At 34.6% G+C, this 55030-nt stretch carries 82 protein-coding genes (2 of these 82 only partly in view); 66 read left to right on the top strand and 16 right to left on the bottom strand.

Annotated features, from left to right (window positions below):
* From LO754_RS11650 to LO754_RS11640, 3 genes are all read right to left on the bottom strand, one after another.
* Positions 1-257, bottom strand: partial view of a 5-bromo-4-chloroindolyl phosphate hydrolysis family protein gene (locus LO754_RS11650; protein WP_024361642.1) — the start only. Its footprint begins 394 nt before the window's first position; 257 of the gene's 651 nt are visible here — the first part of the coding sequence; the start codon lies at positions 255-257; the stop codon falls past the left edge of the window.
* A 267-nt stretch (positions 258-524) separates the two neighbouring features.
* Positions 525-806, bottom strand: coding sequence for an acylphosphatase (locus tag LO754_RS11645; RefSeq protein WP_024361643.1), 282 nt, complete (start codon positions 804-806; stop codon positions 525-527).
* A gap of 117 nt (positions 807-923) precedes the next feature.
* Positions 924-2573: a globin-coupled sensor protein gene (locus LO754_RS11640; protein WP_231784375.1), complete on the bottom strand. Its 1650-nt coding sequence runs from the start codon at positions 2571-2573 to the stop codon at positions 924-926.
* A 131-nt stretch (positions 2574-2704) separates the two neighbouring features.
* On the opposite strand from LO754_RS11640, the gene LO754_RS11635 reads away from it, so the two are divergent.
* The 3 genes from LO754_RS11635 to LO754_RS11625 all read left to right on the top strand — a co-directional run bounded on the left by LO754_RS11635 (position 2705) and on the right by LO754_RS11625 (position 3956).
* Entirely contained in the window at positions 2705-2986 is a 282-nt protein-coding gene (locus LO754_RS11635; RefSeq protein WP_024361645.1) for a DUF1033 family protein, read from the top strand.
* Positions 2987-3206: 220 nt separating this feature from the next.
* Positions 3207-3407, top strand: coding sequence for a cold-shock protein (locus LO754_RS11630; protein WP_004230088.1), 201 nt, complete (start codon positions 3207-3209; stop codon positions 3405-3407).
* A gap of 207 nt (positions 3408-3614) precedes the next feature.
* Positions 3615-3956: a DUF1232 domain-containing protein gene (locus LO754_RS11625; RefSeq protein WP_231784374.1), complete on the top strand. Its 342-nt coding sequence runs from the start codon at positions 3615-3617 to the stop codon at positions 3954-3956.
* Between the two features lie 241 nt (positions 3957-4197).
* On the opposite strand, the gene LO754_RS11620 is transcribed toward LO754_RS11625, so the two are convergent.
* The 6 genes from LO754_RS11620 to LO754_RS11595 form a co-directional block, all read right to left on the bottom strand.
* Positions 4198-4479, bottom strand: a complete 282-nt coding sequence (locus tag LO754_RS11620; protein ID WP_231784373.1) for a hypothetical protein — start codon at positions 4477-4479, stop codon at positions 4198-4200.
* Positions 4480-4489: 10 nt separating this feature from the next.
* Complete coding sequence (locus LO754_RS11615) at positions 4490-4879, bottom strand: SHOCT-like domain-containing protein (RefSeq protein ID WP_024361648.1); 390 nt, start codon at positions 4877-4879, stop codon at positions 4490-4492.
* 13 nt (positions 4880-4892) lie between these two features.
* Complete coding sequence (locus LO754_RS11610) at positions 4893-5258, bottom strand: DUF2089 domain-containing protein (RefSeq protein WP_024361649.1); 366 nt, start codon at positions 5256-5258, stop codon at positions 4893-4895.
* A 382-nt stretch (positions 5259-5640) separates the two neighbouring features.
* Complete coding sequence (locus LO754_RS11605; protein WP_024361650.1) at positions 5641-6465, bottom strand: S1C family serine protease; 825 nt, start codon at positions 6463-6465, stop codon at positions 5641-5643.
* Between the two features lie 57 nt (positions 6466-6522).
* Complete coding sequence (locus LO754_RS11600) at positions 6523-7179, bottom strand: hypothetical protein (protein WP_231784372.1); 657 nt, start codon at positions 7177-7179, stop codon at positions 6523-6525.
* Between the two features lie 59 nt (positions 7180-7238).
* Entirely contained in the window at positions 7239-8234 is a 996-nt protein-coding gene (locus tag LO754_RS11595; RefSeq protein ID WP_024361652.1) for a S66 family peptidase, read from the bottom strand.
* Between the two features lie 225 nt (positions 8235-8459).
* On the opposite strand from LO754_RS11595, the gene LO754_RS11590 reads away from it, so the two are divergent.
* Positions 8460-8930 (top strand): DinB family protein, encoded by a 471-nt coding sequence (locus tag LO754_RS11590; RefSeq protein ID WP_025219546.1) that lies wholly within the window; start codon positions 8460-8462, stop codon positions 8928-8930.
* Between the two features lie 113 nt (positions 8931-9043).
* Here the strand turns inward: LO754_RS11590 and LO754_RS11585 are convergent, their stop codons facing one another.
* Positions 9044-10648, bottom strand: a complete 1605-nt coding sequence (locus LO754_RS11585) for an ABC-F family ATP-binding cassette domain-containing protein (protein ID WP_024361654.1) — start codon at positions 10646-10648, stop codon at positions 9044-9046.
* 96 nt (positions 10649-10744) lie between these two features.
* Positions 10745-11929, bottom strand: coding sequence for a site-specific integrase (locus LO754_RS11580; protein WP_231784371.1), 1185 nt, complete (start codon positions 11927-11929; stop codon positions 10745-10747).
* Between the two features lie 517 nt (positions 11930-12446).
* Here LO754_RS11580 and LO754_RS11575 point away from each other — a divergent pair.
* Positions 12447-15494, top strand: a complete 3048-nt coding sequence (locus LO754_RS11575) for an AAA domain-containing protein (RefSeq protein WP_231784370.1) — start codon at positions 12447-12449, stop codon at positions 15492-15494.
* A gap of 90 nt (positions 15495-15584) precedes the next feature.
* On the opposite strand, the gene LO754_RS11570 is transcribed toward LO754_RS11575, so the two are convergent.
* Positions 15585-16151, bottom strand: a complete 567-nt coding sequence (locus LO754_RS11570) for a helix-turn-helix domain-containing protein (protein WP_231784369.1) — start codon at positions 16149-16151, stop codon at positions 15585-15587.
* A 149-nt stretch (positions 16152-16300) separates the two neighbouring features.
* On the opposite strand from LO754_RS11570, the gene LO754_RS11565 reads away from it, so the two are divergent.
* From LO754_RS11565 to LO754_RS11430, 28 genes are all read left to right on the top strand, one after another.
* The gene (locus LO754_RS11565; protein WP_231784368.1) at positions 16301-16480 is read left to right on the top strand and encodes a hypothetical protein; all 180 of its coding nucleotides are present in this window, start codon (positions 16301-16303) and stop codon (positions 16478-16480) included.
* A gap of 58 nt (positions 16481-16538) precedes the next feature.
* Entirely contained in the window at positions 16539-16808 is a 270-nt protein-coding gene (locus tag LO754_RS11560; RefSeq protein ID WP_231784367.1) for a hypothetical protein, read from the top strand.
* A gap of 260 nt (positions 16809-17068) precedes the next feature.
* Positions 17069-17446 carry a hypothetical protein gene (locus LO754_RS11555; RefSeq protein ID WP_107896467.1) on the top strand — a complete coding sequence of 126 codons (378 nt, stop codon included), beginning with the start codon at positions 17069-17071 and terminating at the stop codon, positions 17444-17446.
* Positions 17447-17461: 15 nt separating this feature from the next.
* Positions 17462-18070, top strand: a complete 609-nt coding sequence (locus tag LO754_RS11550; protein ID WP_231784366.1) for a Rha family transcriptional regulator — start codon at positions 17462-17464, stop codon at positions 18068-18070.
* A complete protein-coding gene (locus LO754_RS11545; RefSeq protein WP_231784365.1) occupies positions 18057-18347 on the top strand; it encodes a hypothetical protein in 291 nt (96 codons plus the stop codon). The genes LO754_RS11550 and LO754_RS11545 overlap by 14 nt, the downstream gene beginning before the upstream one ends.
* Positions 18344-18499, top strand: coding sequence for a DUF6906 family protein (locus LO754_RS11540; protein ID WP_231784364.1), 156 nt, complete (start codon positions 18344-18346; stop codon positions 18497-18499). The genes LO754_RS11545 and LO754_RS11540 overlap by 4 nt, the downstream gene beginning before the upstream one ends.
* Before the next feature lie 107 nt (positions 18500-18606).
* Entirely contained in the window at positions 18607-18828 is a 222-nt protein-coding gene (locus tag LO754_RS11535; protein WP_231784363.1) for a hypothetical protein, read from the top strand.
* 95 nt (positions 18829-18923) lie between these two features.
* Positions 18924-19151 carry an ArpU family phage packaging/lysis transcriptional regulator gene (locus LO754_RS11530; protein ID WP_231784362.1) on the top strand — a complete coding sequence of 76 codons (228 nt, stop codon included), beginning with the start codon at positions 18924-18926 and terminating at the stop codon, positions 19149-19151.
* A gap of 221 nt (positions 19152-19372) precedes the next feature.
* The gene (locus LO754_RS11525) at positions 19373-19741 is read left to right on the top strand and encodes a hypothetical protein (protein ID WP_231784361.1); all 369 of its coding nucleotides are present in this window, start codon (positions 19373-19375) and stop codon (positions 19739-19741) included.
* Between the two features lie 18 nt (positions 19742-19759).
* Positions 19760-20047 carry a hypothetical protein gene (locus tag LO754_RS11520; RefSeq protein ID WP_231784360.1) on the top strand — a complete coding sequence of 96 codons (288 nt, stop codon included), beginning with the start codon at positions 19760-19762 and terminating at the stop codon, positions 20045-20047.
* A gap of 100 nt (positions 20048-20147) precedes the next feature.
* Positions 20148-20453, top strand: a complete 306-nt coding sequence (locus LO754_RS11515) for a hypothetical protein (RefSeq protein WP_231784359.1) — start codon at positions 20148-20150, stop codon at positions 20451-20453.
* Between the two features lie 12 nt (positions 20454-20465).
* Positions 20466-21071 (top strand): DUF5052 family protein, encoded by a 606-nt coding sequence (locus tag LO754_RS11510; protein ID WP_231784358.1) that lies wholly within the window; start codon positions 20466-20468, stop codon positions 21069-21071.
* A gap of 71 nt (positions 21072-21142) precedes the next feature.
* Complete coding sequence (locus LO754_RS11505) at positions 21143-21382, top strand: hypothetical protein (RefSeq protein WP_231784357.1); 240 nt, start codon at positions 21143-21145, stop codon at positions 21380-21382.
* An 84-nt stretch (positions 21383-21466) separates the two neighbouring features.
* Positions 21467-21754, top strand: coding sequence for a hypothetical protein (locus tag LO754_RS11500; protein WP_231784356.1), 288 nt, complete (start codon positions 21467-21469; stop codon positions 21752-21754).
* A gap of 84 nt (positions 21755-21838) precedes the next feature.
* A complete protein-coding gene (locus LO754_RS11495; RefSeq protein WP_231784355.1) occupies positions 21839-22078 on the top strand; it encodes a hypothetical protein in 240 nt (79 codons plus the stop codon).
* Between the two features lie 59 nt (positions 22079-22137).
* Positions 22138-22722 carry a MazG nucleotide pyrophosphohydrolase domain-containing protein gene (locus LO754_RS11490; protein ID WP_231784354.1) on the top strand — a complete coding sequence of 195 codons (585 nt, stop codon included), beginning with the start codon at positions 22138-22140 and terminating at the stop codon, positions 22720-22722.
* 50 nt (positions 22723-22772) lie between these two features.
* The gene (locus LO754_RS11485; RefSeq protein WP_231784353.1) at positions 22773-23006 is read left to right on the top strand and encodes a hypothetical protein; all 234 of its coding nucleotides are present in this window, start codon (positions 22773-22775) and stop codon (positions 23004-23006) included.
* Between the two features lie 24 nt (positions 23007-23030).
* The gene (locus LO754_RS11480) at positions 23031-23468 is read left to right on the top strand and encodes a hypothetical protein (RefSeq protein WP_231784352.1); all 438 of its coding nucleotides are present in this window, start codon (positions 23031-23033) and stop codon (positions 23466-23468) included.
* Positions 23469-23609: 141 nt separating this feature from the next.
* Positions 23610-24437 (top strand): DNA adenine methylase, encoded by an 828-nt coding sequence (locus LO754_RS11475; RefSeq protein ID WP_231784351.1) that lies wholly within the window; start codon positions 23610-23612, stop codon positions 24435-24437.
* Positions 24438-24462: 25 nt separating this feature from the next.
* The gene (locus tag LO754_RS11470; RefSeq protein ID WP_231784350.1) at positions 24463-25128 is read left to right on the top strand and encodes a DUF2786 domain-containing protein; all 666 of its coding nucleotides are present in this window, start codon (positions 24463-24465) and stop codon (positions 25126-25128) included.
* Between the two features lie 207 nt (positions 25129-25335).
* On the top strand, positions 25336-25644 hold the full coding sequence (locus LO754_RS11465) for a hypothetical protein (RefSeq protein WP_231784349.1): 309 nt from the start codon (positions 25336-25338) through the stop codon (positions 25642-25644).
* A 94-nt stretch (positions 25645-25738) separates the two neighbouring features.
* Complete coding sequence (locus LO754_RS11460; RefSeq protein ID WP_231784348.1) at positions 25739-26236, top strand: hypothetical protein; 498 nt, start codon at positions 25739-25741, stop codon at positions 26234-26236.
* 141 nt (positions 26237-26377) lie between these two features.
* Entirely contained in the window at positions 26378-26809 is a 432-nt protein-coding gene (locus LO754_RS11455; protein WP_231784347.1) for a hypothetical protein, read from the top strand.
* A gap of 4 nt (positions 26810-26813) precedes the next feature.
* Positions 26814-27185 carry a hypothetical protein gene (locus LO754_RS11450; RefSeq protein ID WP_231784346.1) on the top strand — a complete coding sequence of 124 codons (372 nt, stop codon included), beginning with the start codon at positions 26814-26816 and terminating at the stop codon, positions 27183-27185.
* Positions 27186-27227: 42 nt separating this feature from the next.
* Positions 27228-28280: a hypothetical protein gene (locus tag LO754_RS11445; protein WP_231784345.1), complete on the top strand. Its 1053-nt coding sequence runs from the start codon at positions 27228-27230 to the stop codon at positions 28278-28280.
* Between the two features lie 729 nt (positions 28281-29009).
* Positions 29010-29705 carry a hypothetical protein gene (locus LO754_RS11440; RefSeq protein WP_231784344.1) on the top strand — a complete coding sequence of 232 codons (696 nt, stop codon included), beginning with the start codon at positions 29010-29012 and terminating at the stop codon, positions 29703-29705.
* A gap of 89 nt (positions 29706-29794) precedes the next feature.
* Complete coding sequence (locus LO754_RS11435; protein ID WP_231784343.1) at positions 29795-29956, top strand: hypothetical protein; 162 nt, start codon at positions 29795-29797, stop codon at positions 29954-29956.
* 388 nt (positions 29957-30344) lie between these two features.
* The gene (locus tag LO754_RS11430) at positions 30345-31181 is read left to right on the top strand and encodes a hypothetical protein (RefSeq protein WP_231784342.1); all 837 of its coding nucleotides are present in this window, start codon (positions 30345-30347) and stop codon (positions 31179-31181) included.
* Positions 31182-31291: 110 nt separating this feature from the next.
* Here LO754_RS11430 and LO754_RS11425 read toward each other — a convergent pair whose 3' ends face one another.
* Positions 31292-31975: a hypothetical protein gene (locus LO754_RS11425; protein WP_231784341.1), complete on the bottom strand. Its 684-nt coding sequence runs from the start codon at positions 31973-31975 to the stop codon at positions 31292-31294.
* A 501-nt stretch (positions 31976-32476) separates the two neighbouring features.
* Positions 32477-33100 (bottom strand): CPBP family intramembrane glutamic endopeptidase, encoded by a 624-nt coding sequence (locus tag LO754_RS11420; protein WP_231784340.1) that lies wholly within the window; start codon positions 33098-33100, stop codon positions 32477-32479.
* Positions 33101-33280: 180 nt separating this feature from the next.
* On the opposite strand from LO754_RS11420, the gene LO754_RS11415 reads away from it, so the two are divergent.
* The 4 genes from LO754_RS11415 to LO754_RS11400 all read left to right on the top strand — a co-directional run bounded on the left by LO754_RS11415 (position 33281) and on the right by LO754_RS11400 (position 35797).
* Entirely contained in the window at positions 33281-33721 is a 441-nt protein-coding gene (locus LO754_RS11415; protein ID WP_231784339.1) for a LytTR family DNA-binding domain-containing protein, read from the top strand.
* A 4-nt stretch (positions 33722-33725) separates the two neighbouring features.
* Positions 33726-34163 (top strand): DUF3021 domain-containing protein, encoded by a 438-nt coding sequence (locus tag LO754_RS11410; protein WP_231784338.1) that lies wholly within the window; start codon positions 33726-33728, stop codon positions 34161-34163.
* 500 nt (positions 34164-34663) lie between these two features.
* Positions 34664-35218, top strand: coding sequence for a recombinase family protein (locus LO754_RS11405; RefSeq protein ID WP_305068865.1), 555 nt, complete (start codon positions 34664-34666; stop codon positions 35216-35218).
* A 204-nt stretch (positions 35219-35422) separates the two neighbouring features.
* The gene (locus LO754_RS11400) at positions 35423-35797 is read left to right on the top strand and encodes a hypothetical protein (protein ID WP_231784336.1); all 375 of its coding nucleotides are present in this window, start codon (positions 35423-35425) and stop codon (positions 35795-35797) included.
* A 65-nt stretch (positions 35798-35862) separates the two neighbouring features.
* Here LO754_RS11400 and LO754_RS11395 read toward each other — a convergent pair whose 3' ends face one another.
* Positions 35863-36030, bottom strand: a complete 168-nt coding sequence (locus LO754_RS11395; protein ID WP_231784335.1) for a hypothetical protein — start codon at positions 36028-36030, stop codon at positions 35863-35865.
* Between the two features lie 15 nt (positions 36031-36045).
* Positions 36046-36303: a helix-turn-helix domain-containing protein gene (locus tag LO754_RS11390; protein ID WP_231786314.1), complete on the bottom strand. Its 258-nt coding sequence runs from the start codon at positions 36301-36303 to the stop codon at positions 36046-36048.
* A gap of 415 nt (positions 36304-36718) precedes the next feature.
* On the opposite strand from LO754_RS11390, the gene LO754_RS11385 reads away from it, so the two are divergent.
* From LO754_RS11385 to LO754_RS11250, 29 genes are all read left to right on the top strand, one after another.
* Complete coding sequence (locus LO754_RS11385; protein ID WP_231784334.1) at positions 36719-37603, top strand: hypothetical protein; 885 nt, start codon at positions 36719-36721, stop codon at positions 37601-37603.
* A 113-nt stretch (positions 37604-37716) separates the two neighbouring features.
* A complete protein-coding gene (locus tag LO754_RS11380) occupies positions 37717-37878 on the top strand; it encodes a hypothetical protein (protein ID WP_167397359.1) in 162 nt (53 codons plus the stop codon).
* A 127-nt stretch (positions 37879-38005) separates the two neighbouring features.
* Positions 38006-38167: a hypothetical protein gene (locus LO754_RS11375; protein WP_167397359.1), complete on the top strand. Its 162-nt coding sequence runs from the start codon at positions 38006-38008 to the stop codon at positions 38165-38167.
* A 77-nt stretch (positions 38168-38244) separates the two neighbouring features.
* Complete coding sequence (locus tag LO754_RS11370) at positions 38245-38445, top strand: hypothetical protein (protein ID WP_107896512.1); 201 nt, start codon at positions 38245-38247, stop codon at positions 38443-38445.
* A gap of 9 nt (positions 38446-38454) precedes the next feature.
* Complete coding sequence (locus LO754_RS11365) at positions 38455-38688, top strand: pilin (protein WP_229386680.1); 234 nt, start codon at positions 38455-38457, stop codon at positions 38686-38688.
* A 53-nt stretch (positions 38689-38741) separates the two neighbouring features.
* Positions 38742-39161 carry an ATP-binding protein gene (locus LO754_RS11360; RefSeq protein ID WP_231784333.1) on the top strand — a complete coding sequence of 140 codons (420 nt, stop codon included), beginning with the start codon at positions 38742-38744 and terminating at the stop codon, positions 39159-39161.
* A gap of 5 nt (positions 39162-39166) precedes the next feature.
* Complete coding sequence (locus LO754_RS11355; RefSeq protein ID WP_231784332.1) at positions 39167-40144, top strand: hypothetical protein; 978 nt, start codon at positions 39167-39169, stop codon at positions 40142-40144.
* Positions 40131-41531 (top strand): toprim domain-containing protein, encoded by a 1401-nt coding sequence (locus tag LO754_RS11350; RefSeq protein WP_231784331.1) that lies wholly within the window; start codon positions 40131-40133, stop codon positions 41529-41531. Before LO754_RS11355 ends, LO754_RS11350 begins: the two co-directional genes overlap by 14 nt.
* Positions 41532-41557: 26 nt before the next feature.
* Positions 41558-41983: a hypothetical protein gene (locus LO754_RS11345; protein ID WP_231784330.1), complete on the top strand. Its 426-nt coding sequence runs from the start codon at positions 41558-41560 to the stop codon at positions 41981-41983.
* 60 nt (positions 41984-42043) lie between these two features.
* Entirely contained in the window at positions 42044-43165 is a 1122-nt protein-coding gene (locus LO754_RS11340) for a hypothetical protein (RefSeq protein WP_231784329.1), read from the top strand.
* A gap of 102 nt (positions 43166-43267) precedes the next feature.
* Entirely contained in the window at positions 43268-43606 is a 339-nt protein-coding gene (locus LO754_RS11335; protein WP_231784328.1) for a hypothetical protein, read from the top strand.
* A 59-nt stretch (positions 43607-43665) separates the two neighbouring features.
* Positions 43666-43791, top strand: a complete 126-nt coding sequence (locus LO754_RS23455) for a hypothetical protein (protein ID WP_255702563.1) — start codon at positions 43666-43668, stop codon at positions 43789-43791.
* Positions 43792-43846: 55 nt separating this feature from the next.
* A complete protein-coding gene (locus LO754_RS11330) occupies positions 43847-46042 on the top strand; it encodes a VirD4-like conjugal transfer protein, CD1115 family (protein ID WP_231784327.1) in 2196 nt (731 codons plus the stop codon).
* Positions 46043-46047: 5 nt separating this feature from the next.
* Positions 46048-46191: a hypothetical protein gene (locus tag LO754_RS11325; protein WP_231784326.1), complete on the top strand. Its 144-nt coding sequence runs from the start codon at positions 46048-46050 to the stop codon at positions 46189-46191.
* Between the two features lie 21 nt (positions 46192-46212).
* Positions 46213-46959, top strand: a complete 747-nt coding sequence (locus tag LO754_RS11320) for a type IV secretory system conjugative DNA transfer family protein (RefSeq protein ID WP_231784325.1) — start codon at positions 46213-46215, stop codon at positions 46957-46959.
* Between the two features lie 41 nt (positions 46960-47000).
* Complete coding sequence (locus tag LO754_RS11315) at positions 47001-47708, top strand: flagellar assembly protein FlaJ (RefSeq protein ID WP_231784324.1); 708 nt, start codon at positions 47001-47003, stop codon at positions 47706-47708.
* 30 nt (positions 47709-47738) lie between these two features.
* A complete protein-coding gene (locus tag LO754_RS11310) occupies positions 47739-47984 on the top strand; it encodes a PC4/YdbC family ssDNA-binding protein (protein ID WP_231784323.1) in 246 nt (81 codons plus the stop codon).
* A complete protein-coding gene (locus LO754_RS11305; RefSeq protein ID WP_231786379.1) occupies positions 47963-48175 on the top strand; it encodes a hypothetical protein in 213 nt (70 codons plus the stop codon). The genes LO754_RS11310 and LO754_RS11305 overlap by 22 nt, the downstream gene beginning before the upstream one ends.
* Positions 48168-49271, top strand: a complete 1104-nt coding sequence (locus LO754_RS11300) for an ATPase, T2SS/T4P/T4SS family (RefSeq protein ID WP_231784322.1) — start codon at positions 48168-48170, stop codon at positions 49269-49271. Before LO754_RS11305 ends, LO754_RS11300 begins: the two co-directional genes overlap by 8 nt.
* A gap of 19 nt (positions 49272-49290) precedes the next feature.
* Complete coding sequence (locus LO754_RS11295) at positions 49291-50031, top strand: hypothetical protein (RefSeq protein WP_107896523.1); 741 nt, start codon at positions 49291-49293, stop codon at positions 50029-50031.
* Positions 50032-50323: 292 nt separating this feature from the next.
* The gene (locus LO754_RS11290) at positions 50324-51070 is read left to right on the top strand and encodes a hypothetical protein (protein ID WP_231784321.1); all 747 of its coding nucleotides are present in this window, start codon (positions 50324-50326) and stop codon (positions 51068-51070) included.
* A gap of 158 nt (positions 51071-51228) precedes the next feature.
* A complete protein-coding gene (locus tag LO754_RS11285) occupies positions 51229-51423 on the top strand; it encodes a hypothetical protein (protein WP_107896524.1) in 195 nt (64 codons plus the stop codon).
* Between the two features lie 6 nt (positions 51424-51429).
* Positions 51430-51840 (top strand): putative type II toxin-antitoxin system PemK/MazF family toxin, encoded by a 411-nt coding sequence (locus LO754_RS11280; RefSeq protein WP_231784320.1) that lies wholly within the window; start codon positions 51430-51432, stop codon positions 51838-51840.
* A 14-nt stretch (positions 51841-51854) separates the two neighbouring features.
* A complete protein-coding gene (locus tag LO754_RS11275) occupies positions 51855-52076 on the top strand; it encodes a hypothetical protein (RefSeq protein ID WP_229386701.1) in 222 nt (73 codons plus the stop codon).
* 166 nt (positions 52077-52242) lie between these two features.
* Positions 52243-53322 carry an S-layer homology domain-containing protein gene (locus LO754_RS11270; RefSeq protein ID WP_231784319.1) on the top strand — a complete coding sequence of 360 codons (1080 nt, stop codon included), beginning with the start codon at positions 52243-52245 and terminating at the stop codon, positions 53320-53322.
* A gap of 72 nt (positions 53323-53394) precedes the next feature.
* Positions 53395-54006: a hypothetical protein gene (locus tag LO754_RS11265; RefSeq protein WP_231784318.1), complete on the top strand. Its 612-nt coding sequence runs from the start codon at positions 53395-53397 to the stop codon at positions 54004-54006.
* Positions 53981-54427 carry a hypothetical protein gene (locus LO754_RS11260; RefSeq protein ID WP_231784317.1) on the top strand — a complete coding sequence of 149 codons (447 nt, stop codon included), beginning with the start codon at positions 53981-53983 and terminating at the stop codon, positions 54425-54427. The genes LO754_RS11265 and LO754_RS11260 overlap by 26 nt, the downstream gene beginning before the upstream one ends.
* A 56-nt stretch (positions 54428-54483) precedes the next feature.
* A complete protein-coding gene (locus LO754_RS11255; RefSeq protein ID WP_231784316.1) occupies positions 54484-54792 on the top strand; it encodes a hypothetical protein in 309 nt (102 codons plus the stop codon).
* Positions 54793-54845: 53 nt separating this feature from the next.
* Positions 54846-55030 carry the beginning of a hypothetical protein gene (locus LO754_RS11250; protein ID WP_229386704.1) on the top strand. It continues 445 nt past the right edge of the window, so the window shows 185 of its 630 coding nt (coding positions 1-185); its start codon is at positions 54846-54848; its stop codon lies off the right edge, out of view.

The raw sequence follows: 55030 nt of genomic DNA, 5'->3' as shown, positions 1-55030 counted from the left end.
GTTTGAATATGTTTGTTAGCTGTCGATAGCTGTAAGTCAATATGTTTATACTCATCCTTTGTAATTCCTGCTATATGCATAACTTTTCTTTTTTGATTTAGTTTTAGCAATGTTGTGCTCGTTGCATAGGTGCCAGCGAACAAACAACCACCAAGGAAGAATCCTGGGTTTGCCGCAAACGCTGTAATAGAAACAGTTGATAGAGAAATTAAAAGGCTAGCGGTATGTCTTGAGAAAAACTGTCCGATACTGAGCATCGTTTCTTCCTCCTTGCTTTTCAATATGTCTATCTTTTAATACGTTAAAATCGACATAAAGTTTCAATAATTATCTTAAGACTTACATAAATTTTACTGCTAATTGCTAAGTTTCTCAATAAATACACTTGTCTAATGAGTAGAATTCACATTTTGCTAGGCGTGTATTCTTTATAGTATGTTCGATTTATAGAAGACCATTAGCAAAAGTCCGTCACTTACTGTTTTTTCTTGTGTAAAATGACAAGTAGAAAAAAGAAGTCAGACTTAAACAATGTCCGACTCCATACGTACATAACCTTTTAAATCGTCGAAAAGTTCTAAAGCAAAAGAATTTGAATCTGCTTGTAGGCTAACACCCTTTTGAACAAATAGTAGAAATTCATCAATTGCTTTTTTTGAACCTTCTACCTCTACTTCTATTTGCTCTTGAGCATTCAACTTGCAATACCCTTTCAAGCCTAATTCTATCGCTTTTTGTTTGATAAAAAAGCGATATCCTGTTCCATAAACATCTCCGAAAAATTTAATCAGCGCTCTCTTGTTCACGCTAAAACCTCCCAAAAGTAGAGGAGGGTAGTCCCTCCACCTTACTGCATAACACGTTCTTTTTCCAAGTACGCAATTAAATTATTAATATAGAATAGAACACGCTTCGATACTCGTCTACCTCTTGTAAATGCCATCAGCCTTTTGAATATTGCCTTCTTGATATGCTTCCGCAGCTAACTTAGCCGATTTATGCACTTGTAGGTGATATTCGTCTAATTCACGATAATCTTGTAAATGACCAAAACGTTCCACTGTCCGAGGAGCAGTATACCATTTACCGAGTCGGCATTCAGTATGTGAAGACACGTCACTTGGTTGCACTTTTTCTAAACCAAGGAACATATTATAAATACGCCATTTCCATAAAATATGGTCTGCTTTTGAAAGTTGTAATAAAGCAATGGAAGATAACTGGACATTATTATTTGCGATAATATCATTACGGAAACGATTAATTTCTTGCCCGAGTAAGTGTATATCGCTGGATGTATTATAACTATAATCACGAATATCATCTTGATGGCCTGAAATTTCAATCATTCGTGCTGATACTTCGTCTATGGCAGCAGCTTGCTCCTGCGAAATGGCAGCTGTATTGGTCACATCGAGATTAATCCCTTCAATTGCAGCAACAATAGCATTTAGCAGTGGTAATGATTGTTTTGCCTCAATTGTAGCTTCCTTAATAATCGTTGTTGTTTCCGTTATGGAATGGGATACATCATTGGAGTAACTTTTCAGATGGTGAACATTTGTTGATACTTCACTAAGAGCGGAAACCGTTCCTTCTGCTAATTTACGGACTTCTTGCGCTACTACAGCAAATCCTTTGCCATGTTCACCAGCACGAGCAGCTTCAATTGAGGCATTCAGTGCAAGTAAGTTTGTTTGATCGGCAATTTGGTTTATTAATGTCACAACGTGTTCGATATCATTGACACGTTTTTGTAACTCAGTAAACGAATCAACGATGTTAGTAAACGTTTCTTCCGTTTTAAAAATTTCTGATAAAGCATGCTCAATGGCATTCTTACCTTTGACAGCATGATCAACTGATTCCGTTGTTTTTTCAGAAATATGCGAGGACATCCGAGCAACTTCATTGATTGATGCGGCAATTTCCTCTGTTGCAGCAGTAGAAGATTGTATTTCTTCATTTTGTTTATCTAAACTAAATACTAAATCTTTCATGTACATAATTTTTGCATTTACATCCATAAGTGATGAAATTTCAGCGACAACGTTCTCAATTATACGCTCTGTTAATACTTCCACAAGCAGTTCCTGGTCCACATTGACAGCTGATTGGAAAGATTTCATATACTCAAAAGCTTTGTATGGTTTTAAACCAAAGTTATGTAAAATGTAAGTCGTAATATAAAAGGCAAATTGGTTAAATACTACAATTAACTTACCAGGTTCATATTGGTTTTTTCGAAACAGATTGAAAAACTTTACCGTTTCATCCACATATTCATCATCACGAGTGGCCAAGAAAAATTGTGTTAAATAGCGACTAATATTTTCTTCACTAATCGTTTGTTGAGAGGAGGGAGAGATTTCATTTAAATAATTTTTAAAAATTGCATTCATAGAAGGCGTAATATCCTTCAATTTATAAAAGAGAGCTTTTAAATTTTCTTCATCTTGTTTATTAAAATGATTAAATGCCAATGTCTTGTTGAAACAGTATGTTGCACTTAAGTTGGTCCCTCGCTTTAGCAATTGTTCTAGCTCTACTTTAGGTCGAATACTTGAAAACATAAAAAAAATACCTCCCAAATTAAATAATGAATAATAAGGTAATAATAGCATATTGCAGGGTGTTTTAATAGACATTTCAGAAGTGTTTGCTAAAATTAGAATATCTTATAACAGCAAGGAATGTGGCAAATATGTATACAATACTTTACATGAAAGCTGACTATGAGCCTTGGTGGAAATTTGAAGGCTGGGAAGCTTTTATTCAAACGCAAGAAACGTTTGATACAAAAGAGCAATTTGAGCAGGCATTACAACGGAAATTAGCGCATTTCCGATCAGTATATGAACATGAAGCGACTAAAGAGGGTGGTTTTTGGGCTTTTTGGTCTGAAGATGAAAGTTTTTACTGTGAAGCTTGTGATGATGATGCGCAAGTATACCATGGCATAATGGCTTTTGAAGGACATTGTTAAATAAATTTTCAAATTAATTAAAAAAACAATTTTCTTTATTTGACAAAATTATGAATGATGGTATACTTAACTTAACAATTTAATTGCTTCACCGGAAACATGGATTCACATATTACAAAAAGTGATCGCGTTAGTTCGGTACTCTTTGTAATATGTGAATTTTTTTAATTCGTTGAAGAAATTACATATTGTTCACTTTTATTTTTTGGAGGTTTTTTAAATGAAACAAGGTACAGTAAAATGGTTTAACTCAGAAAAAGGTTTTGGATTCATCGAAGTTGAAGGCGAAAACGACGTATTCGTACACTTCTCAGCTATCCAAGGCGAAGGTTTCAAAACACTTGACGAAGGTCAAAAAGTGGAATTCGAAGTTGTAGATGGCAACCGCGGACCACAAGCTGCTAACGTAACTAAACTTTAATTCTCGGTAATTAAAATTACTTTCGTTAAAAAAAGGCACCCTATTTTTATAGGGTGCTTTTTTTGTATACTTTTGCGCTAGTTCGACAATAGTAAGGGCAGGTATTTTGCTATGGACTCGTTTTCAATAGCTCATTTTTAATTATTAATAGGATTATTTTTTCGTTTTGGGGTAAAAGGAAATTAATGTAGAAGGAGGCAGCTCAACATGGATAACAACGGAAACAAACAGAATAAGCAGGAACATCATGATTATTATCAAACATTGCGGAAGAAACTTGTACAATTTTTCACTTCAAAAACAGGGAAGAATCATCGATATGCTGATTATTTATTATTTGTACCTGATATATTTCATTTACTAATTAAAATCGTGACAGATCCTGCAATTGACTCTAAAAGTAAAACATTAATTGGGGCAACCATTACGTATTTTATTTTCCCAATGGATGTTTTACCAGAAGGTATATTTGGTTTTGGCGGTTTTCTGGATGACTTGATGTTAGCCACGTATGTTCTTAATATGACGATTAATAAATTAAATTTCTGAAGTGATTGAAAAACATTGGACTGGTGATGAGAAATTGCTTGGACTTTTACAAAAACTAACAGAAACAAGCGAGGAACTTTTAAGTAAAATGCCTGCAAAATCAATTGTTACAAACTATCTGCACAAAAACAAAAAATAATTATATTATGTTAACTTAAATTGTTCCGAATTAAAATCCCCCATTCTTTTAGAAAGGGGGATTGTTCGCTTTGTTCACTGTACCTTCTCCACGTACTGCAAACTATAATTTAACCTTCACTTCAGTGCCATCATTTGCTTTGACATCCACTAGTACGATTCCTTTATAATTTTTCAGCTCCCGAACAATAGGTTTGAGCACTTCTCTATCTATTGGTGGAAAAGTAAAGTCTATTTTTTTTCTTTCGAAGTGATCTTTTGTCCATTTGTTTGCCATTAGCTGGATAAACTTTGAAGTTAAAATGGAAATAGCGATATTGACAAATGCATATGGAATAGGAATGGTGATGCGCACACCTTTTGCTTTTACTTTGACATACATCATAAGCGTTTCACTATTCAATAATAACTGAAACGGTATCCCCGTCTGCAGATTTAATATCAACAATTTGGCCATCTAATTCGTTTTCGATTGCTTCTAAGATAAGGTTGATATCTATATCTTTAACATATTTTTCTGATTGCGGTATGCTTGCAGCAATGCTGTGACCTGCCATTAATATTACTTTTACAAGTTTTATAGGCAAATTAACTGTAACATTATCATTTTCGGCAGAAATCACACGAATTTTTAATGTTTTATCTAAATAGGTAGTTGGTTTTTCTAACGATATATTTCCCGTTTCTTCTTTATCCTTTAATGCTTGAATTAGTTCAGATCCTTTGTCTGCATCAATTTTTCCTTCTTGAATCATGGTTAACACTCTTGAAATTTCTTCTTTCATCATTGATTCCTCCTTATTCTTCTTTTAAAAGTTTAATGGCTTCTTCAGCTGTGATTTCGCCATTTTCCAACATAGTGACAACTTTTTTTTCGTCGATTTCATTTTTCTTTTTTGGCTCATATCCAAGGGATGAAATAATGTCTGTTAACTTGCCTCTTACCGTTGGATAGGAAATACCCAATTCTTTTTCAACTTCTTTAATATTCCCTCTGCATGTCAAAAATACTTCCACAAAATGCAGCTGATCCTTTGATAAGGAAGCCAGCTTTGATAATTCAAATTCATTTTCAATCGTAGTGTGACAATGAGAGCATTTTAGCCTGGTTATTTTTAATGTTTTACTACAGACCGGACAATTTGTAATTACTTTATAAGCCATAGTGTGACATCCTTTCTATTTGTTGATTAAATTATATAATAAAAAATCAATAAAATAAACATTAAAATTAAATAAATTAATTTTATTAATAAAAAACTTTAATAATTTAATCATTGATATTAAATTGTAGTTTGATTTTCGATTTATAAGAGCAATAGGAGGAGTGACGTATCACTAAATATGAGTGGTTTTTGAAATTGGAATATAATCTTGAAAGAAGGGGAGTACAATTATGTCTAACTGAAAGTATATCGTGTAGTGAAGCGAATATAATCATGATGAAATGTCAGGAAAGATGTAAAAGGAGAAGCCCCGCCGCTATCTATTGAAGATAGATGGGGGGCTTTTATTAATCATAGAAGTACATCAGTTGCTAAGTTAATTACGATGCATTAATAGTTTGCTCGATTTGTTCTTGTAAAACATGTACAGGTATAAACAATCCTACTCGTCCATAAGGCTCCTTTTTTATGGTGGCGAACACAATACCAATAACATCACCGTCTGTATTAAGAACAGGGCTCCCACTATTGCCTTTGTATACAGGTGCTTGCATCATCATAACGGGCACTTGCCAATCATCAAGATAAATTTCTTTTAGTAATGTTCCTTTATTTGCAATACCTGTGAAAGCTAGTGGATTACCAATGAAATAAACTGCCTCATCTTCTTGATAACTAGGGCGATTGGCAAGCGTTAACGACGGTAGGTTGGTACCAGTAACTTGCAAAAGAGCTAAATCGACTTCAGGAAAACTTTGTACTAATTGTGCTTCCATAAGCCCTTGTTCTGGAAAGACAACAGACAATGTAAGCGCATTTTCCACCACATGGGCATTTGTTACTATTAAGCCATCTGGAGAAATGACAAAGCCTGTCCCTTTACTAGAGCCAGTAGAGACTTCAACAATCGCTTTTTTATACGTTTGAATATCTTCTTGCTTTGATAATTGGCTAGAGACCTTGAGAAATTCAATAGCTGGTATCGAGTAAATTTGGAAAATCAGCGCAAATGTATTCATAAATAAGACGAACGCCATGCACCATATCATCCATTTAATAATAGGCTTCTGCTTCTTCGGCTTGCTTCCTTGCAGGCGTCTTTCCCGTTCTTCAGCTAAAGCCTTTTGTTGCTCTGCCAGAACAAGTTCAATCAATTCCTCTTCTGTTAACTCTTCTTCAGTAGTGTGCTTATGTATATCGCTCATGTAAGCTACCTCCTTACTTAAAGAAAAAGGCGCCAGAGAGACGCCGATGTAGACAATTTATTCGATTTTTTGAAGCGTTGAAGTGACCGTAAAAACTTCTTCTTTATTTGTTTTCATTTCGTCTTTAGTATGGATCAGCCCCACACCTTTGGCAAAGTATTTTGTCGTCGTCATGTTGTCCTTTGTTTTCCTAAGCTCAATTACATTGTGGAAAGTGGCGAAGCTCGTTGTGATAGCGGCAGTAGTCGATAGAATGACCCAACCATCAAAGCGATGCCCAACTTGCAGCGGTTGTTGTAAAATCGTTTCAATAACCGGAAAGGTTGCTATTTCTTGAGCTGTTGGCACTGTAGGAGCTTCATCGACCGCTTCCATATAAACAAGTTCTATTGCGGCATTCGTAATACGATAAACTTTTAATAAAATGACACCGCCATTATTTTCGATTTGTGCAATTGACGTTTTATCGATATAGCTTGTCTGAAGTGTGTAACTAGCAAATTCGTTGCCTTCACCTTGAAAATAAGCTGTTGATCCATCTGGAGGGAAATAGTCAGTTATCAGTCCTGCATCTAGCTGTTTTGAATTTTGCTCATCTGTTTGGGTCTTGTCATGATTCGTTGCAAGGCTAGCTTGTTCCTGACGCTCAGTTTTTGGATTGTTTGTACAGCCAACAAGAATAAGTGCTAGACATAAGAATATGATTTGTCTCATATCCAACTCCTTTGCCATTTTTCTTTAAGTATACGTGAAGTGACGACTAGATACGAATATTAACAGAACCAGCTCTCTAAAAATGTAATGCGTTTTTGCGTTGCATCCACTTTGACACGTAAACCAAGTGGCATTGCGTGCAATGGGTGTGTATGACAACAATCCACCTCTGCCAAGATTGGGATGGCTAACCCGTCAAGCTGTTCTAACAGAACATCGTATGGTTTTCGTCCTGTTCCTTCATCATCGTATTGCTCATGTTTACCTAAAATAATTGCGGAAATGTTGTTAAAGAAGCCATGTAATTTTAGCATGGCGAAGTTTTTCTCCACTACAGCAATCGTTTTAGATGTATCTTCTAACAGTAAAATATCGCCTTCTTTTATTTGTGGGAAAAAGGGGGTTCCTATAAAACCATACATTGTATTGATATTGCCACCAATTAAACGACCTTCCGCACTTCCTTGTTGTACGGTAATCCATGCATTATCATGTTGTGTTTTTTCTACAGTTTTTTCAAGCCAATTAATACGGTCGTCCGTCCAGATAGGGGGAGTGGGCATTTCATAAGGAATTGGCACGTCTTGCATAAACAACTCTTTAAAATATTGTTCTGTGTAGTTGACGAATGGTGGGAATTCACCGAATGTGGATGCAACAGAAGGACCGTAAAACACCGGAATGCCAGTCTTTGCATAGATGGCAAGTAGGATGGCTGTTACATCCGACAAGCCCACAAGTATTTTAGGCGTTTGTTGTAACGCTGCATAATCTATATAAGGCAACATACTATTTGCATTTGTGCCTCCCATCGTAGGTAATATCATTTTCACCGTAGGATCCCGTAGTAAATCATTGAGCTCTTGTGCACGCTCCTTTGGCGTACCAGAACGGTATGTATCACTTTTGCCAGTTAATAGACCTTCCTTGATGGTAAAGCCGAGTGCCTGTAATCTTGCCTTACCTCGTTCATAACGTGCTTTAGCAAGTACTGAAGCTGGTTTGGAGGGCGAATAAATACCAATAGTATCGCCTTGTTTTAATGGGGAGAACATAAAATACCTCTTTCCAATTATTTAAGTTGTAGCCCATTATACATGATTTTACAACTATATGGGTGAACTCTACTACTTTATGAAATAGATGCTACTATCAACAGAAATTTAGAACATTTGTAGCAAAGTTGATATTGTTATGTATGTTAACCACATTCTAGAAACTTGCGATACTGTTTAGAATTGACTATGATAATGTCAGAGTCAAAAAATGGGGGCGATTTGATGTATCGACAAGTAGAAGATTTTCTAAACGACTGGTCAATTGCAGCGGAAGGAACGGTTCAAGTACTAAAAGCAATAACGGATGACAAGTTAGAGCAATGTATTGTTGAAGGGCATAATTCGTTAGGTTGGTTAGGCTGGCATTTAGTTGGTGCAGCAGGCTATTTTAGTTATTTAGCAGGTTTAACAGTGCCGATGATTCGTCAAGAAGATCCAGTTCCAGCTACAGCAGCTGACATTGTAGCGACCTATGAAAAGTTAGCCAACAGTATTAATGAGGAAGCGGCAAAGCTATCAAATGAGGGCTTACTAGAAGAAGTGAACAGTTTTAAAGGACCGATTTCTAGAGGCGCATTATTACGCGCAATGATTGATCATCAAACACATCATCGTGGACAAATGACTGTACTATTACGACAAGCTGGTTTACCTGTACCAGGTGTATTAGGACCAACGAAAGAAATGCAATAATCTAATGAGACGGCAAATACAAGCAGTATTTGTCGTTTTTTAATTTCCAAAATAAAAACTCCCCCAAGTAAGTGGGGGAGCATCATACTATGAAACGTTATTTAGAGAAAGGTTTAGTTTAAACCTTGGCTGTCTTTCCACTCTAAAAACTCATCATAAGTTAACTGTTTGTCTAAAATCGTACCATCTTCACGGATTTCAATGACACGGTTAGCAATTGTTTGGATGAACTGATGGTCATGTGATGTGAAGATCATGGCACCTTTGAAGCGGATTAACCCTTCATTTAGCGCTTGAATGGACTCAAGGTCAAGGTGGTTCGTTGGTTCATCAAGTAAAATAACATTAGCAGTTGCTAACATCATTTTAGACAACATACAACGCACTTTTTCTCCCCCTGATAAGACAGAAGGGGATTTTTTCACTTCTTCACCAGAGAATAGCATGCGACCTAAGAAACCGCGTAGGAAGCTTTCTGTTTCATCATCAGGTGAATATTGACGAAGCCATTCTACTAATGATTTTTCAGAGCCTTCAAAGTATTTATCATGATCGTTTTCGAAGTAGCTTTGAGATGTTGTGACACCCCATTTAAATGTACCAGCATCTGCTTCTTTTTCTTCCATTAGAATATCAAGAAGCGCTGTTTTTGCCATCGGGCTACCTAGTAATACGATTTTATCGTCTTTATTCATTGAGAAGCGAATGTCTTTAAATAACGTTTGACCTTCTTGACTCGCTGTCAAACCTTCCACTGTTAAGACATCATTACCGATTTCACGACCGATTTGGAAGTTGATAAATGGATATTTACGGCTAGATGGTTTAATATCGTCAAGCTCGATTTTATCCAACATTTTTTTACGTGATGTTGCTTGTTTTGACTTTGATGCATTGGCAGAGAAACGAGCAATAAACGCTTGTAATTCTTTAATTTTCTCTTCTTTTTTCGAATTTTGGTCTTGCGCCATTTTTTGCGCTAACTGAGAAGATTCATACCAGAAATCGTAGTTACCCACATATAATTGGATTTTAGAGAAATCCAAATCCGCGATATGTGTACATACTTTGTTCAAGAAGTGACGGTCATGGGATACGACGATTACTGTGTTTTCAAAGTTAATTAAAAATTCTTCTAACCATTGAATTGCTTTTAAGTCAAGGTGGTTGGTAGGCTCATCCAGTAATAGAACATCTGGTTGACCGAATAAAGCTTGTGCTAATAATACTTTGACTTTGTCAGAACCTTCAAGGTCACCCATTAACATATAATGAAGGTCATCTGAGATGCCTAAACCGTTTAATAATGTTGCAGCTTCTGATTCAGCTTCCCAACCGTTTAGCTCTGCAAATTCACCTTCTAATTCAGCAGCACGCATGCCATCTTCATCAGAGAAATCTTCTTTTGCATAAATTGCATCTTTTTCATTTTTTACATCATATAGGCGTTTGTTACCCATAATAACAGTATCTAATACTGTATGCTCATCATATTCGAAGTGGTTTTGTTTAAGGACAGATAAACGTTCGTCCTTACCCATAGAAACATTTCCTTCTTGTGCTTCAATTTCACCAGAAAGAATTTTTAGGAATGTTGATTTTCCTGCACCATTTGCCCCGATTAAACCGTAGCAATTCCCCGGTGTGAATTTTATATTTACGTCTTCAAATAGTTTACGATCGCCATAGCGAAGACCTACATTACTTACTTGAATCATGCAAGTTCCTCCTTTTTTCACAATGGCTCTAGTATATCATGAAATATGTTCCATAGTCTATAAACATTATTAAATCAAGGTTTATCATCATTTAATTTAATGATTAGCCCCAGTTCCTGCCCCAGCTACCTCTAAACTGTTACTAAATAAATAGACAGATTCTGTTTCCATTTCTTTTAAAACATGTCCATACACTTTATAAATCATATCGGGCGTATTCCCTAATCTTTCAGAAATTACTTTCACATTCATTCCTCGATTTAGTAAGATTGTGCAATGAGTATGTCGTAAACCATGCAAAGTAATTTTGGGAAGAGAAGTCCTCTTTGTTATCCTATCAACTATTCTTTTTGTTCGTTCTGCTGATAACGGTTCAAACGAGTTTTCAGAGAGAAAGACAAATGATTTATCAGTTAATTTTTTACCACAGGAAAATAATAAAGCCTTACACCATTTTTGATAGACTTCTAATTGCTTCATCACTATGTTATCGACTAAAATGGTTCTATAACTGTTTTTTGTTTTAGGTGAGCGTACGCCTTTATCATCTCGAGTGCGCTCGATAGTTATTGTATTGTTCGAAAAGTTGACATTTTGCCATTGTAGACCTAAAGCTTCACCTCTACGAATACCGGTATAGGCAACTGTCAGTAGAAGGCTATAATTTGTAATATTTTCATGCTTTTTTGCATCATCAAGAAATGTAACCAATTGTTCAGGAGATAAGAAATTGAAATTCTCATTATTGTATTCATCAGGTTCAGTTAGCTTAACTTTTGTAAAACGATTTCGAGGAATTAATTCATTTTCAACAGCTGCATTAATAGCTATTTTGAAAATGCTATGTCGTAAACGGACAGTACCTGGACTGTAGCGACCTTCAAGGTTTGCAATGAATTCTCGTTCATATGTCAATTTATCTAATTGTTGTAATTTGTAATGTCCTAGAAGTGGTTTTATATCTACTCGAATTATCATTTCTCTTTGTGTACTTGTACTGATTTTCCATTTTCTATGGTTAATTTCGTACCAAGTATCTAACCATTCTCCAACAGTTAGGCGATCATTTTCGATTTGTTTGGTTTCACCTCGCAGCGTTGCAGTCTTCACTTCCAATAGGACTTTCAATGCTGCTTTTTCTGTTTTAAAGCCACTTTTCTTCTTTTCTCTCCGCTTACCAGTAGCATCATAATATTTATGCCGAAACATCCATAATTTTTCTTTATTTGCATTAAAATAATGAAATATTTCAGGTTCCTTTGTTGATTTATATAACTTCATTTATTCCTGTCCTTTCATGCTTGGCGGCGTGTATAGGAATTCAAAATGTAATGAAGTATTCAGGTAACCTTTTTAGTGAGGCTACTAAAATTATTATACCTATTGATACTTTAACTATGCAAATTACTATTTTTGATGAAGGATATCTTAATACTAGCATGTTGAAGAAAAAATTCATTTCAATTGAAAAATAGGTACAAACAGGTACTTTTTACTAATCACCTTTCTTTTATGCTTTTTCTATGAAAGTAAGCTAATCAACCTATGTCTTTAAATTTTAGAATTTAAATGAATAATCAAACCCCTTTAACTTATCCTCAATTGACACTGATATTGTTTGAATAGTCTCTGAGGTAAAATGTATTTCTTTGTTTTCCTTCATATACTTTTATATTCGTTGTTTAAAATAGAGAATTAATTTGAATTTAAATAAAAGTACTCTCCGATTCTGGCGAATCCCCTTGTTGTTTCTCCGCTTTTTATACTGTAATATCAGAATCGGAAGGAGTGGTACAATATGGATAATAAAATTAATACAGTCTTAAATGCCTGGTATTTACTTGAAGCAATTCAGCCTAAAGCATTACCGAAAAAAGGTGAATTGGAAGATTATTTATTTACTCATAAAAAGAAGGTTCCTAAATTAGCTCCGATAGAAGTTTGGGAAAGACCGTGGCAACAACATATATTAACTGATATTAAAAAGACGGATGTACAGTTTCATTATTATATGAAATGTTATGAACAATGGGAGCTTACTGAAAAATTGAGAATGATTTTTCGAAGTGACGAAGAGTTAGTTGTGAAGGATACTACTCTCAATTATAGCTTTACTTTCTCAGTAAATAGCGAGGGGAAATACATAGAAGACTCATTATTTATTCCTTTTGTACACTACTTACTTAAGGAATTAAAAGAAACTCAAGGTTCAAATTATAATAAATTGTTACAAGATTATAAAAATAGATGCAAGTATATGGAACAAAAGGCAACAGCACTGTTTATAAATGGCGTAGATGAAATAAATATCCGAAAATTGCAACAACAATATACACAATATTTTGAGGAGTTTTCGGTTTTTTCGCAACAATATTTAAAAATCAGTGTGTCTTATAAAAGTAGTCAAAGTGAACAAATGAACCGTAACAGCTTCTTTTTATCAGATATAGAATCAGTCTTGAAGAAAGGGGTTAATGATACGCTCGGTGATTTTATCATAGGCGCTGAGAAGCGTATTGATATTGATAATGAAAGGGAATTGATTGAGCAAATTTTGCAACCTGAAAATTTACCATTAGGAAGATGGCCGTCGCCTGTTTCACATAGACTTTCACTCATGCAGCAAGTAGCGGTTAATCAAATTATTAATGGGGATGAAAGACTTCTCTCTGTGAACGGACCACCTGGAACTGGAAAAACAACTTTGTTGAAAGATGTATTTGCAAATATTGTAGTACAACGTGCTATCCAGATGGCAACATATGAAGATCCAGCAACAGCTTTTAAAAAATCTCCTTTCTTTGAATTGGATGGTTTTCGGTATAATGTGAGTTACGAATTAGATAATAAATTAAAAAATTATTCAATTGTTGTAACCTCAAGTAATAACGGAGCTGTTGAAAATATTTCTAAAGACTTGCCGAAAAGAGGGGAAATTGCTACTCCAAAGAAGAGTAAAGAGGGTGTTGTTGAACCAGGTATTAAAAATGAATATGATCAGAAAATCGCTGATTATTTAGAAGAATTAGAATATTATCCAGCGACAGCTAAAAAGTTAATCAATTATGAAGATGAAGCATGGGGGATGTTTTCTGGTATATTTGGTAGGTCAGAAAATATCAATAATTTTATTTGGAACGGATTATTAGATGATGGAGAAGTTGAAGTATCCTTTGTAAAACAATTGAAGCAGGATAATGAACTATATTCGATAGAAGATTGGCAAAAAGCAGTGAAAGAATTTCAACAACTACTCCATTCTGTGGAACAAAAGAAGAATGATTTACAAAAATATATTAAATTAGATAAGGATATACAGTATTTAGAAAGAGAACTCCAATTAGCAGAACAAACCCAATCGAAAACGACAGAACTCTTGTCTCGATTACAAATACGTCAATCAGATATAGAAGAATCGCTAAATTCTTTGAAAAAACCAAATTTCTTTTTGAGAATACTAGGTTTTAAAAACAAAAATGAAAAAGTATTGAAGCAACAACATACAGAAGTTATACAAGATATTATAAAATTAAAGAATAAGGCTGCGGAGGCTAGTCAATACCAAAATCAATTGAAGAATCAAAAAGAACATAATTTACAAATGAGTGCACCCTTTAGAAGAAAGTATGCTGAAGAAGAGTTACAGTTATCCACTGATGTGTATTGGGAATCTAGAAATAACAGCCATAGACAACAAAATGTTATTTGGCAAACAAATGTTTTAAATTACGAACGTGGGTTGCTCTTCTTAAAAGCTATGAAAGTTCATAAATTATTTTTAGTGAAAAATTCTATTGCAATCGATAAGTCCTTGCGATTATTTAATAACCGAAGAAAGTTAAACTTAAATAGTAGTGATCATAGAGAATATCTTAAAAATGCATGGCATGTGATTCATCTCATAACACCATTAATTAGTACGACTTTTGCTAGTTTTACCAATATGTACAAAGGAATCGAGCAGGATTTTATTTCTCATTTATTTATTGATGAAGCTGGACAAGCAAGCCCGCAATTCGCAGTAGGAGCACTATGGCGCTCTAAAAAAGCTGTTATTGTAGGTGACCCAATTCAAATTGAGCCAGTAGTGACGATTGATAAAACATTATTAATGGATATTTGCAAGCATTTCAATCTAGAGGAGCATTATATGAGTATAACAACATCTGTTCAAAGCGTTGCTGATTTAGCTAATCCATATGGTACTTATAAAGATAAAGAAAAAAATCAATGGATTGGTATTCCATTATGGGTACACCGACGCTGCTTAAATCCGATGTTTTCGATAGCTAATAGTATCGCCTATGATCATAAAATGGTATTAGCAGATACAGATGAAGTTGGTATTGGTGAATGGATTGATTGTGTAGGAAAAGCAGAGGACGCTCAGTATGTTAAGGAACAGGCAGAATATCTGGCACAGGTAGTATTTGATAAATACAAAGATGAAAATAGATTACCTAATTTATTTGTTATTACTCCTTTTACAGCAGTGAGGGATGGACTAAAAGAAGTAATTCGTCAAAAACTAAAACCCTTACAGAATCCGAGATTAAATGAATGGCTAGAAAAATCTATAGGAACAGTTCACACTTTCCAGGGAAAAGAGGCAGATATTGTTTACTTTGTAACAGGAACTGATGAACAAACTGAAGGAGCTGCGAATTGGACATGTTCGAAACCAAATTTATTAAATGTAGCTGTAACAAGGGCAAAAAAAGAATTTTATGTTGTAGGTGATTTAAAGCGATTTAGTAAGAAAAATTACTATGATAAAATTGTTCATTATATGGATATTTATAAAAAGGATACCTCCTTTGAAATTGAGAAATCTAGAGAAGAGTGACAGAAATATAAAGGGATTCGCCAAAAATGGCGAGTCCCTTTTGCCGTTCTATTGCACCTCTTTTTTATTTTCTCCAATATAAAGGCTTTCCTAGCTGGGTTCTTGTTTTCGCGAGGCTAGTAATTTTTCTGCTTTTTTCTCAGCTTCTAACTCCATTCGATAACGTGCTATCTCTACCTCAATAGAATCGTCTTTTGTTACCGCCTCGTGTTGCTTTTCAATATTATGATTTAATACTTTAGTTTTAATACAATCTTCTGTAGTAGCTACAGTTTCATCATTATTAGGTTTGAAAATTGCTTCTAGTTCATTTATTAATTTTTCACGTATATCACGATCTAAATTCATATAACTTCGCATTATCTTAATCTCTAGTTCTGTGAGATTGCTTTTTTTGGCTTGTTCATCCAAGGAAAATATTTCCTTTTTAATAAACATTTCACCTTCACCTGTTCTTAACCAGTTTTCGCTAATATTAAATTCACGAGAAATATCTTTAATAATACGATCTGTTACGGTTTTTGTTTTTTTTCTTTCTATGTCTGATAAAGAACCCTGTTTTAATCCAAGCATTAAGGACATTTCACTTTGTTTAAGATTAAGTACTTTCTCTCTTAAATATTTTATTCGCTCATGTACATCTACACTGGTATTCAAAATTACCCCTCCTTTCTACATAAATTACTTCTATCATATCAATATAAAATCGGATAGTCTATAAATCGAGATAGAAAAACATATTGATTAAATGGATTATCTATATTATTATATGGTTAATCCGATTTTATGAAGGGGTGAGATTGCAGATGGATATTTTTTTAAATATTAATGATAAACCTTCTTTTGAACGGATGGCACGTTTATTAGGAAATTTAACAGAAGAGCAACAGCGTTCAATTGAAAATTATATTAAGGGATATGAAGCAGGGATTCAGGCTGGTATTCAAGTTGGTAAATCTGTGGCAACACAAGAACTTCAAGTATAAATAGCAAACTAACACGGATCTACCTATTCCAAAAGCATCTGAACAAGGGGGTGAGAATTTGATCCCAGCGAACATTGAAGTATCACTTGATAAACAAGCCATTCGTCAGTACCTAGAGAAACGGCTTGATGAAGAGGTACGAGAAGTATTGTGGTTAATTGATTTGCAAAAGATGTCTGAGCTAACGAACATGTCACCAAGGTTTTTAGAAAGTGAAGTTGTATGTGATGTGCGAATGCGAGCTATTGAGGTTAAAAAGCATCGCAAACGTTGGTGGCCGTACCAAAAGGCATTTGAAGTTGTTCATGAAATTACAAGTGAATGGTAATAAGAATTCAATTATACAGCTTGGCGGCGTATAGAGATTATTTAAAAAAGGAGTTGTGGAAGTCACCATATTAAGTGAATTCTAATATTTACAATAAAGTTAAGCTGCATCTACGCATTTAACGGTGAAAGTGGGGGATGTTGGCATGGTGAATTAACACGTATTACATCTTATATTTATGTCGGTAATAAGCGCGATAACCACGTATTTTTGGCTTACATTAAAGAATATCAGTAACTAGAAAGGTGGCGAACAATTGAATGCAAAGATTAGAGGAAATTCAAGCCTTTATTCAAAGAGTTTTAAAGGTACAGCAAGAATTTGAGGATTATTTTAGAACACACCAGGATGTATTTTTTTTCGATCTTAATCCTCGGTTTGTGAGGCTACAACAGGATTTATACACTCACGCCATAAAACTAGGCATTATAAGCATTTCTAGAGATAAAGATAACAATATTGGACATGTATTACTCACTAAAGAGGCTTTTAATGCCATTACAACAAAGGAGCAACAGGTGCCCTGGTATATAGACGAAAGCAATAAGGATTGGATTGCTGAACATTATAAAGTCACAATAGATGGAATCGAAATGTGGAATGTAGATGGCAGACATAAAGAGCGAGTGTACCAGTAGAAAGGAGCATTGATTTTGAGTTTAAAACAATTACTGGAAGGACCACGAGGAATTGTTTTTGTGAATGATAATCAAGCTTTTACAGATAGTCGGATTATTGCAGAGGTATTTCAAAAAGGGCATGACAAGGTTTTACGTGATATACGCAGTTTAAAATGTTCAGATGCCTTTCGTCTCGCTAATTTTGGTGAGGCTGAATATGTAAATGGACAAAGTAGAAAAATGCCAATGTATGTACTAACATTTAATGGATTTGCAGTATTAGCAATGGGATATACAGGTGAAAAAGCTATGCAATTTAAAGAATTATACATAGAGGAATTTGACCGTACACATCGATTGCTGGCAGACCTTCAAGTTACATTGTTATCCAAAGAACAAAAGATGATTAGTCTTGCTGTGAGAAACCGGATATTACTGCTCTATCCAAATTTGTCGATTCACGCCCGAAAAAAATACTTTGCTGCTCTATATAAAGATCTGAAGCAACAATTTCAGGTATTGTCCTATAAAGATATTCCACGTAATGCAATGGATGAAGCATTAGCTTTTATTTGTGGTTGGGTCTCGCCAAAATTGGTGAGTCGGAACGTGAACGAGGAGGTGGAATATGTTGAATGCTAGTATCCAACAATTAGATTCATTGTTTCAATTTCTCTCTACATTAGAAGTAAAAGTAAATCAAGCACAGCCACCAGTAAAACATGGCGATTTCATTTTTAGTTATGACAATGAGTTGCATTGGGTCGAAGAGTTTATATCGGATTCAAGTTTTACAGCTTTACGTGTAAACGATCAAAGGATTGTGACATTACAAGTACGACACGTTAAACGATTTGCTTCTAAACGTGAGATAAATAGGATTTTGAATATTGCAAATAAAGAAGGGGTGGTCTTATGAAGAATGGAAAAAAGCTAACAGTTTATCAACGCAATTATCTCCACTCATTAGGATTAAACCCACATGAGTGGTTACTAAGTAAAAAAACAAATATTGAATGGGTACTAATCGAACGAAGTTCTGGTGAGCCACATGTTATTCCTGCCCCTTAGAAATGGGAAGGTGTGAAGCCAATGCTGTTAGATATATTAAGTTTTCTAATAATTTTATTTTGTTGTTTTTATTTCTATTTACTTTAAAAAGATTTGGAGAGTTGCAAATGATACCAGAATCAATACCAAAATCACAAAAGGGTACACTCGTTTCGTTACTGACAATGCAATTTCCAGACGGAATAGTCCATAAAGTTGGCTTTGTTGTATCAAAACGTAGGAAGTATGGAGATTTAACAACTGTAGTACAGCAAACAGCAGCTGCCAAGCATAGTCGTTTATCAAAATATGGACAATCCTTATTTGATGCTTGTTTTAAAGGTTGGTAATGGCCAGGTACTACATAGGGAGTTGAGAACTAAACCAATAAAGTCTTTAGTTCTCAACTTATTTCTATTTTTTAAGGAGGGTCGTCACTATTGAAATGGCTAATCAAAAAAATAAGAAAGAATTAACTACATGGGTTCTTGATAAATGTTTGCCCAAATATTTTGAAATGGAATTACAGGCTAATTCTAGCCAGTTACCAAGCATGACCAGTCGTTGGAAAGAAACGCCGAGTCATTCTAATGATTTTCATAGTTCTACAGAATCGACAGCAATCAAAAGAGCAGCCGCAGCTGAATGGGTGGAGCCTTTCATTCAAACTTAAATAGTTTACCAGAGTTACACCGTAAGCTGATACAGCTTAAATATTTATCAAGAAGTGCTGAGGGCAAATATCAAGGAGATGAATTTGTTTATCCTGAACTAAATTTAAGTCGTTCTGCCTATTATATTGAAAAAATCAGCACTCTATTGGTTAGGTCTTCAGCTTGCAGATGATTCCATAATCCAAAGCGTGATCCAAAGTGAATAAGAGGGTGATGTTATATGAAGATAAAAATAATGTTAGTCATCTTGGGCTTATCAACATTATTTTTTCTAAGTGGTTGTGCAGAAGAGGAGGAAAAGATTTCAGTAACCTTTCTTCAGTTAGCAAAACAAGACAATGGGACATTTGCAATTCTTGTAGATGATGCCAATGAAGTTTATTACAAAATGGCCATTAGTTCCTATGAGTATAACCATTGGGACTTAGAGGAAAATACGGTTTTAGATAATCTCCCTATACAAGAAAGTTATGATAATTCCCTTAGTTTGTTTAGTGTTACTGTGTTAGAAATTCAGTTCAATGATAAATGGCATCGAATGTATGAAACTGACTATTTTGAAGAAGAAAATGAAATATTATCAAAATAAAAAGGAGGTTATAAACAAATGAACACAGAGTACCCAAGCAGCCGATTACGTTTTTTAGATATTACAGATAGGAAATGCAATGCTCTTGTCATTGGAATAGTGGGGAGAGGTGCTGCCTTTCATATAAAAAAAACATTCCTGGATGTTTGTGTAAGTGGCAAAACAAGTACAGGTTGCAGAGAATTACAATTATTTTTACCAGCTCCAAAGAATCAAACCAACTTGTTTCCTAGAGTATTAACTTTTCAAGAAAAAATGCTACTGTTTTTAAATTTTATCATTGAGACGAAGCCAAGAAGAAAATGAACTAAGAACATGCTTAATGAAATACATTAACTTATCCATACTCAATTAAAGCAAAAAAAGGAGTTTTACCTATTTTTATTACATATGGGAGGAGATAAGAATGGCGCATTTTGAGGAAATGGAAGCATTAGGACAAGTAACAATTTTTGATGTATTAAATTTTGCAGTAGGTGATAGGGTGCGTGTCATTATTACACAGGAAAGTGATGATGAAGCGTATACGTGTTTAAAGGCATATCATCCACGTGTGTTTGAAAAGCCTGGAAAGATAGTGGAGGTTCTACCTAAAAATCAATACAGGGTCAACTTCGCTGGAGAGCTGCACATTATGCGATTACAAGAACTTCAGTTTGATCAGGGGGAAGAATATTTCAAACGTGAATTTAAAACTAATATCAGAAAATGAGGCAAAAATAAAATGAGACACCTACTAAAAATCTTAATTGTTGCTGTTTTAGTATTCATATTATCAGCTTGTAACTTGTTAGAGTATGAAGTTGGGAACTTAAAGGAAGAATTAGCCGGACGTACTATGTTGGTTCAATCCTATGACGAAGATAGCCAGTTAATTGATCGTATACAAGGAGAAAGCATTAGCGTAAATGCTGATCGTAAATTCGCTATCAAAGATTCAGAAGGAAACACAGTTGAAAAGTCATCTGTTCTCAATATTACGGTTGGAGGGAAACAAATGCTACATGTTGGCAGTAGCTTATTAGCATTTGAATCAGGACTTTCAAATTTATTTGAAGAGTATAGCCAAAAGGTTGATATTAAAAATTTTGACAGGTCTGTCCCTTTTTTAAATCGCTTAGTTAATGATCTTCAAAATGCGACTGTAGGAAAAAGTAAAATTGTGCTGATTCGAAGTCAATCAGGACAACCACTTGCGACCTTTGCTGGTGATGATGTCAGTTATTTTGCTACAGACATTGATAAATCAACGGCCTTGTTGATAGACGGAAAATTTCTTTTAATCTATCGATGCGATTATACGATTTATGATACCGAGTTACTTCAGTGATTTATTAGAAGATATTTAGGATGCTAGGATGATTCAACATATTTTAATGCTCATTTTGAGGAGGATGTTACATGTTAAAACAGTATTTTGAGAATCGAAGAAAGCGTGAAGAGAATAAAAAAGTAAATAAAAGAGTAGTACATCGTTCAATACAGGAAACAACAAATGCAAGTCACGTTGATAGCACACTAAACACAATTAACGCAATTAATATTGCTTCAAGCGATTCGAGTGGGCGTTGCGATTCACACAGTTCAGACTATAACAGTTATTCAAGTGATTCCGGCGGCAGTTCATCCTCTTGTGACTGATTTATAAAACTGATAGGGAACATTAAGCTACATTAGTGTTCCTAATTGAGTTTCTATAAATCAGTGGATAGGAGGTGTTAAAAAATGATGGTGTGGAAGGAACAGGTTTTTATAATTGTACTATTTGTCGTTATGTTGATTGCAATGGGATGGTATTTATTCTTTACACCAGACCCTCTTAGAATGTATAGCGATTATCCGTCAATTGGTTCAACTTCAATTGACGAAATAAAAAGTTTTGAAGTAGGCGAGAATAAAACATTAATTCAAAAAGAGATTGGAGAAGGGTATGAAACAAGTAGGTTAGATGAAAAGGGCATTTGGGAATCAACAGTTGTTTATAAAAAGATTGAGAATGAGAAGTTAGATTAATCAAATTTTATTTCACAGGTGAAAAGCTATCTTCGATAGTAATTAGATAGCGCATCAGTGTTTTTGGAGAAAGGGGGAATGACAATGGCAGCTATATCGTTGGAAAATGTGAAAAAATGGCGTAACATGCCTTGGTTAAAAAGAGGTATGCGTGTAGAGGTGGCAGGGGAAATGGGTGTTGTTACATCTGGAAACTGCAGTCTGAATATTAATGTTCGATTGGATGGTTTGAAATATAGCCAAAATTGTCATCCGCATTGGGAGACTCGTTATTTTGACAAAGATGGTAAAGTGATTGCTGATTATCGAAAACAAGCAAATTAAATTAATAATTTGAAAGAAAATGTGCAGTTGGAAACAATAAAACATTTGGAGGGAAACTAATGAAAACTATTTATAAACAAGCTATTTTAGACGTTTTAAACAGTTTAGAGGTTATTGAACAAGAGGGTGGGGAAAGTGCTTATTTGCTAGTTGAAAATAATGTAGAAAATCATAAAAAGTTAAATGCTGTAGGTGTTCCAAGTAAAACTATTAATAATTACGGTGATAAAGAAACGTTTTGTATTCTTGCATTAGCATTAAGTGAAGGGTATGCGAATCATTATAATGCTTTTAAAGGTGGTTTAGTTTTAGAGCCAGAGAATCGTATAGAAATAGAAATAAGTGGTGCGAGTGGAATTAATGATTTATGTAAACAAGCCTATGAAACGGCAGTTTCTAAAGGTTGGCACGATCAACCGATAGAAACTGGTACATTATTAGCTTTAATTCATAGTGAAGTGAGTGAGGCACTTGAAGCAGATCGTAAAGGGGATGAAGAGAATTTTAAAGAAGAATTAGCTGATGTATGTATCCGTATTTTTGATTTATGTGGTTCGAGAAATATTGATCTTGAACAAGCGATTATTAAGAAAATGGAGCTTAATAAAGGTCGTTCATATAAACATGGTGGAAAAGCCTACTGAACAATATGAGTATCATGTCATATTGTTCAGGTGAAAGGGGTTAAAAACTAATGAAAAAAACTATAAAAGTTTTATATAGACAAGCGAAAGCATTGAATGCGAGGCAAGCACATTTTAAAGCAGATCACATATTTGGGGATGAAGAAGCCAATGCAGTTGTTTCTGTGTATATAGGAGAACGACCTTCTAATGAAGTTTTAGATGATTTAGTTGAGTGGGCGGAAGATAATAAAAACCAAGAATTATTAGATAAAATTCAAAATTTAGCTGAATTAACTCGCTGAACATTCAGTAAAGGGGCAAGCAAAATGAACACTGGATTACGAATTAAAGTCACAGTGAAAAATGATTTTCGTCAAATAATCAATGAAATTAACAAAGAGGAAGCATATTTTAACGATTATGTAGACCAATTTTCATTTTTGACTAATTTCGCAAAATTAAAGAGGTCAGAGCTAATTCCATCAGGAATATCAGCATATATGCCGACAGGTTGTGAAATTGGCGAGTATCCGAACGAACAAGCTACAGATGGTTTTGAACGTCAGTTTAATACAGACACAGGCTATTGGGCTTTTCAGTGTTGTTTAAAAAACTACGACAATGTAATTGAACACTTTTTAAGGGATGTTTTAGCGAATATTATTGAGTCGTCAGAACATATCGAAACTAAACATGAAGAAGATGATGAAGGCAAATTATTTGAATATGTAAATGGGGAAATTATTAGAGTTACTTTTAGATGAATTTATAATTTGGACACTTAACATATTACTGAACACTTTGAGTATTAAAAACTGAACAGGGAACATTAAGCTGCATTAGTGTTCCTCATTGAGTTATTAATTGAAATAAAGAAAAAAGATTATATGTAGGGTGGTGAGTATTTGAAGAGAATCTTAAACTATGCAGGTTCAAAATGGAATATGGCTAGCTGGATAGTTAACCAAATGCCCGAACATGAGGTGTATCTTGAACCGTTCTTCGGGAGTGGTGCTGTCCTTTTCAATAAACCAGCTGCACGCATAGAAACAGTAAATGATTTAGACGGCAACATTGTCAATCTGTTCAAGGTCATTCGTGAGCAACCTGAAGCATTAGCTAGAGCAGTAGAGCTTACACCATATTCGCGCCAAGAATATTACCAGGCTTTCGAATTGTTAGAAAGTGATTTATCTGAACTTGAACGTGCTCGAGTATTTCTGGTGCGCTGTTGGATGGCGAGGGGCGGTAAAACGTCTGATAGAACAGGCTGGCGACACAATATAGATACGGTTACAGTGAATGCTTTACCCGATTGGATAGGGCTTCCTCATGCGATTCTAGAAGCAACGAATAGGCTAAAAAAGGCACAAATCGAAAACCAAGATGCAGTGACGTTAATCGAACGTTACAACCGCAAGGACTGTTTAATCTATGCTGATCCACCCTATTTATTAGAAACTCGAACTAAACGTCACTATGCTCATGAAATGAAAGATTCAGAGCATGAAGAATTACTCCTCACATTAAATAAACATAAGGGTTTCGTATTACTAAGTGGTTACGATAACGATTTATATAATGACCTGTTACAAGGTTGGAGCAGGTTAACGAAGATGTCCACAACTGACGCTGCTACATCAAAGCAGGAAGTTTTATGGTTGAATCCAACTGTGACTGAGCGGAATAAACAGTTAAGCTTTTTTGATATTGTACAGAAGGCTAATTATTAAAAATGTGAAAAAAGAGGTGATAGGTTTGGAGGAATCGATTAAAACTAAAATTCAAAAGCTTCTCACTTTAGCAAAAGATGCTACGGATGAAGAATCACAAACGGCTATGTTACACGCAAGAAGGCTTATGTTAAAACACAATATTCAGGAATCAGAATTAGTTTCTAGTTTTGTAAATGATAAAACAGTAGTTAATGAAAGAGTATATAGAAATAAATTAATTTGGTGGCATAGAAAATTGGCACAAATTATAGCCCGACATTTTAGATGCAGTTATTACCGAAATACAATAGGTTCATATCAATCAGAGATTCGTTTTGTTGGTTTAGAAGAAGATGTACAAATAGCAGTAATGATTTACAACTTTGCTAGGGCTTCTATTCATTACCATTCTAAAACTTTTTTATTAAGACCAGAAATCAAGAGAAAATGGAAAAGGAAACATCAATTTAAAAATGATTATATTGAAGGCTACCTTGCCGGATTAAATCGTAAGTTCCATGAACAAACCAAATCAGAGTCTTTGGAGCTTATAATCGTCCAAGATGCATTAGTAGTTCAATATTATAACTCGCTTTCTTTAACATCTAGTGATATACCTTCTCCAAAGAAAGCTGGTGATGATGTAGCTTGGCAGAAAGGCTATAGAGATGGTCAGAAATTTGAAAGTGGAAGGGAAATGATTGAATAGACATTTTGAAGAAAATGTTCATTAAGGGTAGGTGAGATATTTGAGGTTAGAAAATATCATTGAGTTAATGATTATGAATCCTATATTAACAACAATAGCCCTTATTGTTTTAGTAATAGTTGGTGCATGGGCAGGTAAAGTTAGACGAGCTAACCAGTAAAGCAATACTGCACAACATGAGTTATTAATTGCAAGGGAGGATTAAGTGTGACTCGGTTATCCGAAGAAGCATTAAAAAAATTTACTAAAGAAGAACTAATTTATTATTTAAAGAAAATCGAGTTTTATATTCCAAATAGAGAAATTGAATCGATAGAATATTGCATACTAATTAAACGTCAATATGATTTATCAAAAGAAATTGATAGCATCTTATCTAAGATTTCAAAGTCACTAGAAGAATATGGAATAACTAAAAATATCGACAAACTGATAGAAATAAAAAAATTTAATGAGAAACGAGATCGTTTGTGGAAGAAACAACAAAAAATAAAAAAAGAATTATGGGGAATTTGAAAATTGGATGTTTAACAACATCAATTGGAGCATTAGAAACGCTTATTGGATAGAAAAACACCTATATTGGTGCATGAAAAAGGAGGAGCGTGAAATGCGAGGGAAATGTATTGATCCAAGTAGCTCTACAAACCTTAAAGCCAATGAAATTTACTATTTATATCCGGCTGGAGGCTCAAGCTATCATGTTAGTCGCTTTCCACGCCCTGGCTCTCATTTTGGAACCTATCAAAAGAGTCGTTTTGACATCATTGAAGAAGAAGCTTGGCCACCAGAGCCAAAAAAGCCAGATGTGCTGCCAGTATTGGAATCAGGAAAAGTATACGAAGCAGAGCTGGTTTGGAAAAAGGAAGGCTATAATGCTCCGTTAGGTAAATATTTTATTAGATCCACTTATGGTTGTTATACAAATATGCAAGATTGCTATTTTTACGATGATTCCACGCTTAAACAAGCAAGGGGCCTGTACCCCATTCATTGGTTCACAAACATAAAAGAGTTTGGAGTGGAAGCTGTAAAAGAATTACCACAGAAGGATTGGAAACAGATGGATCTATTCAACCTTTCAATCATTTCAAAATTAGATCGTTGAAAAATTCAGAGGGATGAATGTTATGGGATGGAAAAAGAAAGGAAAGCCAAAGCCAACATGTGAACATAGACGTTGGTTTGCAATCGCTGGTGAGGTTTATTGTATGGACTGTGAAAAAACTATATGGAAGGTGACTGACACGTGTTAAAAATGTTTTCAGATTATCATGGCGGACCAATAAACGGGTGGGGATTGTTATTTCTGCTCGCTTTAGGTGGACTATTCTTTGTTTGTGTTGGTATTACCCCTCTTAAGAATGATATAGAGGTAGCGCCTTTACATGGGAATATATGTATTAAAAAAATAGAAGGTGCGATTTTGGAAGAAAGACCTAGATCGTTAATAATGAAATATACAATGCAATCCGAAAAATTTGACATATTTTGTTATAACGAGTTGGTTGCAGATATGAATAGTCAAAAAGTAAGCAATATATGGGGCTCCATCTATGCTAGTAGTGCAATTATTAGATGGAATGAAAAAGAATACTTCTTTACAAGACCTGATAAAAGTTTAGTTATAACAGATTCTAATGTTAGTACTTTATTAAAAGAAGAAAAAGAAGGAGAGTAACGGTATGTTAACTAAAAAAGAAATTGAATTGTTAGAGTATATGGACTATCAAGTCCTGAATAATGGAATGGATGGCTGGCTTGGTAATAGAGCGTATGACAAAGTGTTTGAGTTCCTTGAAATATTACATAAGAGAAATTCTGAATTAGATCAGAAAGTGGCAGCTATATTTGTCAAAGCTACTGTATCAGGCTTAGGGTATTACCAACATCAAAATTCTACATTTATTCCCGAAATAAAAGAATTATATAACGAATATGAAAAGGCCATTGAAGAATGCAATAACCAATATCAGCAGGTCGCTAAAGACTTTATGAATAGCTATGATTTAGAAGATCATTCTACTAAATTTATCATACAGTTCGATTTTAAATAGTTTCTTTATAACTTTAACAACTAAGAAAGGAGGAGCAGGAAGATGAATGAAAGAGTAGTAGATGGTATTCAGTTTTTTGATAAGGAACTAAAGTATTTAAACAACTACGAATTTGAGTATGTGCATGAACCGAAGAAAAAACTGACTGCTTCCTCTTTAGTTACATACTTATTATTACGTTCGCTTTGTGATGAAGTAGGGCTTATTTTGGAGCAAGATTTTAATTTAAAGGAAGAATGTGAAAAACGTAATCTTCCGTATAGCTCGATACATAACGGTTATCATAGACTTTTTGATATTGGTTTATTAAATATTGACCGTATAAATGGTCGTACATATATTCAATTGCCTGCAGTGGCTGCTTATGTGCCAACTGCAAAAAACCCTAAGATACCTGGTTATTTCCTGGTGCCAAAAGCTATTTTTAATAGTGGCTTTTTAAGGGGTTTTATTAAAGCACGTGATGTACGTGGGTTATTAGGGTTACTTGACCTTATAAATGGTCTTTATAGGGAGCCTAAACGTAAGGGGAAATGGTTAAAACGTAAGAAAATCACGTTATACAATAAATATAAGCAGTCTAAGCAAGTGTTTAATAAATGGCTGAAACGTGTGTTCTATGGTAAGAATAGTTTGATTCAGGTCAAACAAGAACTAGAAGGTTTGTACGAATTGAAGTTTGTAGATACAGTCTATAGAGAAAGAAAGCATGATGCGAAGTTCGACCAATTCCAGGCATCTTCACACCATACATTGTCATATCTATTAAGATCAAGTAGTGTAAGTTATACAAACGATGATTTACAAGACATGCAGTTTGCTTGTAAGCAAGAGGTCATTACACCAATGTATTATGCTGTGGAGTCGAATGAAAACGCGATGTCTACGGTGAAAGCTGTCATAGTAGATATTTTAAGTACAACTGTGCGAGAAATCGAACGACAAACTGGTAATATTCAAGCGCTAGGGGCGTATTTCCGCAAGACCTTACGGCTTCAGACAAAACGTATTTTGCAGGAGGAGCAGCCGTTACGCTATCTCATCGCCAGCTCATATAAAGATGCACAGTGGGATGTACCAGAGCAGTTTAAATAATAGCCTTTTCTGAAAAAAGTATTCAGAAAGGGCTATTTGTCATGCAGTTATATATGTGTCTTTACCATGTATGGTTTTAAATGTTTATAGGAATACAAAAATTGTCGGTAGCACCAGGAGAATGTCCAGGAGCTACCTTTTTTGATGGCGTTTCAATCCAATTCGAGCTGTGGAATAGTCGGCTTTTGAAAATGAAATCCATTTAGATATGTGGATGACTTATTTCAAAATTACTTATTTCGTGAATAATTGAAATGGTTGTGTGAATGAATCATTTCATTTCGTCTTTTTAAGGGGATAAACCATTTCCTGAAAATAATAAGTCGTAAAAGCCTTGCTATCACTGGATTTGTCAGCAGTGTAATGGCTCTCTATTAATATATGAATACTATATTGATTACTATGCGCTGTTTTTTCTCTATCTTTTTTTCTATTATACTTTCCTCATCGATGATGATGATGTTGAAGTTGGTTATGTTTTTCTTTCTATCAAGGAAAGAATGAAAAATCTTTAAGTTATAAATAATACCTACCATTTCTTTTAAAAAAATATAAACACAAAAAAATATTGATTCTCGATCTTTAACGAACAGAACAAAGCATAATTTTTATTTGTTATAATTTAAGTAATATATACAAAAGAAGTAATAATTTGGATTAACCAGAACTGGTTCTACATAGTCATAGTTATTCGTTCCATTTTTAAGCTAAAGAAAGTAGGGGATGTATATGTATGAAAGGCTTTCAGCAGATGAAAGAGAGAAACGATTATCGGTACTAACCGCAGAACAACGGAATTATTTAGAGAACGAAATGAAACGTAGTAGAAAGACGACGTTTGAACGTTTCATGAGAGATGAAAAAATAACAGCACTTAAATCTGTAGATATAACACTTGAGGATGATGAGAGAAATGTCATAGACTGGATGATAACTGATTATGATGATTTTGGTCCAGGGAATTACATTGGTCGTTGTGCTTGTAATCGAAGGCTGCGGTATATGTTTACAGTAGAACATCAGAAAACGCATAAAAAACTTCAATATGGTAAGGATCATTTAAGCATATTTTTAAATATAGAAGTGAAAGACGTAAATGGAATAATAAAAGAATTAGATGACATTGATTATGAACTAGATGAACTCTTGTGGAAAACAAAGAATAATGAGTACTACCACGAATACTATGAGAGAATCCCGGATAAAACAGTAGTTTCTGAAAGCATTAAAAAGCATATTGAATTAAATCTTCCGTTTTTAGACCCACAAATTAATCGTTTGAATAAATATTTTGAAAAACAAATGGAAGCATTAGAGGAAGAAAAACGTAGAATTCAGCGTGAGGTTGAACTCGAAAAACGTAGGGAGAAAGAAGCCGAATTGAAGAATTACTTGAAGAAAAGAAAAAAATTGAGGCTACTTTAGAAGCTGGAAGAAAGAGTCAACAAGAAACTGAATTTAAAAGACAACAACAGGAAAATGAACGTATAGAAAAATTGTCACAAGAGCAACGGGTGAGAGACGCTAAACTAATTGAGTCAGTAAAAGCACAGCTCGGCTATCATGCTACCTTCGATGAAGTAGCCTATTCACTTGTATTGAACGGTCTACATAGTGCCGTAGCGATTAGCCGTATTATACTAATGATTTTGGGTTTGATAAAAGTCGGTCTGTAGGCACAATTCACAGGCCTTTCATATATTTTGATGTATTACTGGCTTTGAAGAAACAAGTGGATAAAGGAAATTTAATTATGGATGAATCATCAAACATAGTGGATTGTATTTTCTATGTGAATCCTTACCATGAGGAAGATAGAAGGAATGAAACTGTGGAATTGGAACAACAAACGTTATCTCTGTTTTAAACGTTTTGAATAAAAAGCTTATAAGGGGTCCTGCCGACAAAACGCGGATATTGTACGTTTAAGTAAATTTCAACATAAAAATTCGAATTCCAATCCATTAAAATTATCTAAATTATGTAATTAATGTAAAAATATTTATTATTCAACCGATATTAAACGAGTATTACAATAAAAGGATAAGGATGGGATGATAAGATATGAAGAAACTTTATGCACTATTATTTACTCTTGCTCTGTTTGTATTAATGCCCTTAACAATTGAGGCAAGCAGCCTTAATGAAGATGCTATCGATCTGCCTCGAAACGATAGTATTCACTCTTTAATACCTGAAAAAAATGATTTAACAAAAATTGTAGATGACACAGACAGCAGATTTTATAAAGTCTCATTAGGGATGAATGCTGAGGAAAACTTAACTTTAGTTCCTAGCAGAAATAAAACATTCGATGTAGAAATAATGGATAATTACGGTAATTTAATCGTTCAACGAAATGGTGTAGGAAACGACGGAAGTAGACAAATTAAATTCGCAACAAACTATATAGGCGACTATTACATTTACATTAAACCATCGAATGATGGCGGAAGTGATTATCCTTATAGTTTGAGAGTAATTGCTGGGGAGCCAGTCTATCTAGCATTGAACCCAGATCATAGAGTAAATTTAAATACTACTTCTATAACTTCTAGCAAAACGACTAGTTCTACTCAATATTTTGATTTAACAAATGTTAGTAGTATTCCGGATGATGCTATTTTGACAAATATTTTAGTAGGTGGTAAGGAGACAAACCGTTATTTAACTGATTTGTATACTTTGAAGAGAAGTATTCTTCCAAATTCTACTAATAATTGGATTAATGCAGAATACCCGCTGTACCAACCAAGTCAATTAGATCATGTTCCTAAATACGCTCAAGTGAAAGTAAAACAACCTTATGCATTTAGAATTTCAGGATCTTTCAGTTCGTCAGGAACATATACTTTAAGTCAGCCTTATGTTATTTTGAGCTATAAAAGAGAAATGAAATAAAAAAGGGCGCTCAAGTATTCTGTATCATAATATGGCATAACAAAAGCCAAAAATGCTGATTTTGCATAGCATTTTTGGCTTTTAGTGTGTCTAGAAATTTTAACTTCTATTTACTTTTTAAAAATTTTCACCTGTTCATATTTGTGAACATAATCCTCTGGCAAAGGAAGTCTCCCGTTTTCATCCATTCGATATTCTTTTCCCTGAATTAGAAATACAGTGTTTTCATCATGACCGAAATTGCGCCAATCTTTTTCACGCATTGTTTTACTTTCCAAATCTACTTCATGTAAAATGCCAGATGGATCAATTCTGTATCGTATTGAATCATTGATTGTAAACGGTTCCTCTGTCGTAACACCAAAACTTTCAAAGTATTGTAAAACCTCGCTTGCTTTTCTTACCGAGTAAAGATGCGAAGGGTTTCCTGTTTCGACAAATGTTTGGAAATCCTGTAAAAATTGTCTTGCTCTCTCTAAATGAACACGCTTTGAATCAGACATATGGTTATCAAAGTGGATCAGTTCAACATAGTCAGAAGTGTTTGCTGTAGCGCTATGAAATTTATAATTAACCATGCCATATTTGGTTGGAATACTATACACTGACTCATTATCAACTCGTAAATTATAAGAGCGATCTATGTACAGTGGTCTTGCAGCAGTTTCTGTACTAAAATTCATTTCGTTTACTGGAGATTGCGATTTTGACGCTTGGATCTGTGCTTTTGCCATCATTTTTTGCTGAACAGCACCTAATTTTTCTAATTGCGTTGATACAGTTTTTATAATCAATTACAACACCCCTTTATAAATATTGGTATTAAATAGTATATCGGCAATATAATATGTTATTAAATGGTTTTTTTTGAAAATGTTGAAGGGCTTAAATTAGAGTGAATTTCTGTTTCCGAAACGTTTTTAGGAATGTAGGTCAGATTAAATTCTCTAAAAACGCACCTCAACAATATGTCCATTAGTTGAAAAATGGGCGCTTTCCTTATTCAAGGAAAGCGCCCTTTAATGGAATAACTATAATATGGGCTTATTCCTAAAATCTCTTATAGCTTGTTTAACTAAATCACTCCGTTAGCCATCCACGTCGGGTAAAATCGACGCTTCATCACAGAAAATGAAAGATTACTCCGTATTTTTTATGGGAATTGAAGAGCTTAGATTAAACAACTGAACCTCATAGGTCCTGAAAAAACTTCAAATTTGCTAACAGTGGTAAATTAAATAGCCTTTTCCCATAAAATTATTTAATATCGAGAGGCGAAATCTCAATTATTACTATTAATTTTTACTTAGCTGCCATTTCCCTGAAATGGCAGCTAGCATCAACCATGGCTCTATTACCATATTGATTAGAATATGAGCTACAATTGGCGCAAAGGTGCTTCTTCCAGTATAAATATAGAGCATCGCAAGTAGACAACCTAAGATTGTCGTTGAAAGAATTGCTGGAAGCGCAATTTTCATCTCTCCTCGCAATAACACCCATGCGCCATGAGCAATTCCAAACGCAATTCCTGAGATTAATACTTGTGAAAGATTTGATAATCCAATAGATAATACATACTCCATGAGCAAATGTCTAAATACGACTTCTTCTACTATTCCACTTACAATAGCAGCCCATATACCAATCAATTTTAGCCAAGACAATGTAAACAAATTGCTTTTTACTAAAGGTATTGCAGACATTGTATAGGAAATATACCCGATTACGATGAATGCAGTGAAAAGCCACATAGGTAAGTTCAGGTGCAGTTCCAGTGAATAGCCCAACCCATTCTCAACAAATTTTTTGGGATTAGTTACATACCAGTAAATAACACTTAATGAAAGCATACTTGATATGCTTGCTAATATCCATCCTGCCTTTCTTCGCTCTTTTAGCGTTGTGATCCCGTTCATATTAACTGTCCCCTTATATTAAATTTATGTTTCTAAGGCTTAATATAACGACATCAAAGATTAGCAACAATACGTTACATGTAACATGTCTTTATTGAAAGGTGAAATGCTTTTTATGAATGACAACCTGCATTTTTTAATTTGTAATTTATGGTATATTTTTATAGAGAGGTGATGGATATGAAGATAGACATAAAAATTGATCCACAAATTGATGAACCCTACATAACAATCTGCGTTTCTGAATTAACGCCAACTATACAGGCTGCAATCGCACTCTTACAACAAGAAGAACAACAAATTTTAACAGGGACCGCTAACAATAAAGTACATATTATCGAGCCTAATTCTGTAATAGCTATTAGGACGGAAGGTAAAGATTTAGTACTATATAGCGACGATGGTAATCGTGTACTTATGAATAAACCTTTGTATGAGTTAGAGCAGCAACTAGGAGAAGGATTTATTCGGATTTCTAAATCTGCCATCATTAATCCTAGAAAAATCAGAAATATTGAAGCTTCCTTTAATGGCACAATGGAAATCGAGCTTACTTTAGGAATAAAAGAAGTCATTTCACGCAATTATAAAAAATCATTTAAAGAGCGCTTGGGGGTATAAGTACATGAACTTTTTCAAGAATTTATGGTTCGGAATAAGTATGGGCTGTACAGTTTTTGTTTTTGTAAATCTTATTGGATATTGGTTGAAAGGGGATTTGTTTTTAGAAGCTGTTATATCTAATTTTCCACAACAAGTTATCGGTTCGGTTACTGTTGGCATTGCCTGTATACTACCTTCATACCTCTATAGAACAGAACGTTTAACATTTTTACAACAAAGTGCTTGTCATTTTTTTATCGCTATAGGGACCTTTATAGCTGTCGCCTTTTCTTTAAAATGGCTTCCAACATTTTCGATAAAACTAACGATTCTATTGTTACTATTTAATGTATTAATTTTTGCAATAGTTTGGCTGTTATTTTATTTTTATAGTCAATCGGAAGTAAAAAAAATGAAGCAGAAAATCATTGTTCATACAGACAGTAGTAATAATCAATAGATTTCTTTGATAGAAATTCATTATTTAAAGAGGCTAATCAACATAACAAGCCTCTTTTGTATTCAAGTCTACTTTTCCGTATATTTTCATTCATTTTTAAACAACTTAAATTAAACAGCATCCATCTTTATCCCCTACTAACTATTCTTCGGCTCATACAGCTATAACTGTATGAACCGAAGATTATTCAACAAACCTGACCGGTTAGTTTAAGTGAGAAACTTCACAATCTCATTCTGAATTTTAACAACAATATCAAATTCCGTTAAAAATGTTCCTCCACAATCTGGCTCGATTGCGGAACAAGAATAATCCTGTATATCAACCTCTGTTCCAAAACTCGTCCTTTTCTGAACACGCTAACTTTTGATTAGAAAAGGGAGTTTTATAATGTCTTTAATGTAATAAAACCCTGTTCAATATTCAATGTTCAATAACCTTCTCGTTTTCATCTTATGTTACAATGAAATAAGAGTAAAAATGAGAAAGAGTGATAATTGGTGTTAATTGGATATGTACGTGTGTCGACAGGATTGCAAAATTTGGATTTACAAACAGATGCGTTAACGCAACATGGCTGTACAAAAATTTTTCACGATAAAATGAGTGGGGCAAAAAAACAAAGACCAGGTTTAGAGGAAGCACTTCAATATGTACATGAAGGCGATACAATTGTTGTTTGGCGTTTGGACCGATTAGGACGCAACATGCAAGACTTGATTCAAATTGTGAACAACTTAAATGAACGAGGTGTAGGCTTTCACAGTCTTCAAGAAAAATTAACAATGGACAAAAGTAATGCAACAGGACAATTAATGTTTCACTTGTTCGCAGCGTTTGCGGAATTTGAACGTAATCTTATTGAAGAACGCTCGGCTGCTGGACGAGCAGCTGCAAAGGCTCGTGGGCGACTTGGTGGGCGTCCAGAGAAGTATGGATCAAAGGATATTGAAATGATGAAAGCTTTAATTGAAAATGGGACACCAATTAAAGATGTTGCGGAAAAATGGGGTGTATCTCGCACTACGATTTATCGCTATTTAGAAAAACAGTAAATCAGAAGTGACAGTGAATTTACTTCGACAGCACCCTTATATAAAGAGTCATTTCGTGACCCCTACCTCGTTCTAATCATTCGCGAGGAGCGTTCGGTTGTATGATTAACTTTGAAGTGCTTGTAATAGAGATGTTAGCGGAGACATGTTTAAATATTTCACATATATATATTAAAGAAAAAAAGAAAATAAAGGGAGTGTATTATGACTCAACCATATCGGCTAAGTCCAGGTTCAATACAACCACAACCCCAACCACAACATCATTTAAGTCCAAGTTCAATACAACCACAGTATATAAATCCAAGTTCAATACAACAACAACCGTATTATCCACCGTATCCACCACCATATCCACCGTTATATCCGCCACCATATCCGCCACCATATCCACCACCGTATCCACCACAACCGACTGGTGGTGGATGTACTCAAAAATGGGCAACTATGAAGTTAAGAGACGGAAGGACTTTAAATGTATTTGTTACTTCTATTGATGCCAAAAGTTTAGGTGGATTTCTTCCTAATAACCAACAAGTAGCAATAGATTTAGATGAAATTACATTTATGACTTGTTAAAAATAATTTACTCTAAGAAGTAAAAAGCCATCTTATCTAAGATGGCTTTTTGTCATTAATGAAGGTCATTTATTTTTGTCTTTATTCTCTTTTTGAAGCAATAATTGAACAGTTGTATTGTTATTTACAGCCTCAGTTAAAAGTCCAAGAGATTTATCAAACTTCCAAAAGATCAACAAAAACGCCACTATAGGAAATCCTACGGTTGAAATCGCTTGAATTAGTCCTTCCATACGCCATACACCCCCTCATGACGAAAATTCCAACTCTTTATCATCCTTAGTTAAAAGCTCAATAAAATCTGTAATAATACTTTGAAAAGTATCTTCCTTACTCATTTTTATATACTTACTATTATTTTGGATGTCCTCGCGATACAAATTAATAATTTCTGTCATGGCAGCTTGATCCCCGGCTTTAGCCAAAGTAATTAATTTGGCTAATTCATCGTTTGAAAACATCAGGACCGAAACGCAGCTGATAGATTTTTTACCTTTAAACAGCATCAATCAAGCTGGGTATCTCTCCAGCATTTGATATGACCAAAAGCTGAAGCATGTTTATGGACCACCAAAAACATCAGGTACCTATAAATTTGTTCCTTATGAACGAATCAATCAACTGGTAACTCTGTAGCACACAATCCGGCCAATACCTGAAGTTTTTATGACCCAAAAAATTCCCTGCCTTTACGGTGAACCTTTGTTACACTAGGTTTTTGGACTTTTCTTGGACTTTTCTTGGACTTTTTCTGGACTTTTCTTGGACTTTTTTTGCGAAAATCTGTGCTAAAGTATTAGTATCAGAAGATTAGGAATTACAAATAAACAACTACATCTATGATAAATCAAGATCTTTCCTATATAGGGAAGGTCTTTTTCTCTTCTGATCTATTTTTAGTGAAAAGGAGGTGAGTAGAAAATGAAGGACCTTACGAAACAACAGATTTATGGTTATGGTGCTGAGCCTGTACAAATTTCAGACGTGTTATCCTATGTAGAAAGTAGAAAAGAGGCATATGGGAAAAAGCCAAACATTAAAATTTTCATGTATGGTGATGCTGGAAAGTGGCATGTGGATGCTGGTGTTCACTATAAAGGACATAAGGGTAAAGAAGAGTATCAACCTTTTCTATTAAAAGCATATAAGCAGTATGGACGCGCTGAAAATTATGTAAAGGCTCTTGCTAAGGAACATGGTTTTTCATTCGAGGGACTTAATCAAGAACTAACAGATGAAAGCATGTGGTTACAGTATCAGAAACGGATATACGGAAGAGATACATTAACAGACAACCTAGAAGACGAAATGGCGAAGCATGGTTCAGAATTAAAGCAGACGATTGAAACATATGTGGTTGGTGATGAAAAGGAGAAAGCGTTTCTATCCAAACAAGAGCTTGAACAAATGTTAAATAATCATTTTACACGCATCGAAGAAAGCATGGCAAGTTTACTTAAATCCAATGAGTTACAGAATAAAAAATCATTCGGTCACTATTTAGTGGAGATGAAGAAGCAACTGAAGGACCAAAGTCAACATTTTAAGGACAGTATCATTGAACGTACTACAGTAACCAAACAAAAACTGAAGGACAATGCAAACGATTTACTGAATAATGTTCGAGATGGTATCACAGAAGTAAAAGAATCAGCTAAAAACACTGTGAAACAGGCCATTATCAATATGAATGAACATTTAAAAGATTTTTCTACAGCGATTGATCAGAAATTATATGAACATGAACCTGTACAACTTGAAAGAAAAAGTAATAAAGCGATGGCTGCACTGGAGCTTGAACGATAGGGACTCACCAAAAATGGTGAGCCCTTATATCTTGGCACACACAAATAAATATTGCGAATTCAAAAGAGGATGCTAACCTCTTTTTTTTATTGCCTTAAAAGGAGGTGAAGGATTTGAATAACTACAAAGCAGAAATTACGTTAGTTATCATTGTACTGGTTCTATTCGGTAGTATGGTAGCATTCTCAACGGGCATAATTGATCCGTTAATGGCAAAAATCGGAGCAGGCTGGACAAAGATGGTAGACAACGTGTTCAGTGGGCTAGGCATTTAAATAATCATATTATTTTCTTTTAAAGTTCGACAGGCAGCTTAGGACATGACCGGAACTAAATAGGATGAACTCAGAAGAGGGCGTTGTGCACTCTTTTTTTTTATGCCATTAAAAGGAGGTGAAAAATTTGAATAACTACAAAGCAGAGATTACGTTAGTTATCATCGTACTGGTTCTATTCGGTAGTATGGTAGCATTCTCAACGGGCATTATAGATCCGTTAATGGCAAAAATCGGAGCAGGCTGGACGAAGATGGTAGACAACGTATTTAGCGGATTAGGTATTTAACAAAGAATATTCTTTGTTGAATTTAGGGAGCAGAAGATATTAATCTTCTGCTTTTTTTTATGAGAGGAGAGTAAGAATTGACACAAACAGATAGAAAGCGTCTAAAGGCTAAACCAGACGGTTTTGTTGAAATGGAATCGTTAGTAAAAGAAATATTTGCGGCACAAGAATTGTCATATTTTGAATGGTTACATCAACAACATCAGGCATGTGTATTGGATTTCAATATAAAGAATAAAGGGAGCATCGCTTCATTGGCTAAAGATAAAGAAAGGTAGGGATTCAACATGGATAATGCCATTACGCTTATTAATAATATTGCAACTGACGTACAGAAATTTGCTCCTGCAGTAGCTGGCTTGGTCTTAATTTTTATTGGACTAATCTGGATGTTTGCTAAAGATCCGCAAAAGAAGGAAAGTGCACAATCTTGGCTAATGAATGTATTCATCGGATTTGCCATTGTTTATCTAGCTGCGTCTTTTGTTGCTTGGATGACAGGAAAAGTATCAGGATTTTAAATACCTAGCTCAACAACGTAATAATTTAATTTGTTAAAAAGGAGGAGTTTGAAATGTCAATAGAGTCAAATGTAAAATTCCTACAAACAGCATTGAATGCTGGTGAGAACGTAGTTATAACAGGTGGAGTAGGTACTGGTAAAACATATCTATTGCAGAAACTCGAAGAATATTTAGGTCAAAATAAAAAGGTCAAATATTTTACTGGTGAATCCAATAGTATCGAGGATGTAATAGCAGAAGTTAACGAAATTCTTAAGAATAATGAAGATGTCATTCTCTTAATTGATGAAGTAAATAATTTAGTTAATGCAGGCTTTTCACTTAACTACATCAATCCAGCTACGCGAATTGTAGCAGCTATACAAGTATTCGATCCTCTAAAAAAACTAGGTATGGAAGAACATTTCCATCATGTTATTAATTTAGATACTCATGAAGTAAGTGCCCTATCTAACAAAGGATATGACTAAATACCATGCTGCGAAAATTATTGATTCGTTTCAAGGATGACGGTGATTACTTTAGAGAAATTGACGAAGAGCGAAATTATTTTTTTACCGAAGCTGAAGAAATTATTGATAGGATTCGAGACAGACTTATAAAAGAAAAAAGAGAAGCCTCCACTAAGTCTTTTGAATTTTGGCTTGATGGACAATGTTTAGTCATTAGCCAAGTCCATTTTGACAAAAAAGAAAGTCTCCAAAAGCAATTAGAACATACAATTCTAACATTCGATAGTTGGGAAGAAGACATACGCCATAAGTATGTCAATACTCTAAAGAGTTATGTTGAGGAAGAAAAGCAGCTGTTCATCAATAAAGAATTTGTAACATTTGTGATTCGCTATGATCAACTCTTTGGTATTTCTACCTTTGCACCATTTCCAATTTGTTTAGATACTTCACAATTGAATCAAATATATGGAACTATGCAGCCACTTGTTAAAACAGGTTTTTATTCAGAATTAGAGCAAATGATGGCAGCAATAAAAACTGCGTTGGAAAAGGTAATATATGATGCTGGAAAAAATCTAGACGGTGCAGAAAAAGATTTTCTTCAACAACAAAAGTTGTTAGAGGAAAAAGTGAACACCTTGCTACAAGAGGAGACAATCTTTAAATCATTTACTCAATATGCCGGAGCTAGTTTTCAGTCTGTAGGAAAACATCGCATCGATGCATTATGCCCTAATTTTAAACTGTACCAAACTTTACAGCTGACGCTGTTTTCAACTTTTGTAGAAAAAAACAGCTTTGCTGAAGCGTACGAGATACATTTAACGGTTACTTCTGCTTTAAAGGAAAAATACGATGCTATTTTGACACAAGGCTTTGCATTAGCCAATGATGAAATGATTGAATCTCTTGTTCTAAATCCAGTTTTACAGCAGTTTAAGATAGATATTGAACAGCAATTACAAAGAGATGAGGTGAAGGAGGATGAGCCACAATAAATTAATTTATCAAGATATAAATGAGATGTTGGCAGAACTGAATGCAAAGGATCGTGGCCGATATTTTATTTGTACTTGTCCAGAGTGCCAGCAACAGGAAGCGTTTATTTATAAGAACAATATGAATTTTATTCAATGTAATCGTGAAAATACCTGTGGTGAGCGTTTTATTTTAACATATGAGGAAAAGGAGACTGAAATCTCTTATTCTACTGAAAAAGAAAAAAGTAAAGGTCTTACGGTTAAACAAGCTAAACAATTGGATGAGTTTACATCGTTAATTAATCATGTTCTACACAATATAGAAAGTGATACATTGGACAATGGCTATCGGGGTCTTTCACGCTCAACAACTACACCGTTCATTGCTGATTTTTCGAAACCAGAAGGCGTAAAATTAATGTTTGATTATGCGAATGGGCTATTACCGAAAAATTATGCAGATAATGATTGGATGTGTCAAAGAAATCTTGTATTACCTCTTTTCGAGGAAGATGGTCGTGTGGGTAGAATATTATTACGTTCATCAATCAATCCGAACCTTGAACCTAAAGAAATCCAATTAATTGTTAATCCCTCAAATGATGCGAGGGATTTTTTTGTGGATATTCCTGAAGAATCACAAACTATTGTGATTGGAGAGGCAATATTAGACTCTCTATCATTTCGTGAAGTAGATGAACAGGTTGGGATTATGGCGTTAACTGGTTCACGTAAATACAAAAGTCTTTGCAATTACATCAAAGACAACAAGGAAAAATTACGCCAAAAACGATTTCTTGTTGCAATGGATGATGATGCTGCTGGCTATAAAGCTGCAAAAGAAATAAGTAGTTGTCTCGAAGAAGAACAAGTTGATTATCAAATTTTTATATACCCTGAAAATTGTAAAGACGGTAATGATTTTTTAGTAAAAGAGACAGAAAAGTTCCATCGATATTTTCAGTTTTTTGATAAGAAATTTGAAGTAAACAGCAGGAATTACATTGACATTAAGAAGTCGATGCAGCATGTAGTTATATGTGATTCTAGATTAGATGCCTTATCATTCCGAAGTGCTCATCCAGAGTGTGGTGCATTGGTTTTAGAGGAAGAGGGAAAAGTTGATTTTAAAGAACCAATCATGAAGTTACTATTATCCAAGGAATTACAACAAAAAACGTTTATTTTGGCTATGCCACATACAACTGAGGGCCACGAAGTAACGAGAGAATTGATTGATTTTTTTAATAATATGGATTTGAAATACAAAGTTTTCGAATATCCTGCTGATACCTTATCGCCATTAGAATTTTCAGTGGATGATCCTAAGTGTTTCAAGAAATGTGTTGAGCAACAATTTTTCAAAAAAGAACATCCAATGCAGAAAGTTCCATATGACCGGTAAGACACAGGAAAGGAGAATTTTATCCCATGACGATTTTTTTAAGGTGGCTTATACCGCCATTGGCAGTCGTAGTTTTTATAGGTTTTATTGTCTATGGGGCAACTATCCAAAATATATCGACACGTACAATGGCTGAAACAGAAGTTACATTGGAAGCTGCTCATGTAGGTGCAATTCGTACACATCTTGATGAACAGGGTCAACTAGAACAGGATGCTTTGTATTTAGACAAAAATGAGTTATTGGAAAATTTGCTTGCTGAAATAGCAACAACTCAAAAAAACCTTAACTATAAACTTCAAGTAAGTTACGTTTTTGTAGATGCTGCAAGGAATGCAACAACCATCGATAAAGATATTCGGGGCATTCAGTACCGAACGCAATATATTGATAAAGATGGCACAGTGAAGGGAACTGCCGAACGACACTTAACATTGAATGAAATGGAGTAGGCACTCGCCAATTTTGGTGAGTGCCTTTTACTTAAAAAGGGATGGGGGTGAATCACTAACATGTCAAATCTAAAAGGTGCAGTTTTAGCTATGGCACTTTGGGTTGGTGCAGTGTTTCCTTTCTTATTAATGTTAGGAATAGATTCCTTTCAACAGCGTATTTATCTGAGTACAACAGAAAAAGTAGCAGATCTTGTGAGGCAAGAAGGTGGCGTTTCTAATCAAGTAATTCAGGTATCAAATAAATTAAAAAACAAAGGTTACACAGTGACCTTTTCAAAATCAGGCCTTGTTCAGTTTGGAGAAGAAGTTGTCATTCGCTATCGGTATGAATATCCAAATGTACGAGGCAAGCAAACGTTAGATACACAAAATAAAGTAGTAATTACTAAGCGTACTAATGGCAAAAGTGGTGGCAGTAATCAGGAAGATAATACTAATATTCCAAAGTCATATGTTATAACTACCGCTGAATCTCTTCAAGCCAATAATGAATATACCTATACTATTCCAGGGTTAAAAAGTTTAGTAGAAGTTACGTCAAATACAGGTACGGTAGAGGTTGTGCGTGTAAACGGTGAAAACGTAACAGTTAAATTATCTAAAGGAGCAGTAGCTAGAACAATTCAAACGGGAGGTAAATACGTCCCTGCTGATACCAAATTTGTCACAGAACAAAAACGAGCTTCGTATAATTTAAATGGTTATAAAGGAACTTTACAACTGTATGAAAGAATTCCAGCAGCGTCCAAAAAAATAATAGATTATGAAATTCCTTTATACGGGAAAATAGATTATTCATGCAAAAATGGTGCTTGGGAAAAAGATGGTCTTTATATAGCATATAACAACAATTTTTGGTATACGGATGACGAAGGATATGTTGGTGGCATTGGGAAAGATTTTGGTGGTACTACACAAAAAAAAGAAACCTTAGATTTAATGGATGTATTAAATAATCCAAATATGTTTGATGATTTTGGTAATTTATATTATTCAAATATGGAAGTTAACCTCAAATTACCATGTAGTAAAGAGCTATACAGTGAAGAAGCTGAATACCTTAATGATCAGGAGCATTTAATTGCTAGAGGTAGTGATAGAGTTGCAGGTAGTATGGTCTATAGTGGTACGGTTACTAGACCTGAAGTTACACTCTATCAAGGCAATGTAACAAGGTAGAAACAGATACTCGAACTTACAGTCACTATTATCAATATGAATTAAGATTTGAATATCATTAATAACTTTTCATATTGAACAGAAAGGAGTGAAATATTTCGTATGTCTAACCTAAAAGGTGCCATTTTAGCCACAGTGATTTTTATTGCTGTGGTTTTCCCTTTTCTACTAATGATCTCTATTGATACTTTTCAGCAACATGTTTTTCTGAAGGTTACAGAAGAGGTTACAGAGCTTGTCAAAGAAGAGGGGGGCGTATCAGAAAAAGTTGCACAAGTAACTAATCGATTAAACAGAAACGGATACACCATTACTTTCTCAAAGCCAGGGACTGTCAAGTTTGGGGAAGAAATTGTCATTAGGTATAAATATGACTATCAAAATGTGCGTGGTAAGAAAAGGTTAGATGTTCAAGATAAAGTCGTCATTATGAAGCGATAGCTGGAGAGACTTGAACGTTATCTGAATTAAAATTCCGAAATATGTAGGTGGGAAAACCGATGAAAAAGAAACTACTAACGCTATTGTTTTTTCTATGTGTTGCTTTTGTAGCTTATGTAGATATGGATAACAAAGATATAGCTCCACAAGGAGAAGAACAAGCAATCAAACACGTTCGGATGTAGCAACTACATCTAGGACGTGTTTTTTGTTGGAATTTTAAAGAAAGGAGAAAGGACGATGTATGAGACAAAATATTTAGAGCGTTTAGCGCAACCTAAAATGCTGCTTTTGTTTTCCGTCATTTATTGGTTTGTCATGTTTTTTGTTGCGAATTTTGTACTTGCATTCCTTCAATCCATACTGCAATCGATTCAACAATTCAAGGAAGATCCAAAGAGTGTATCTTTTTCGATGGATTGGCTAAGTATCTTTGATTTTCAAACAAGTTGGATGCCCTTTTATATAGGATTTGCAATTATTTGTGCTATAGGATTTGTGAAATTCCTTTATAGAATCCGTATGAACTTTGTGAATCTAAATACAGGGCAGCACGGTACAAGTGAATTTGAACAAGTACGCGAATTAAAAAAACAATACAAGATTATACCTGCAGCAACTAAGGAATATGACGGTGACGGTGGCGTGATTATTTCAGCTTTACAGGAAAAAAGGCGTCCGTATCGTCTTTTAATTGATGAGGGACCCATTCATACAATGGTGATTGGGATTACAAGGTCAGGTAAAGGTGAAACCTTTGTATTTCCTATGATCGATGTATTGAGCCGAGCTAAAAATAAGCCCTCGTTAGTTGTGAATGATCCAAAAGGGGAGCTTGCAGCAGCTAGTTATGACACGCTAATAGCTAGGGGTTATGAAGTTCATGTATTTAACTTGATTCAACAGTACATGGGCATGGGTTTTAATCCATTACAACTAGTAGTAGATGCGTGGAAATCAGGAAATACGAGTTTAGCCCAGCAATATGCAAATAGCGTAGCGTTTATGTTATACAATGATCCATCAGCAAAGGATAAGTTTTGGTCAAACTCAGCTCAATCATTGGTGACTGCAATCATTTTGGCATTGACTGAAGATGCCCTTGCTACAGGTAAAGAGGAAACGATTAACTTATATTCTGTGGCTAATTTCCTTTCTACACTTGGAAGTGACAATGATGATGAAGAGGGCACAAACGCACTAGATCAATTCTTCCAAGCTAGAGATGAAATCAATCCAGCGCGAATGATGTATGCAACAAGTAACTTTGCTGCTGGAAATACACGTGCAGGAATATTCTCGTCTGCAATGGATAAATTGCAAATTTTCACATTAGAACCTAATGCGAAACTAACAAGTTACAACAGTTTAGATTTAACTGAAATCGGATTTGGCGACAAACCAATTGCGGTCTTTATGGTAACGCCAGACTTCGATAAATCAAACCATGTTTTAGCAAGTATCTTTGTGAGTCAAATATATCGAGTAAATGCTGAAAAGGCTACGATGAGTCCAAGTGGCAGAATGAAACGTAACGTTCACCTTTTGTTAGATGAATTTGGGAATATGCCAGTAGTAGAAGGAATGGACGGAATGGTGACTGTAGGCGCTGGTCGTGGGTTTAGAATCCATTTAATTATTCAAGCCTATTCTCAATTAAAGTCATTGTATGGCGATGATGCGGATACGATTATTGGTAACTGTTCCAACCAAATTTATATTTTAACAAAAGATAAAGCAACAGCTGAACAATTCTCAGCATTAATTGGGACAAAAACAATTACTGATATTAGTCGAAGTGGACAATTACTTTCTACAGATAAGTCACACAGCGAATCTGTTAAAGAGCGTGCGTTACTAATGCCAGATGAGTTAATGAGACTCAAAGAGGGCGAATCAGTAGTAGTGCGAGCCAATAAACGACAGGATAATGAACGTAATAAAATTGAGCCTAAGCCAATTTTTAATAAAGGCATTACAGCTGCTAAATTCCGTTGGGAGTATCTAGCTGAAAACTTTGATAATAGTAATTCAATATTATCACTACCAATTATGTCTACTCAGTATCACAATTTAAAAATGTCTGATATGGTCTTTACTTCTAAAAGTGAAAGAGACCTTTATGTATGCATGTCTTCAGCAATGAGTACAGCCGAATTTTCTAATTTGACAAAATGCCTTTATCGGGCCTTACCAACTACTGGTGACTACCTAGATGAGATTCCTCAATGGTCATTTTTACAACTTTTTAGTTATCTTGCATATGCTACGACCATTCCTGTAAAAGAAGTTCAGTATAGTATTTATCCAATCTTGAAAAAATACTTGCCAGATCAAGTTCTAAAAGAATGGAAAGAGATTATTCAGGAACAACGAGAAAATATTCAAGATGATACAGTGATGGCCATTCAAAAAATGATTACGGAAGGGAGCTAAGAAAAGTGTTTGAACAGGTACAAGAATTGAAAAAACAATATCAAATTATTCCGGCTAAATCAAAAGAATTTAATGGTGATGGTGGCGTTATTATTTCAGCCTTGCAAGAAAAATTGCGTACATACCGTCTACTAATTGATACTAGGTAAAGTCATACGATAGTTACTGGAATGACACGTTCAGGTAAAGGTGAGGCTTTTGTATTCCCTATGATTGATGTACAAAGCCGAGCAAAAAATAAGCCCTCCTTAGTTATTAATGATCCAAGAGGAGAACTGGCGAATGCAAGTCATGACACGTTAGTTGCTCGTGGTTATGATGTTAAGATTATCAACTTAAATCACCAAAGAGAAATGGATATAGACTTAACCGGTGTAGGATTTGGAGATAAACCAATCGCCATTTTCTTGATTTCATCAAAATATGATTATTCAATCAGTATGTTAGCCAGTAAGTTTATGAGTCATCTATTTCGCGCCAATATGGAAAAGGCGCAAATGGATTCTAGTGGTAAAACGAAACGCACAATCCATTATTTATTAGATGATTTAGGTGATATGCCACCTATTGAAGACATGGCTAAGATGGTTGAAATTGGAGCTAGTAGAGGATTCAGATTTCATTTGATCTTTCAAACAATTTCTCAGTTAGAATATTTGTATGGTGATGATGCAGACACTATCGTTGGCAACTGTTCAAACCAGATTTATCTTCTCGGTCCTGATATTGAAACAATTGCGGGATTGCCACATGGAGAAATTATGCACTTGAAAACTGGTGAATCTATAGTAGTACGGGCACGTGCCAAAATGCACCAGGGAAATTCAACTGGAACTAAACCAATTTACAATAGAGGCATTACTGCAGCAAAATTTCGTTTTGAGTATTTAACAAAGGACTTTGATAATAATTATTAAACTTGAAACAGAAAAATTCACTTGGAGGGGGTTATTGGAAGATGTTTAATGAGTTACTAAAGGAAAGCTTACTTGATGCTCATTTGGATTTCTTTAGAAAGCCGAAAAAAAAGTTTTTTATTCAGCGAATTTTATATGGTGTCATTGTATCTATGCTCTTTGCAATGATAATCATGGTGTTAAAAACACCGATATGGTTAATTGCTACTCCAGCTACCTTTTATCTAGGATGGAAGTTTGCTTATTTTAAATTGCTATACACAAAAAACAATATTGATGTAAAAAATTCATTTCTATTTCCACAGTTCCTACAAAGTTTCATTGCTTTATTGCCTAGTTCGGGGAATGTCTATCAAACATTAAAAACAACAGTGAATTATACCCCCGATCCATTAGATAAAGAGCTGGTCAAACTAATAAAGAAAATTGAACAAGGTAATGATCGAAATGCCTATTTAGAATTTGCAGAATATATAGGTTCCAGCGAGGCTTATATGGTTATGAATATGATTTACCAATTTAGTGAACAAGGCGTAGAAAAGGAATCAATCCAGGAGTTAGAACGATATATCCAAAACCTTCAAGAAAATAAGGTAGATGAATTAATTCAATATAAGATGAATGCGAGCGATAAGTTTGGTTTATTTCCAATCCTTATATCGCTTTTTTTAGTGGGCGGATTTGCTGCTGTAATCTTCTTACACTACATGAGAGATGTAACAGACGCATTAAATGTCATGCCTAAATGATTTTAGTAAAAAGTAAAGGAGGAAGGTGAAATGGCTAATGAAACAGTTGGGAAAACATATGAAATTGTTGAAAATGTAGCACTCTTACGGACTGCTAGTGATACAGGTTGGACAAGGGAATTGACAAAAGTAAGATGGTATCACAAGCCAACAACCATTGATATTCGCTGGTGGTCCCCTCAAAAAGAGAAAGCTGGAAAAGGCGTTTCGCTCACGATGGAAGAAGCTCAACTATTGTTTGAGGGATTACAAAAATGTTTGATTCCCAATCAATAAATAAAGAAAGGGAAATGAAAATGCACATTGAAACGGAAGGGTTAATCATAATCGAAGCCAGGGGTGAAGTTGCATTAAAGCATCTCGAATTATTAAAAAACGTCGAAGAAAATCATGCAGTCAGGATTAATACAAATACTTGGAATAATCAGCGTCTTGAATCTATTTTAGGAGGTTTAAAAAATGAATGATCAAGAACTTCAAGAAAAAAGGATTAATGAAATATTAGATAATAGCTTTCTAGGGCCACTTTTAAAAATCGAAAGCATTACAGATATTAAGTTTAATGGTACACATTTACGGATTCAAGACAATGAAAAAGGACGATATTTAGCACCAGATCAACCGTCTGAAGAGATGGTAAAGACGCTAATTAAACAAATCGCAGATGTTCAAAAAAGCACGTTCACTTATACAGAGCCACAACTTGATACAGAGATTGGTATCCTGCGTATCAGTGCTACACATAGAAGAATTAGTCCAGATGGTACTACATTAGCAGTTCGTATCTCTCGTCCACGTCTTGCTATTGAATCTATTGGAAATATAATTTCAGGAGATTATACAGACATTGAGCAATTATTTAAGGTACTCATGTTGGCTGAAAACAACTTAGTCATAGCAGGACGAACAGGGTCAGGAAAAACAGAGTTTCAAAAACTATTAGTAGGTTATACAGCTGATGATGCGAATATTGTTCTGATAGAAGATACACGTGATAGCCACATAAAAGCACTTTATCCCGAAAAAGATATTTCAAGTTGGAAAACGGTACCTGGTCTATTCGAAATGTCAGATGGTGTACAAGCAGGATTACGTAATAATCCAGATTGGACGATTATTGCAGAAACACGCGGGAAGGTATCAGCAGATGTATTAGATAGTGCTAAAACCGACCATGCCATTATTACAACTGTTCATGCTAAGGGAGCTATGAATATTCCATCTCGCTTAATTCCAATGATTCGTCAATCTCCAGCTTACGCCATTATTGATGATCAATTAATTGGTAATGAAATTGTAGAGTTTTTACGTTTTGGTTGTTATCTACAAGGAACAAGGACTAAAGAAGGGAAAACAATTCGAAGAATCAAAGAGTTAGTAGAATATACGGATTTTACTTCAAAAGGTGCAACAGGGAATTATGTATATCGAGAAGTAAAAGTAAGGGATTCAGAATCAGGAGAATACCGTACAGAACAACGATTCCATAAGTTATCAGAGAAAACATTGACAGAATTAGAGGATAAAGAATTGATTCATTTAGTACCTGATGTTTTTAAATAGCAAAGGAGGTTATTGAGAAATGAAACAACTTTTAAAAGAAGCACGTGTTCTATTTTATGGTTGGGAAATCGTGTTTTATTTACTCTTATGGTTCTGTGCGAACTATCAGTTTTTCTATCTTGCTTCGAAAGAGCGTACCCTAAGTATTATTGTTGGTTGCATAGGTGCTCTCTTTTTCTTTATTGTATTTACTTTGCAAAATCGTAAATTAAAGAAATATCAAATGCATTTAAGTGAGCTTTTAAAGTATGTCACAAACATGATTTTCTTTCTTCAGACAGGTGAAAATGTGCTTCATGCATTTAAAGCAACTAAAGCGACTGTTCATCCTGACTTGCAAAAAGTGATAGAAGTCAGTATTGAACAACTAGAAAAAGAGGCAGAATTAAAAACTAATCAGTTTGAAAAGTACGATTTTCCAACTTTAGATCAGTTTCATCAAAATCTAAAGATTAAATATGAGCATGGTGGTAATCCAGATGACTTATTTAGCCAAATACACAAAAACATGATATTTGAGCTAAAGAAACGAGATGAATTATACCGTAAACGCAAAGGTTTCGCGATGGCCGTATATATATTACTTGGCATGGTCATGGGTATTCCAATTATGCTACGCTTTATTGTCGGTGAACTATGGGATACGTTTTTAAGCGTAGGTATACCAGGTATAGGCGTGTTGCTGGCAACCCAAGTTTTTGCCTTTTTAAACCTCTATTTCTTACAGAAAAGAAGTGTGGATATATCAGTGCGATTCTAAAAAAGGTGGCTTAAAAACAAATGGGAAACTTTCTAGAAAAAGCCAATTTAATACTATTTAATCTAGTAATAAATATCGCACAGGCAGCATTGTTGTATTCAAGTCTGGAGTATTACTTGAATGAAGCAATAGTTCCAGCTATTATTAGCTTTTTGTTTTTGTTAATTTTGGTTATTTTTCAATGTTATCTGATTGTTACATTTGTAGAGCAACACAGAATTTGATAGGAGGATTAATTCATCAATACTTTTGTAAATGAATGTTATCAAAAACAAAGAAGGATGGTGATAGTATGAGAGGTTTATCCGATTTAGAAATATTAGGGTTGACTGAGCTTGTAAAAGGTGAATATGGGAGAGCATATGAATATACAAGTGGAGATGAATCTGAACTTTGTTTTAAAAGTACACTAGGGAACGAATTAAGAGTAAATTTACAGGACTGTGATTTAATTGAGAATCGTGTGTTACTTCATGAGCTTGGCAAATTAGCTAAATGTCAGATTGAACAGGAGGGGATTGGGGAAGGTGATTGGAATAGAGCAGCCGAATTAGATATGATAACATGGTATATCTACGATGATTATAAGACGGGAAATAAATTTTTTGAACAAGTGTTAAAAGAAGCAATTCAAGAAGAGTTTTTCTCAGATAATCATTTAAGATGTACTGTAATGCTTTTAAAAAAAGAGGCTGAGGCGCTATATTTTCAATCGTATTGGTATGATTATAAAATAGATATTTCAGGTGAAAACCATAATGATTTTGTGGTTGAAGCTTGTCATCGTTACAAAGAAGAAGATTGGAAAAATATTGGTACGTTTGATAAACAAACTATTTTAGATAAGAGTTTCTACCAAGCGTTGGAACATAGTGAAGGTTTATTAGAATTCCACCAATTAAGAGAGCAGTTAAAAAAAGTAATAAAAGAAAGCGTAGAAGAAGTAACAAAGCAAGGTGTTGAATTACAGGACGGGAGAGAAGAAACAAAACCTAGCGGGAAAAAATCGAATAAAATACTTAGGGAAATAGAGCGATAATAAAAAAGGATTCTCCAGATAGGGGCATTCTTTTTTTAAAGTCTATTTATTATTTTTTAAATGTTTTTATGTACCTTTTTCTATTGCAATTAGTTTTGTTGATATTATCAACAAAAGATGTTATGTTTAACATAACAACTTAAACAGGGGCGTATGTTATGTCTAAACAGAAAAAAGCTTTAGAGGATATGTCTATTGAAGAACTTACAGCAGAACTGAGCAAAGTGCATAAGCAAACTAAATTTAAAGCAGAAAAAGTGAAAACTGATGAAAATGGTACAATCCTTCTGGACCCTACAAAAAAAGATGATAGAGAGTGGTATGAGAATGATGAGGATTATGATTTGGTGTGATTTCGCATGACGAATGAAAACGAATTAGAAAATGGTGAAGTGTATATCGGTTTTGTTCGGTATATAGAGGATATTGATAATGACATTAATCCTAAGGGTAAACTTCGACCAGTTGTTATTTTTCAAGATCCGGAAGAGAATCAGCTATTTGCATGTAAGGTTTCCAGTCGTATTGATAAAGCATTGGAACGAAAAAATGGTTATATCATTCAAGATTGGCAAGAGACAGGGCTTAAAAAGCCCTCCATTGTTGCCTGTAATAAGGAGAACATTCGTGAAATAGTGAAAACTGATGTACACGACTATGTGGGACGATTAACAGATAGGGACATTAAAGGTATGTTAGTAAAACGTATTAAGATGTCTAAACTTGAATATAAAAAAGAATTAGAAAAGAAAAACAGCATAGAACGTTAAGGAAGTGGCGTTGTTTGGAAAAGGTGTATTTGAGTCAAACGGACATTGGGAAAATGACAGAAAAAGTTGGATGGGGTGATCAGCGAAAAATAGCTGTATTAAGATCCCGAAATCAATTTCCAAAACACGATGTCCGTATTGGCAGTACTAAAGGTTGGAAGAAAGAAACCATCGATAAGTGGTTTAAAGAAGTAGTAGAAAAAGATTTACAGAAAAGAGCGGAAAATAATCTGTAAATAGTGAAGGACTCGCCAAAAATGGTGAGTCTTTTCATTAAATATATATTGCTTAATTTTCCATATTTGGTATAATATACTTATAGAGAAACTTCCTATTTAATAGTTATTCATTTGAAATATAAATAAGGTAAAAAATTTCCATTTATAGAAGGAGGAAAAGAATATGCGAAATAAATTATTTATGGCGACTTTAGCAGCTGCAATAGCTGTTCCAGTGATTGTGGCACCTGTACAAGCGATGGAGGTGGCTCAAACAAATATAACGGACTTTAAGGATGTACCGAAAAGTCACTTTGCTTATACAGAAATTATGGCAATGAAAAAAGCTGGTATTATTAATGGATATGATGACGGTACATTTAAACCTCTTGTTGGTATTACACGTCAACACGTAGCAGCATTAATTTCACGTGCGTTACCATTAGAACCGATTCGTGAAGCAACGACATTTAAAGATGTACCAACGTCTCATCCGTATTATAATGACATTCAACGTTTATATCGCGCTGGTATTATCGATGGATCTAACGGCAATTTTAATCCATCTGCGTCATTAACACGTGCTCAAATGGCTAAGATTTTATGTTTAGCTTTTAATTTGGAGCCAAAAACAGGTTACATTTTTACAGACGTTGGAGCAGATCATTGGGCGAAGGATTATATTGCGACACTGTATGCAAGTGGTATTACAACAGGTAGTGAAGGTAAATTCAACGGAAACGAAACCGTAACACGTGCACAATATGCTGTGTTTTTATATCGTGCTTTAAATCCTGATAAAGCACCCATTCCTGAGAAGCCATTGAACCCAGACCCTGTTAAGCCAGCAGAACCAACAGAACCAACAGAACCAACAAAACCAACAAAACCAGATCCGAAACCTATCGATCCACCAACATCATCTAATACTCTTCCAGATGTTAGTAAAGTAACACCTCCAGTTGGGTGGGACGAAAATACAAGTAAAGAAATCGCTACAAATGTACAAAAAGAAAAATACAAGGATATAAACTCGGTTGGGGTTCCAGGTACAACTAGTATTAATTTAAAGTCTACAAATGATTTGGAAAATCGTGTGAAATTAATACTTGATAGTCTTAATAGTAGAGATGAAGCAAATCTCACGTATGAACAATTTGTCGGAATCATTAATGATGTTGTTGAGGATGGAACGGTATATGAAGGCGGTTCCTATGCTATTTACTATAATTACAATACAGGAAAACTTTGTATTGCTAGATGATTAAAATATTGAGATGAACGGAAAAAATGACCTCCGTTCATCTTTTTTGTTTGAAAGAAAAGGAGAGTAAGAATGAAAATATTAAAGAAAATATTTGCTGTTGTTTTGCTTACCTTTTTGTTGCTTAGTTTGTTGAATCCATATCATTCTAATGCAACAGCAAAGTCATATGAAAAAGATACAAACAATAAAGAGGAAATTCATGATAAAAAAACTGACCCTAAACCTGAAGAAATGTATGAGGGAAAATGGGTTGATTTAAGAGTTCGTGATCAGTTAGGAATTATAATGCTTGACGAACCAAAATATCCGAAATCAGCCAATGACGTAATTAACTTAATTACAACTTTACCTGATGAGCATACTGGTTGGAGTGCCAAAACATATTCTTGTGAACAGTTTAGTAGATGGGAATTTGCGGGATATGACAAACAAGGAAATCCAAAATATGATGAAGTACGTTGGACTGAATGGGTAGATGGTGATGAGCATAACACTGATGACAAATACAGAGAATATGATGCTGCACTGTATATTGATCAGATAAAGGAAAATTATCAAGATAATTCTCGACACCCTGAAACTGCAGGTATTGATTTTACAGGAGCGAGAGGAACTGTTTGGGGTAGTGGTATCTATTGGTCTGTTTATCAAGAGGATGCACGTACTTTGTACAGCTGGTAATCAATCATATTTTTACAATGATAATCTCATTTTGATGGAAGGTCGAGTACAAATTCCTGAACCAGATCCAACCGATTCCATCGAGGCTCCAAATCGAGATGCTGAAGGAAGTGCAAAAGGACACGCCTTTTGGGAATTAAGACGTTATGATGAAAAAGCTAGAAGTGGCATCTATATAGAAAGTGATTTTAAAATTGCTGGGGATCATTATGCCACGCGAAAACCAAAGCATAAGGTATCTGTAGATGGTAAAGCTGTAGAGCAAAGTGAATCGATAACTATGGAAATTCCTGATGCAATGCCTTTAAAGGGGAAAAGTTTAAGTTACGAATTTAGTTACGAATATACTAATTTCTATAAAGACATTTATACATGTACAGATTCTAAAGATGGTACCATTGTTATTCGTGGACATTTGTAGAACGTATTCCTGATTGGAGCAAAGTCAAAACTTTTACACTTTCAGATTCGATTAAAATGGACCACTCACAACAAGATACTGTGAAAGCAGTCACAATGGATGAAATACTTGCGAAAAAGTGGGTTGTAGGCCGTAAAGATACTTATAGTCCTTCAAAAAAATCAAAAGTGTACCATGAAAAATATAGTCGTGCTGAAGGGAACAAGTGGAAAAACGAAGTGAAGTTAAAAACACAAACTACGTTGCCAATGACACCAGGTAAGTTGCTATATTCAGTAGAGTTACCGTCTGATACCATAAGGATGGAAATTTCTATCCATTACTCAAAAAACAAAGCACCGGAACATTTAAGGCAGCTGAATTAGATGAAAGCCTTCAGGATGAATTTGCAGAAGGTGTACAGCTACAGCAAAAGGTAATGGATGATAAAGGAACATCAGGAGAGCAGCGCCAGTTTGAAGGGGAATTTGTCTCTGATCTATTTTTCACGACATCAGGAACCGGCTTTATGTCAGGCTATAAATATGCGAAACAAGTACAGGAAGCAATAGTAAACGGTCAATCTCTTCCAAGTTTTGAACAAGTAGTTAGAGAAGGAGCTGC

Source organism: Lysinibacillus sp. GJ-1 (genome assembly GCF_021166035.1).
GTDB lineage: Bacteria > Bacillota > Bacilli > Bacillales_A > Planococcaceae > Lysinibacillus > Lysinibacillus sphaericus.
The sequence above is the reverse complement of the archived record's forward strand: the minus strand, read 5'-3'. Positions and strand labels throughout refer to the sequence as shown.

What these genes read in the sequence shown, in the direction of transcription:
- LO754_RS11640 (WP_231784375.1), bottom strand. Translation starts at nt 2,573, where the DNA reads ATGTTTTCAAGTATTCGACCTAAAGTAGAGCTAGAACAATTGCTAAAG.
- LO754_RS11635 (WP_024361645.1), top strand. Translation starts at nt 2,705, where the DNA reads ATGTATACAATACTTTACATGAAAGCTGACTATGAGCCTTGGTGGAAA.
- LO754_RS11630 (WP_004230088.1), top strand. Translation starts at nt 3,207, where the DNA reads ATGAAACAAGGTACAGTAAAATGGTTTAACTCAGAAAAAGGTTTTGGA.
- LO754_RS11625 (WP_231784374.1), top strand. Translation starts at nt 3,615, where the DNA reads ATGGATAACAACGGAAACAAACAGAATAAGCAGGAACATCATGATTAT.
- LO754_RS11620 (WP_231784373.1), bottom strand. Translation starts at nt 4,479, where the DNA reads ATGATGTATGTCAAAGTAAAAGCAAAAGGTGTGCGCATCACCATTCCT.
- LO754_RS11615 (WP_024361648.1), bottom strand. Translation starts at nt 4,879, where the DNA reads ATGAAAGAAGAAATTTCAAGAGTGTTAACCATGATTCAAGAAGGAAAA.
- LO754_RS11610 (WP_024361649.1), bottom strand. Translation starts at nt 5,258, where the DNA reads ATGGCTTATAAAGTAATTACAAATTGTCCGGTCTGTAGTAAAACATTA.
- LO754_RS11605 (WP_024361650.1), bottom strand. Translation starts at nt 6,465, where the DNA reads ATGAGCGATATACATAAGCACACTACTGAAGAAGAGTTAACAGAAGAG.
- LO754_RS11600 (WP_231784372.1), bottom strand. Translation starts at nt 7,179, where the DNA reads ATGAGACAAATCATATTCTTATGTCTAGCACTTATTCTTGTTGGCTGT.
- LO754_RS11595 (WP_024361652.1), bottom strand. Translation starts at nt 8,234, where the DNA reads ATGTTCTCCCCATTAAAACAAGGCGATACTATTGGTATTTATTCGCCC.
- LO754_RS11590 (WP_025219546.1), top strand. Translation starts at nt 8,460, where the DNA reads ATGTATCGACAAGTAGAAGATTTTCTAAACGACTGGTCAATTGCAGCG.
- LO754_RS11585 (WP_024361654.1), bottom strand. Translation starts at nt 10,648, where the DNA reads ATGATTCAAGTAAGTAATGTAGGTCTTCGCTATGGCGATCGTAAACTA.
- LO754_RS11580 (WP_231784371.1), bottom strand. Translation starts at nt 11,929, where the DNA reads ATGAAGTTATATAAATCAACAAAGGAACCTGAAATATTTCATTATTTT.
- LO754_RS11575 (WP_231784370.1), top strand. Translation starts at nt 12,447, where the DNA reads ATGGATAATAAAATTAATACAGTCTTAAATGCCTGGTATTTACTTGAA.
- LO754_RS11565 (WP_231784368.1), top strand. Translation starts at nt 16,301, where the DNA reads ATGGATATTTTTTTAAATATTAATGATAAACCTTCTTTTGAACGGATG.
- LO754_RS11555 (WP_107896467.1), top strand. Translation starts at nt 17,069, where the DNA reads ATGCAAAGATTAGAGGAAATTCAAGCCTTTATTCAAAGAGTTTTAAAG.
- LO754_RS11545 (WP_231784365.1), top strand. Translation starts at nt 18,057, where the DNA reads ATGTTGAATGCTAGTATCCAACAATTAGATTCATTGTTTCAATTTCTC.
- LO754_RS11540 (WP_231784364.1), top strand. Translation starts at nt 18,344, where the DNA reads ATGAAGAATGGAAAAAAGCTAACAGTTTATCAACGCAATTATCTCCAC.
- LO754_RS11535 (WP_231784363.1), top strand. Translation starts at nt 18,607, where the DNA reads ATGATACCAGAATCAATACCAAAATCACAAAAGGGTACACTCGTTTCG.
- LO754_RS11530 (WP_231784362.1), top strand. Translation starts at nt 18,924, where the DNA reads ATGGCTAATCAAAAAAATAAGAAAGAATTAACTACATGGGTTCTTGAT.
- LO754_RS11525 (WP_231784361.1), top strand. Translation starts at nt 19,373, where the DNA reads ATGAAGATAAAAATAATGTTAGTCATCTTGGGCTTATCAACATTATTT.
- LO754_RS11520 (WP_231784360.1), top strand. Translation starts at nt 19,760, where the DNA reads ATGAACACAGAGTACCCAAGCAGCCGATTACGTTTTTTAGATATTACA.
- LO754_RS11515 (WP_231784359.1), top strand. Translation starts at nt 20,148, where the DNA reads ATGGCGCATTTTGAGGAAATGGAAGCATTAGGACAAGTAACAATTTTT.
- LO754_RS11510 (WP_231784358.1), top strand. Translation starts at nt 20,466, where the DNA reads ATGAGACACCTACTAAAAATCTTAATTGTTGCTGTTTTAGTATTCATA.
- LO754_RS11505 (WP_231784357.1), top strand. Translation starts at nt 21,143, where the DNA reads ATGTTAAAACAGTATTTTGAGAATCGAAGAAAGCGTGAAGAGAATAAA.
- LO754_RS11500 (WP_231784356.1), top strand. Translation starts at nt 21,467, where the DNA reads ATGATGGTGTGGAAGGAACAGGTTTTTATAATTGTACTATTTGTCGTT.
- LO754_RS11495 (WP_231784355.1), top strand. Translation starts at nt 21,839, where the DNA reads ATGGCAGCTATATCGTTGGAAAATGTGAAAAAATGGCGTAACATGCCT.
- LO754_RS11490 (WP_231784354.1), top strand. Translation starts at nt 22,138, where the DNA reads ATGAAAACTATTTATAAACAAGCTATTTTAGACGTTTTAAACAGTTTA.
- LO754_RS11485 (WP_231784353.1), top strand. Translation starts at nt 22,773, where the DNA reads ATGAAAAAAACTATAAAAGTTTTATATAGACAAGCGAAAGCATTGAAT.
- LO754_RS11480 (WP_231784352.1), top strand. Translation starts at nt 23,031, where the DNA reads ATGAACACTGGATTACGAATTAAAGTCACAGTGAAAAATGATTTTCGT.
- LO754_RS11460 (WP_231784348.1), top strand. Translation starts at nt 25,739, where the DNA reads ATGCGAGGGAAATGTATTGATCCAAGTAGCTCTACAAACCTTAAAGCC.
- LO754_RS11450 (WP_231784346.1), top strand. Translation starts at nt 26,814, where the DNA reads ATGTTAACTAAAAAAGAAATTGAATTGTTAGAGTATATGGACTATCAA.
- LO754_RS11445 (WP_231784345.1), top strand. Translation starts at nt 27,228, where the DNA reads ATGAATGAAAGAGTAGTAGATGGTATTCAGTTTTTTGATAAGGAACTA.
- LO754_RS11440 (WP_231784344.1), top strand. Translation starts at nt 29,010, where the DNA reads ATGTATGAAAGGCTTTCAGCAGATGAAAGAGAGAAACGATTATCGGTA.
- LO754_RS11430 (WP_231784342.1), top strand. Translation starts at nt 30,345, where the DNA reads ATGAAGAAACTTTATGCACTATTATTTACTCTTGCTCTGTTTGTATTA.
- LO754_RS11420 (WP_231784340.1), bottom strand. Translation starts at nt 33,100, where the DNA reads ATGAACGGGATCACAACGCTAAAAGAGCGAAGAAAGGCAGGATGGATA.
- LO754_RS11415 (WP_231784339.1), top strand. Translation starts at nt 33,281, where the DNA reads ATGAAGATAGACATAAAAATTGATCCACAAATTGATGAACCCTACATA.
- LO754_RS11410 (WP_231784338.1), top strand. Translation starts at nt 33,726, where the DNA reads ATGAACTTTTTCAAGAATTTATGGTTCGGAATAAGTATGGGCTGTACA.
- LO754_RS11400 (WP_231784336.1), top strand. Translation starts at nt 35,423, where the DNA reads ATGACTCAACCATATCGGCTAAGTCCAGGTTCAATACAACCACAACCC.
- LO754_RS11395 (WP_231784335.1), bottom strand. Translation starts at nt 36,030, where the DNA reads ATGGAAGGACTAATTCAAGCGATTTCAACCGTAGGATTTCCTATAGTG.
- LO754_RS11390 (WP_231786314.1), bottom strand. Translation starts at nt 36,303, where the DNA reads ATGCTGTTTAAAGGTAAAAAATCTATCAGCTGCGTTTCGGTCCTGATG.
- LO754_RS11385 (WP_231784334.1), top strand. Translation starts at nt 36,719, where the DNA reads ATGAAGGACCTTACGAAACAACAGATTTATGGTTATGGTGCTGAGCCT.
- LO754_RS11365 (WP_229386680.1), top strand. Translation starts at nt 38,455, where the DNA reads ATGGATAATGCCATTACGCTTATTAATAATATTGCAACTGACGTACAG.
- LO754_RS11360 (WP_231784333.1), top strand. Translation starts at nt 38,742, where the DNA reads ATGTCAATAGAGTCAAATGTAAAATTCCTACAAACAGCATTGAATGCT.
- LO754_RS11355 (WP_231784332.1), top strand. Translation starts at nt 39,167, where the DNA reads ATGCTGCGAAAATTATTGATTCGTTTCAAGGATGACGGTGATTACTTT.
- LO754_RS11350 (WP_231784331.1), top strand. Translation starts at nt 40,131, where the DNA reads ATGAGCCACAATAAATTAATTTATCAAGATATAAATGAGATGTTGGCA.
- LO754_RS11345 (WP_231784330.1), top strand. Translation starts at nt 41,558, where the DNA reads ATGACGATTTTTTTAAGGTGGCTTATACCGCCATTGGCAGTCGTAGTT.
- LO754_RS11340 (WP_231784329.1), top strand. Translation starts at nt 42,044, where the DNA reads ATGTCAAATCTAAAAGGTGCAGTTTTAGCTATGGCACTTTGGGTTGGT.
- LO754_RS11335 (WP_231784328.1), top strand. Translation starts at nt 43,268, where the DNA reads ATGTCTAACCTAAAAGGTGCCATTTTAGCCACAGTGATTTTTATTGCT.
- LO754_RS23455 (WP_255702563.1), top strand. Translation starts at nt 43,666, where the DNA reads ATGAAAAAGAAACTACTAACGCTATTGTTTTTTCTATGTGTTGCTTTT.
- LO754_RS11330 (WP_231784327.1), top strand. Translation starts at nt 43,847, where the DNA reads ATGTATGAGACAAAATATTTAGAGCGTTTAGCGCAACCTAAAATGCTG.
- LO754_RS11320 (WP_231784325.1), top strand. Translation starts at nt 46,213, where the DNA reads ATGACACGTTCAGGTAAAGGTGAGGCTTTTGTATTCCCTATGATTGAT.
- LO754_RS11315 (WP_231784324.1), top strand. Translation starts at nt 47,001, where the DNA reads ATGTTTAATGAGTTACTAAAGGAAAGCTTACTTGATGCTCATTTGGAT.
- LO754_RS11310 (WP_231784323.1), top strand. Translation starts at nt 47,739, where the DNA reads ATGGCTAATGAAACAGTTGGGAAAACATATGAAATTGTTGAAAATGTA.
- LO754_RS11305 (WP_231786379.1), top strand. Translation starts at nt 47,963, where the DNA reads ATGTTTGATTCCCAATCAATAAATAAAGAAAGGGAAATGAAAATGCAC.
- LO754_RS11300 (WP_231784322.1), top strand. Translation starts at nt 48,168, where the DNA reads ATGAATGATCAAGAACTTCAAGAAAAAAGGATTAATGAAATATTAGAT.
- LO754_RS11295 (WP_107896523.1), top strand. Translation starts at nt 49,291, where the DNA reads ATGAAACAACTTTTAAAAGAAGCACGTGTTCTATTTTATGGTTGGGAA.
- LO754_RS11290 (WP_231784321.1), top strand. Translation starts at nt 50,324, where the DNA reads ATGAGAGGTTTATCCGATTTAGAAATATTAGGGTTGACTGAGCTTGTA.
- LO754_RS11285 (WP_107896524.1), top strand. Translation starts at nt 51,229, where the DNA reads ATGTCTAAACAGAAAAAAGCTTTAGAGGATATGTCTATTGAAGAACTT.
- LO754_RS11280 (WP_231784320.1), top strand. Translation starts at nt 51,430, where the DNA reads ATGACGAATGAAAACGAATTAGAAAATGGTGAAGTGTATATCGGTTTT.
- LO754_RS11270 (WP_231784319.1), top strand. Translation starts at nt 52,243, where the DNA reads ATGCGAAATAAATTATTTATGGCGACTTTAGCAGCTGCAATAGCTGTT.
- LO754_RS11265 (WP_231784318.1), top strand. Translation starts at nt 53,395, where the DNA reads ATGAAAATATTAAAGAAAATATTTGCTGTTGTTTTGCTTACCTTTTTG.
- LO754_RS11260 (WP_231784317.1), top strand. Translation starts at nt 53,981, where the DNA reads ATGCACGTACTTTGTACAGCTGGTAATCAATCATATTTTTACAATGAT.
- LO754_RS11255 (WP_231784316.1), top strand. Translation starts at nt 54,484, where the DNA reads ATGGACCACTCACAACAAGATACTGTGAAAGCAGTCACAATGGATGAA.